The organism is Paraburkholderia fungorum, assembly GCF_046027605.1.
In the GTDB taxonomy this organism is placed as follows: domain Bacteria; phylum Pseudomonadota; class Gammaproteobacteria; order Burkholderiales; family Burkholderiaceae; genus Paraburkholderia; species Paraburkholderia fungorum_F.
This window is the reverse complement of sequence record NZ_JAQQEF010000027.1, coordinates 57,672-109,102: the sequence shown is the minus strand read 5'-3', so window position 1 is coordinate 109,102 and position 51,431 is coordinate 57,672. Positions and strand designations below refer to the sequence as shown.

Sequence of the window (51,431 nt, the reverse complement as noted above, 5' to 3'; positions counted from 1 at the left end):
ACTACCGCAACATGACAAAAATTATGCTGTGGACGTTTGCCGTTTTATACGCAATTTTCGCACTCGTCATCTATTTTAAGGGCGACGTCCGAAGCGATCTTTACGCATACACAGTCGCTGTTGCTACCGTTGGTGTAAGCGGATTTATAGTCTTTGGCATTATCTTCTATCGAGTGTCTTTGAAGATGATGGGCTTCGTCCGTCTAGCCGAAGTGGTTTTCAAAACCTATGGCTGGCCGGATGTAGAAAACATCAACCTGCGCAAGACTTCGCGTGAACATCGCGGTGCCAATACGCTTTCGAATTATGGCCGCTACTACTTTCGCTACAGGTAAGCCCTTCGCTCCGACCATCCAGCCAGACGCGCTGCTTCGCGAAAGTATTCGAGACCAGCGCGATACCTCTGAAGAAGCGATGAATACACATCAGATTTGGCCGCGTTTCGGGGCAACCAAGGAGACAAGTTCATGATGAATCTAATTCGCCTCGATGACGATACCGACCACGGCGGTAAGGTCATCACCGCTTCGCAGACCATGTCTTTCGACGGCCGCTTTGTCGCTCGCAAGGGCGATGAAGTGTCCTGTCCCAAGCACGAAGACGTGAAACCCAATGTCATCGTCGACGGAGACGAATCGATGACAGACAACGGCGTGCCGATAGCGCGCCACGGCGACAAGGCAACGTGCGGATGCAAGTTGATCTCAAGCCTTGTTTGAATGAGGCGAGCCTGGCGATGGCCGGCGAGCACATGAACCTGAGACACAGCGTAACCACTGAGTAAGGCCTGCACGGATAGCTCAGGCTGTCGCACCCGTTACTCGAACACAAAAAAATTCATTATGGCAACGACCGAACAGAAATGCGCTAACTGCGAGAAAACAGGTTTGCCGATCCTTCCGGTGCGCTACACCGTACTGCCAAAAACAATCGCAGCGAAGTTGCCTGCGGGTGTGACGGGACAAGGCGTAACGGACGTGGCGTTGACGGAACACCACTACGGGCTGCGTACTTTGCGTGCAGGATGGCTTTACCTGTTTTATGTCAAGGGCGCGCGCGGCAGCAACTACTGGGAAGCGTACAACGTGACCGAAGACGGTCGCCTGTGGAAACAGTCCTTGCCGCTACCCGCCGAGGCGAAAACCGATCCCGCCTGTGCGCAGAAAGCCATTGCTGTCCAGATGGACATCATTGCCATCGAGCGCCCGGAAAAGTGCACTGAAGTCTATTTGGCATTCTCTCAACACCCGTGGCTCAAGGACACGTTCGATCGATATGCCGGAAATGCAGCGCTCAGAAAACAGCGTATGCAGTGCATCGAGCCCGCCAAATGGATCGCTGGAGGTACGACGGGACACGGGCATGCCACGGCCGCAACGGTTGCGAACATCGATGACGTAATCGAGTACATGCCAGGCCTTGCGCCCGATCTTCTACAGCCCCGCGATAAGCCGATCGTCGACAAAAACGGCGTTGTCGACCAGTCGGTGGCAGAACACGAGACCACGCGTTATTCGTTGCACGTGCGTCAGGCAACGCCTGCATCGGCGAGTGACGCACTGGTCAAACTCATGCATCAGGTTGGCGAGACAAAGCACGGCAAGAGTCATCCTCCTATGCTTCTGGCGCTTTGGGACGGTGTTGGGAACGTGCACGAACTGAACGGCTTCCGTAACGACGCGACCGGACGCCTTGTTCAGTACTATCACAAGCAGAGCATGCAGATCGACGCGATGCAAGCGATCGACGCTGCGAAAGTGGCGATCAGCCAAGGTGCGGTCGCATCGAAAAGCCGGTGGCGTTCGGCGCTACGCGCCGGTTGGGAAGCCATGCTGAACTCTTCGCCAGCCGGCATGGATGGCATCCCAACGGCACCCATTGAGCAATCGCCGGAGGACATCGCCGCTTCGCAGCGGCGGATCGCGAACGCTGGAAAAATAAGCCAGAAAGAGGCGAAAGAGATTGGTGACGCCGCGTGGCCGAAATACCAGGAAAAGCTTGACCAGCCCAAGCTCAAGAATTTTCGTAATTCTTTCGACGCGTTCCACGCCAAAGTCGACTCATTGCAGTCCAAACGTACGCACGATGTGGGCGCCTGGTTGGGTGCGCCAGTCTTTATCCACACGCTGGAAGACTACAACGAACATCACTTCAGTGATGGCATGGAATACGAGAAGGTGATTGCCGAAGCTGTGTTCGGGCTCGGTTCGGAACCCGAAGGGGCAAAGTTGCTGGATAAGCTTATTGCCCAGGTCCATCCCACCAAAGCGGAGTGTGTCTTCTGGCGTGCGGTCGCACTCAACCAGGTTGAAGTAAAACCCGAGCTGGAACAGATTCTTGCTGCAGCCGAGGCTCACAAGGACACGCCGCTCGATACCGCCAAGGAAGGCGTCAATCAGCTCCTCGAGACGCTGGAAAAATTCAAGAAATTTGCCGAGCTTTACGAAAAATTCAACGGACTGGCCAATCAGGCGAAGCCGACCAACGCCGCCGACAAAGCGGCGCAGCTGACGCACGTGGACAAACTCATGGCCAGCGCCGGCTCCTCGGTATTCAGATGGCTAGGGGTCAAGCAACTGGGAGACTATGTCGGCGAGAAGGTGGTACACGGTCTTTGCCTCGTACGAGCAGGCCTGCCCAAAGCGGACATGAAAAGCCTGATCGTCGAAGAGGCGAAACGTGACGGCAAGTTGCGAACGGAATTGATGAATCGACTTCGACAGCTTCGGGCAACCGGAATGGCGGCGGATGCTGCTTTTTTTCAGTCCGCGCAGGAGCTGGCCGCGACCGAAGGGTCGAAATCGATGCGGGCCAAGTGGGCCGAGGTATTGTCAGGCAAGGAGGCCATTGAGGCCACCACTGGCATGCGGGTAGCGGTGGTGGTGCTCCTGATCGAGGCCGCGGGATTCGCAAAAATATTGGCGAAATCGGATAAGACCGACGCAGACTATGCGTCGCTATACGCGTCGGGTCTTTCGGTTGTCGGCGCAACGCTGAACCTCGCGTTGCCATTGAAAAGCATCTTTGGGAACGCAAGTCAAAGCGCAAACGTCCTCAAAGCACTTGGCGGATTTGCGGGCGGAGCAGCCGCGTGTATTACGGCTGTCACGGATATTCAGACTGCAGCCGACGCGGCGCATCGAAAAAATGGCGCGGAAACCACGTTCCTGATATTGAAGGTCACGCTCGGTGGGCTCGGTGCTTTTGCCAATTTTGCTACGGCACTCAGCTCTTCTGCGCCGTTGATCGAACGTCTTGCGGGACGCAAAGGCTATGTAATCTTCCTGGAGAAGGTCGGCACCGGGATTAGCGATGCGGCTGCGCGCAGGGCAGCGCTTGCCGCCGGTGAGGCTGTCGCGGAGTTGGCGGGCGAGCGAGCCGTGATGATGGGCTTCGGACGGGCCATTCTCTATCTTGCCGGTTGGGAAGTGGCCGTGGCGATCACACTGGTGCAGGTTCTCATCTGGTATTTCTCCGACGATGATCTGCAAATCTGGTTCAGCAAATGCACGTTCGGTGTCGCGCCGGCCAGTAACCCGGCATGGACAGTCGAAAAGCAGGATCAGGAATTCGCAAAGGCTCTGGAGAAGGTGGGCTTGAGCACTCAGAAGCAGGCTGAGTAATCTATGGCTACACAGCTCGAGGGCTTCGTTTCGCAGTGAGCGAGCCTTCGGATATTCTACGACGGGGCAAACGACGGATTTTATGGGAAATAACAGATGAACGCGCGACTCAGCTCGGTGAGTGGAAAAGTATCCAACCTCCGATACTCTCTACAGGAGCGCCAATCGAAGGCAGCGCAGTTCGAGCGCAAAGCCACGCTGCTATCCCCGATCCTGCTCGCACTGAGCGGCAACGGAGGTTTGGCGGTCGGAAATATGGCGGTCAATTACGGCATTTCGATCGCTAAAGGCAAAGCGTACTGGGTCGAATTCGATGTGAACGGAGTGGCGCTAAAGGGGTGGCTCGGCGGTGTCTATTTCAAGGACGGTGATGCGGTCGACGTAGTAGTGGAGGGCGAAGATACGTTGCTGGCCGTCAATAGTTCCGACGAACGGGTGGTCGCAATCTTGCCGCCGTGCGGCAGTAGCCCGAAGATGATCTACAAGTACATGCGCTATACGTTTATCGGGATTTTTTTATTCCTCGTGTTGTTTCTCGGCTTGGGCTTTTTCTTTGTTGCCGCACACGAAGATCTGGTGGAGCTGCTCTCCATTGCTTTCCCATGTGCGCTTGCGGTGGCATTTTTCGTTGCGGTCGGCGCGAACTGGCGCGAGTTGCTTCACGCAGTGCGGACAAAGAAAATTCTATCTGAGCTAGGTCTTCCGGATGCCGACTCCCTCGATTTGCCAACGCGGTCGTATGAGCTTCTTGGCAAGGGCAAGATACAGGGGAGCGTCGGCACGGTGTATCGCTATTGAATGGCCACTTCCATCTTGAGGACATTCCTTTGACGGAAGGCGGGCAAGCAGCTTGAGGAATTCCATTAAAAATGGCAAAAGAGTTGAGTTGAAGGCAAGCGTGCGGCGAATAGCCCCCCAATCTCCGCAAAATTTGCGGAGAATAATTTGCTTTTGCGGAGAAAACAGACCATAATTTCCGCATGAAACGCGGAGATTGGCTATACATCTGGGAGTCCCCCGAGTGGCCCGCATGGCGCTATGACTTGTCGCGCCTTGTGGCTCCGCTCGCGGAGGTATCGCGCGTTCAAGGCGTACTGCTCGGCCGTCTTGCCGACGTGGGCCTGACGCTACGCAGCGAGGCCAGTCTTGTCGCGCTCACCGAAGACGTCGTCAAAACCAGCGAGATAGAGGGCGAACAGCTCAATGTCGCTTCGGTGCGTTCGTCGATCGCACGCAAGCTAGGAGTCGATATTGGCGCGCTTGCGCCCGTCGACCGTCACGTCGAAGGCGTCGTGGAAATGGTGCTCGACGCCACCTTGAACTGCTCGGCAGAAGTCTCGAAAGAGCGCCTGTTTGGATGGCACGCTGCGCTTTTCCCGACCGGGTTTAGCGGTATATCCCGGATCAGCGTCGCCAACTGGCGCGACGACGCCAAAGGGCCGATGCAAGTTGTTTCCGGTCCGATCGGGCGTCAGAAAGTCCACTTCGAGGCGCCTCCCGCAACACGGCTGGACATGGAGGCGGACCGGTTTCTCGCCTGGCTGAACAACGATTCGGCCGATCCTCCGCTGCTCAAGGCGGGGCTCGCTCATCTCTGGTTCGTTACGCTGCATCCCTTCGACGACGGCAACGGCCGCATCGCACGAGCCATCGGTGACCTGCTTCTGGCCCGCGCCGACGGCAGCCCGGAGCGCTTCTACAGTTTGTCGGCACAAATCCAGCGCGAGCGGAACGACTATTACGACGTTCTCGAGCGCACCCAAAAAGGCTCACTCGATATCACCGAGTGGCTGGCATGGTTCCTCGATGCTTTGCATCGCGCAATCGATCATGCCCAACTCACGCTGAACGTCGTGCTATCCAAGGCGCGCTTCTGGCAGCGCTGGGCGAGCACCGCATTGAACGAGCGGCAAGTCAAACTGCTGAGCCGTCTGCTCGATGGTTTTGACGGCAAGCTGACCAGCAGCAAATGGGCAGCCATTGCGAAGTGTTCACCCGATACCGCGCTGCGTGACATCGGCGAACTCGTCGCATTCGGCGTGTTGAAAAAATCAACGGCAGGTGGCCGCAGCACGTCGTACGAGTTAGCGGACGAGCGCTGAATAAGTCACTCGACTTATCCACAGTCCCCTCTGGACAACTTTTGTACAAGCCACCTGACACGTTGTGGGCGAAACTTTGATAAATCGGCTGCTTCGCCAGGTCGGTCAAAAGTTTTCCCTGGCTCCTTGCTCCTGTCCGCGCACGCTCCGCAGGGTTATCGATTCCGCAGTCCCTTGATCCGTAAACGAAGTTCCACGTTATCCACAGCCCGATGCAAGGCTTGTTAACTATTACTACGTATACATATACAAAGACTATAAAAACCAGAGAGGCATCCACAAAGCACGCTGCGTAAAGATGCACAACCGCAGCACACGTCCCGAAGAGCCATCAAACCAACGGCAAACAGATCTCAGTCAGAAGATCAGAAGGCGCAGCCTCCTTCGGGCTATTCAAATACTCCTCGAACACCGGCGCGTCCGCTGCTTCACGCCCGGACTGCACGAGCCACGTCCCATACAACCACTCATAAGCCGCACGCATATCGCTGTACGGTCCCTTGTGCCGCAACACCGCGTACTCACCGCCTTTCACATGCGCAACCGAAACCGGCGGACTCACTGTCACCGAAGCCTGCACCGGATGCGGCAACAGCACTCCGGCCTTCGACCGCAACGCGTTCTCTTCCACCACCCCAGGATCGTCGTAGTAAATCCCGATCATGCGCATCTGCCCCGCCAGCAGATTGTGTTTCGCCAACCAGCCGAACAACCCATCGAAAGCCTTGCCGATCTGCATATACGGCCCCACGTGATCCACCGACAAAACCTCGATCGGTTCAACGTGACGAATCACCACTTCACGCATCGTCATTTGATCGTCTCCTGAAAGCGCCGGACGAAACCGGCTATGAGTGCCTTGCTTGCGATACTGCGCCGGCGGAATGCCGAACGCCGCGCGAAAGGTGCGAGAGAAAGACTGCAAACTGCTATAGCCCGAGCGCTCGGCAATCTCCGCGATCGGCATCGAACCGTTGGCCAGATAACCCGCCGCGCGATGCAGCCGCAAGCGGCGCACGGTGGTCGCGACGGTCTCTCCGTACATCGCCTGATAGATGCGATGCCAGTGATACGGCGACATGCAGGCGACCTCCGCTAAACGGCCGATATCCAGTGGTTCGTCGAGATGATCGTAAATATGGTCCAGCACGCGGCCGAGCCGGGTTTCGTAACGGGCCCGATTGTCCGATGGGTTCATGAGTCAGTGGTCGATCAGAAGAAAATCGCCGAAGGAATGCGAACAAAAGTACCACGTCGCCATTTACCAAATCCTGCGAATTTCGCCTGAATGCGCGTGAACCGAGTTAAGCATCCACTGACACAATCCCCTACGAACTTTGCCGAATTTCGATAACGCCTCGAATATTGGCTCACTACCATCGGCTGAAGCCTGTCCGCTCATGCACCGCAAAGCCTTGCGGCGTCGAGCAAGCGGCCACATCAGGAGCGCCCGATGAAATCAGAGTCCAAAAGTCAGCACGTCGGTAAAGTCACGCATCACGAGTTGAAGCAGACGCTCGGCACGTGGCAACTGTGGGGTATCGCGGTTGGTCTGGTTATTTCCGGCGAGTACTTCGGCTGGAGCTACGGCTGGGCGAGCGCCGGCACGCTCGGCTTCGTCATCACGGCAGTCTTTATTGCCGCGATGTACACCACTTTCATTTTCAGTTTCACCGAACTCACCACGTCGATTCCGCATGCGGGCGGCCCGTTCGCCTACGCGCGCCACGCGTTCGGCCCGACCGGCGGTTATCTGGCGGGCGCGGCGACCTTGGTCGAATTCGTCTTTGCGCCGCCCGCCATTGCGCTCGCGATCGGCGCCTATTTGCACGTGCAGTTTCCGGGTCTCGAGCCGAAACACGCGGCGATGGGCGCTTATCTCGTCTTCATGGCGCTGAATATCGTCGGCGTGCAAATCGCCGCCGCCTTCGAGTTGTGCGTGACGCTGCTCGCGATCTTCGAATTACTGGTGTTCATGGGTGTCGTGTCGCCAGGCTTCCAGTGGTCGAACTTCACGAAGGGCGGCTGGGCAGGCGCGGATACCTTCAGCATGGGCTCGTTCCACGGCATGTTCGCCGCGATTCCGTTCGCGATCTGGTTTTTCCTCGCGATCGAAGGCGTCGCGATGGCCGCCGAAGAAGCAAAGAATCCGAAGCGTTCGATTCCGATCGCCTACATCACCGGGATTCTGACGTTGGTCGTGCTCGCCATCGGTGTAATGGTGTTCGCGGGTGCCGCCGGCGACTGGACCAAGCTCTCGAACATCAACGATCCGCTGCCGCAAGCCATGAAGTACATCGTCGGCGAACACAGCGGCTGGATGCATATGCTGGTGTGGCTGGGCCTGTTCGGATTGGTCGCGTCGTTTCACGGCATCATCCTCGGCTACTCGCGGCAAATCTTTGCACTGGCTCGCGCGGGCTATCTGCCGGAGTGGCTGTCGAAAGTGCATCCGCGCTTCAAGACGCCGCATCGCGCGATCATCGCCGGTGGGGTAGTCGGCATCGCCGCGATCTATAGCGATGAGCTGATCCAGTTCGGCGGTCAGACGCTGACGGCGAACATCGTGACGATGTCCGTATTTGGCGCTATCGTGATGTATATCATCAGCATGTTGTCGCTGTTCAAGCTGCGCCGCTCGGACCCGAACATGGAGCGCCCGTTCCGCGCGCCGCTGTTTCCGTTCTTTCCGGCGTTCGCGCTGGTGGCCGCGGTGATTTGTCTGGGCACGATGGTGTACTTCAATTTTCTGGTGGCGATCGTGTTCGCGATCTTCCTCGCGCTGGGCTACGTCTACTTCCTGTTGACGCGCCGTCAACGCGAAGTGGCGCCAACGGACACTTTGCTCGAAGAATGACAGATCGAGCCGCTCTGCAAGCAGCGGCGATGGAGTCGTAACGATGAGCTTTACCGAGACAATCGGCAGCCGCACTTATCGCTTCGCCGATCTGAAGACGTTGATGGCCAAAGCGAGTCCGCAGCGTTCGGGCGACCAGCTCGCGGGCGTCGCGGCGGCGAGCGAAGAAGAGCGCGTCGCGGCCAAGATGGCGTTGGCGCAGGTGCCGTTGCGCACCTTTCTCAACGAGGCATTGATCCCGTACGAAAGCGACGAGGTCACGCGCCTCGTGATCGACGATCACTCGCCACAAGCGTTCGCTGAGATATCGCATCTCACGGTGGGCGATTTCCGCAACTGGCTGTTGAGCACCACGACCGATGCCGACGCGCTCACGCGTATCACCGCCGGCCTCACGCCGGAGATGGTGGCGGCGGTCTCGAAACTGATGCGCAATCAGGATCTGATCTTGGCGGCGCGCAAACGTCCGGTGATTACGCGTTTTCGCAATACAGTCGGCTTGCCGGGCCGCATGTCGGTGCGTCTGCAACCCAATCATCCAACCGACGATGTCAAAGGCATTGCCGCCTCGATGCTCGACGGCCTGATGTACGGCTGCGGCGACGCGATGATCGGCATTAACCCCGCCAGCGACAATCTCGCTGCGATCACCAGGTTGTTGCTGATGATCGACGACTTCCGCCAGCGCTATCAGGTGCCGACGCAATCGTGCGTACTGACTCACGTCACCAACACGATCGCCGCGATTGAAAAAGGCGCGCCGGTCGATCTGGTATTTCAGTCGATTGCTGGAACGGAGAAAGCGAACGCGGGTTTCGGCATTTCGCTTGCGCTGTTGCAGGAGGCGTATGAGGCTGGGTTGTCGCTGAAACGCGGCACCGTCGGCAATAACCTGATGTATTTCGAAACCGGTCAGGGGAGTGCGTTGTCGGCCGATGCCCATTTCGGTGTCGATCAACAGACGTGTGAAGTGCGCGCCTACGCAGTCGCACGCAAATTCAATCCGTTTCTGGTGAACACGGTGGTGGGCTTCATCGGACCGGAGTATCTGTACGACGGCAAGCAGATCACGCGCGCGGGCCTTGAGGATCACTTCTGCGGCAAGCTGCTCGGCGTGCCGATGGGTTGCGACATCTGCTACACGAATCACGCCGAAGCCGATCAGGACGACATGGATAACCTGCTCACGCTGCTTGGCGTTGCGGGCATCAACTTCATCATGGGCATCCCGGGTGCGGACGATGTGATGCTCAACTACCAAAGCACCTCATTCCATGACGCGTTGTACGTGCGCGATGTGCTCGGCCTGCGCCGCGCACCGGAATTCGAAGAATGGCTGGAGTCGATGCAGATCACCGACTCGCGTGGCGCGTTGCTGAGTGCATCGACACAACAACCGCTGCTGGAAGGCGCACGCGACTGGATGGGCATCGCATGACCGACTTCCTCGAAAAGAATCCATGGAACGCGCTGCGGCAATTCACCAACGCGCGCATCGCGTTGGGCCGCGCGGGCAACAGTTTGCCGACTGCACCGTTGCTCGCGTTCAATCTGTCGCATGCGCAAGCGCGCGATGCCGTGCATCATCCGCTCGATACGGACGTGCTGCACGAACAATTGCGCGCGCAAAGTTTCAGCACGCTGGATGTGCATAGTGCCGCGCCCGATCGCGAGCATTATTTGCGGCGTCCGGATCTCGGCAGGCGGTTAAGCGATGAGAACCGCGCAGCGCTCAAGCAACTGAAAGTGGAATCACCAGAGGTCGTTTTCGTCATCGCCGACGGTCTCTCTGCATTCGCTGCATCGAAGCAACCGATTCCGCTGCTGCAAGCCGTTTGCGCAAAACTCACGGACTGGAAGATCGGCCCCGTCGTAGTCGCGCGTCAGGCCCGCGTCGCGCTAGGTGATGAGATCGGCGAACTGCTCAATGCCAAACTGGTTGTGATGCTGATTGGCGAGCGTCCAGGTTTGAGTTCGCCTGATAGCCTCGGCATCTATCTGACCTATGCGCCGAAGGTGGGCTGTAGCGATGCGCAGCGTAATTGCATTTCAAACGTACGGCCGGAAGGTCTTAGCTACGAATCCGCCGCACACAAGTTGCACTATCTGCTGACGCACGCAAGGCGCCTGGGTCTCACGGGTGTTGATTTAAAAGACGATAGCGACGCGCTGCTGGCGAGTACACCGACAACGCCCGCGGTCGGCAACAATTCGAACTCAGGCGCAACGTAGAAACGCGACTCAAGCGTCTGCCCGTTCCACTGGATGCGTTCCGAGCCACGCGTTTTCATGGTCCTCGAAGAGTCTCGAGCGCGTGAGAAAACGCAACCCGCTTGGCCGCTCCAGTGAAAACATCCCACCATTACCCGGCACCACATCGATAATCAACTGCGTGTGCTGCCAGTATTCAAACTGCGATTCGCTCATGTAAAACGGCACGCCGGCAATCGTGCCGAGTTTCACATCGGACGAGCCGACCATGAACTCACTCTGAGGAAACATCATTGGTGCGCTGCCGTCGCAGCATCCGCCGGATTGGTGAAACAGCACGGCCCCGTGTTCGGCGCTTAGCTTATCGATCAAATCGACCGCAGCAGGCGTGGCGATCACGCGGGCCACTTCCTTCTCATCAGCCATCACATGCCCTCGCTGAAAAAGAGCGAGCCGCGCAATGCGGCCCGCTCGAACAGACTCGTTACGCTCAGAAGAAGCCGAGCGGCTTATCGCTGTAACTCACGAGCAGGTTCTTGGTCTGCTGATAGTGGTCGAGCATCATCTTGTGATTTTCACGGCCGATGCCCGATTGCTTGTAGCCACCAAACGCAGCATGCGCCGGATAAGCGTGATAGCAGTTGGTCCACACGCGGCCCGCCTGGATTTGCCGCCCGAAGCGATAGGCGCGCGTACCGTCGCGAGTCCAGACACCGGCGCCGAGACCGTAGAGCGTATCGTTGGCGATTTCGAGTGCCTCGTCTTCGTTCTTGAAGGTCGTCACGGAAACGACCGGTCCGAAGATTTCCTCCTGGAAGATACGCATCTTGTTGTGGCCGCGGAACACGGTCGGCTTCACGTAGTAGCCCTTGTTCAGTTCGCCTTCGAGCATGTTGCGCTCACCGCCGATAAGACACTCAGCGCCTTCCTGTTTGCCGAGGTCGACATACGAGAGGATTTTTTCCAGCTGTTCCTGCGAGGCCTGCGCACCGATCATCGTTTTCGTATCGAGCGGATGGCCTTGCGTGATCGCAGCCACACGCTTCAACGCGCGCTCCATGAAGCGGTCGTAAATCTTCTCGTCGATCAGCACACGCGACGGACACGTGCACACTTCGCCCTGATTCAGCGCGAACATCGTGAAGCCTTCGAGCGCCTTGTCGAAATAGCTGTCGTCTTCGTTCATGACGTCGGCGAAGAAAATGTTCGGGCTCTTGCCGCCGAGTTCGAGCGTCACGGGAATGATGTTCTGGCTCGCGTACTGCATGATCAGGCGGCCCGTGGTCGTCTCGCCCGTGAAAGCGATCTTCGCGATGCGCTTGCTCGATGCAAGCGGTTTGCCGGCTTCGAGTCCGAAACCGTTCACCACGTTCAGCACGCCCGGCGGCAGCAAATCGTGGATCAGTTCGAGCAGCACGAGAATCGACGCAGGCGTTTGCTCGGCCGGCTTCAGCACGACGCAATTGCCGGCTGCCAATGCGGGCGCGAGCTTCCACACGGCCATCAGGATCGGGAAATTCCAGGGAATGATCTGGCCGACCACGCCGAGTGGTTCGTGAAAGTGATAGGCGACGGTGTCGTGGTCGATCTCGGAGAGCGTGCCTTCCTGTGCACGCACAGCGCCGGCGAAATAGCGGAAATGATCGATGGCCAGCGGGATATCCGCAGCCATTGTTTCGCGCAGCGGCTTGCCGTTGTCGATTGTTTCGGCCACCGCGATGCGCTGCAGATTCGCTTCCATCCGGTCGGCGATACGGTTCAGGATATTCGCGCGATCGGTGGTCGACGTTTTGCCCCACGCGACTTTCGCACGATGCGCGGCGTCGAGCGCGAGTTCGATATCGGCTTCGCGCGAACGCGGGATCGACGTGAACGGTTCACCGGTGATCGGCGACACGTTGTCGAAATACTCGCCGCCCACGGGCTTCACCCATTCGCCGCCGATAAAATTTCCATACTGCTTTTTGTACGGGAATTCGGTGGTCAGAAACTGCATCTCTGCGTGATTCATCTGTGTGCTCCTCACATGTTTGAATGGGCTATATTCGGCGCGATATTTCGCTTGGCCGCGAAAGGCTACAGCCAGAACTGTGCCAATGCACCGCGCTGGTGAGCCGTGCACGTGCAGCAAGCACGCTTGCAAAGCGGGGCGCAAAGCGCGGTTGCATGGGTCGAGAAATGAACGTGTCGTTTTTGATCAGTGTGTGCAGTGCTGGTCAAGAATTGAACAGAACGTGACCGCCTGGCATTGCAGTCCAGGCCAGCAAGACAAGTGGCGAGTCGGATCGGCATGGGAATTGCCTGCCTTTGCCCTTCAATACTTCATTCGCGGATCGGTATGACGATTGAATCCCGCAGCGACAGCCTGACAGCCCGCACGCATGCGCATGCACAACAGCCGAGCTTTTGCGTGCAGACCCGCGTCGCCTACGACGCCGACGAGCAGGCGCGCAACCTCCACGGATGGAATCAGACCTACGATCAACTGACCGCCGGCTGCTTCGTCGGCGGGTTGACGGAGTTGTGTCTCGATCATATGCAGGTGTTCGTCGAAACGACCAGCCATACGCTGCGGCAAACCTGCGAAGTGCAGGAGGATGCCTACTGGTTCGGCATTCCGACTTGCCCCGAAGGTTCCGGTCGTATCGACGCACAGGTGATCGCGGCCGATGCGCTCGCATTCCGTCCGGGCGGGATCGAATTCGAATTGCTGACCTCGGCGGGCTACGAGATTTTCGGCGTGGTGGTAAAGGGTGAAGTGCTGCGGCGGTACGCGGCGGAAGTGGAGCGTGTCGGTCTCGCGGACCATTTGCCGAACACGCAAGTCGTGTCGATCGGCACGGCTCGCAAGGCGCGCTTGTGCGCGTCGCTGCGCCAGCTTCTCGATGACGGAGCGGCGCGCGGCGCACCGTTGTCTTCGTTCGCACGCAATAATTTGCAGGCGTCGGTGTTGGCGTGGCTATTCGATGTGGGCGCGTTGCCGGCCGACGGGCAGCTTGAAATGCCCGCGCGTCCCCGGCGTCAGTCGATCGTGTCGGATGCGCGTGAGTATGTGCTGGCTAACCGCGACCGCGCGATCAACGTGCCGGAGTTGTGCGAGCGCTTGCATGTGAGTCGTCGCACATTGCAATACTGCTTTCAGGACGTGCTCGGGATGGCGCCCGCCACGTATCTGCGCGCGATCCGGCTGAACGGCGTGCGACGCGATCTGTGCAATGCGTCGCCTGAAACGCGCTCGGTTCAGGACGTCGCGGCCTCGTGGGGCTTCTGGCACCTGAGCCAGTTTGCGACCGATTACCGGAAGCTGTTCGGCATGAAGCCTTCGGATACTTTAAAGGCCGCAGTCGGCACTGGTGAGGCGACCGGGAATCGGTCGTTCGCTCACTAGGATCGCGCTGCGCATTATTTGCGCAACAGCCGCAAGCCATTCCCCACCACCAGCAGGCTCGCGCCCACATCGGCGAACACGGCCATCCACATCGTGCCGAGGCCCATCACGGTGAGCACGAGGAAGACGCTCTTGATGCCCAGCGCCAACGTGATGTTCTGCACCAGCACCGAATGGGTCGCCTTCGACAGACGGATGAACAGCGGAATCTTGCGCAGATCGTCGTCCATCAAGGCGACATCGGCGGTTTCGATCGCGGTGTCGGTGCCCATCGCGCCCATCGCGAAGCCGATGTCCGCCCGCGCCAGGGCAGGGGCGTCGTTGATACCGTCTCCGACCATGCCGACTGTCGCGCCTTGCTGCGACCACTGCGCCACCGCGTTTAGCTTGTCTTCGGGCAACTGATTGCCGCGTGCTTCATCGATACCGACTTGCTGCGCGATGGCGGCGGCCGTGTGCGGGTTGTCGCCGGTGAGCATGGCGGCGCGCACGCCGAGACGCTGCAATTCGGCGATGGCGGCGCGGCTCGTGTCCTTCACCGTATCGGCGACGGCGAACAGCGCGAGCACACGTTCGGCATCCACCAGCATCACGACGGTTTTGCCTTGCCGCTCGAGCGCATCCAGCTTCGCTTCGAGCGACGCCGAACAGCGCCCGAGTTCCTCGACCAGCCGATGATTGCCGAGCCAATACGGCAAGCCGTCGATTTCGCCGCGCACGCCGCGGCCTGCCAGGGCCTCGAACGCATCGACGGTGGCACCGACGACGCCCTCGCTTTTCGCCGCAGCCGCAATCGCCATCGACACCGGATGATCCGAGCGACCCGCAAGACTCGCCGCAAGTGTCCGACAACGAACGACATCGACATCGACATCGGCCAGCATCTCGAACTCGGTTTGCACCGGCTTGCCGTGGGTGATCGTGCCGGTTTTGTCGAGCGCGAGCCAGCTGAGCTTGCGGCCCTGCTCCAGGTAGGCGCCGCCTTTGATCAGGATGCCCTTGCGGGCGGCGGCCGCGAGGCCGCTGACGATCGTCACCGGCGTCGAGATCACCAGCGCGCACGGACAGGCGATCACGAGCATCACCAGCGCCTTGTAGACCCATTCGTGCCACTGTCCGCCGAACAGCAACGGCGGCAACACTGCGACGGCGAGTGCGGCAGCGAACACGATCGGCGTGTAGACGCGCGCGAATTGATCGACGAAACGCTGAGTCGGCGCTTTGGTGCCTTGCGCTTCCTCGACCGCGTGAATGATGCGCGCGAGAGTCGTGTTGCTGGCCGCGGCCGTGACGCGATAGTCGAACGAACCGGCTTGGTTGATCGTGCCGGCGAACACCGCGTCGCCCACGGCCTTGTCGACCGGCAGGCTTTCGCCGGTGATCGGCGCCTGATCGACGCTCGAGCGGCCGGCGACGATTTCTCCGTCGAGTGCGATCCGCTCGCCCGGCTTTACGCGCACTACGGCGCCGAGCGCGATCGCATCGAGTTCCATGGGCCGCCAACTGCCGTCGGCTTGCTGCACGCTGGCTTGTTCGGGCGTGAGTTGCATCAATCCCTGAATGGCATTGCGGGCGCGGTCGAGCGACTTCGCTTCGATCAGTTCGGCAATCGTGAAGAGCACCATCACCATCGCGGCTTCGGGCCACTGCTGCAGGATCAGCGCGCCGGTCACCGCGATGCTCATCAGCGCGTTGATGTTCAGGTTGCCGTTGCGGAGCGCAAGCCAGCCCTTCTTGTACGTTGTGAGGCCACAGGAGGCGATCGCAAGGATCGCCAGAGCCGCCGCTAGCCAGACGGGCGCACCAAGCCAGCTGGCGGCCTCTGACGCCGCCGCGGCGATGCCTGCGAGCGCCAGCGGCCACCACGGCTTGGGCGGCGCGCTGGGAGCTCGCGTGGATGTTGCGCCGCTGGCGGTGTCCGCCACCTCAGGCGTGAAGTCGAGCGAACGGATCGCGGCGAGGATCGAGTCGAGGGCGTCCGGTGCGTGCACGACGGTCAACACGCGCTGCATCAGATTGAAGTCCATGCTGCGCACGTAGGGCATGCGGCTGAATTTTTTGCGGATCAGCGCTTCTTCAGTCGGGCAATCCATCTGCATGATGCGGATCGCGGTGCGCACGTCGCTGCCGACGGCTTCGGATTGCGGGAGCTTGACCGGGCTGGGTATGACAGGCGTCGCCGCGCAGCAGTCCGTGTCGGCGTGGCTATGGCCGCAACTGTCGCCGCTTGCGTGCGAATGGGCGCGAGCCGACTCATTGGCGTGCACATGGTGGCCATGGTTGCAGCTTTCACCGTGCTCATGAGCGTGTTCGTGCTCCCGTTCCCGAGCAGGCGCCGCGTGACTGTGGCCGCAGCATTTGCTCTGACCGTGACCCTCCGCGGCATCGTCCGCATGCTCGTGGGCATGCCCTTCGTGCCCGTGGGCACAGGGTTTGGCCTGTTCCGGGCGGTCCGCTTCGGCGTGCTTCGCATGAGGCATGGGTGGCTTCCTGGTTCGATTTGTGGTCTAGTAAACACCTTGAAGCCACTACAAGGTCAAGGCCGCAATCCGGAGGGTCCATGAAAATCGGCGAACTGGCGAAAATCGCCCATTGCACGACCGAAACCATCCGTTTCTACGAAAAAGAGGGCCTGTTGCCCGAAGCGGAGCGCACCGAGGCCAATTACCGCAGCTATACGGCGAGGCACGTCGAACGCCTGCGCTTCATCCGCAATTGCCGTGCGCTGGATATGACCCACGACGAGATTCGTGGGTTGCTGCGTCTCACCGACGCACCGGCGCAAGGCTGCGGCGGCATCAATGCCTTGATTGACGAGCACATTGCGCACGTCGACGCACGCATCGAAGAATTGAAGCAACTGAAAGTGCAACTGACCACGCTGCGCGAGCAATGCCATGGCGAACAGGCCGTTGAAGACTGCGGCATCGTCCAGGGCCTGACCGAAATGGACGTGAGCGCAACGCGCGCGCGGCATACGCATCTGGGCTGAACGCTTCGCCCGTACTGACGGCCGCACCCGCCGCGGCAATGACAGCATTCACGGCTGGGCCCTTCATCCGGCCTGCCCAATAAACAATCGAATCCAGTTGGAGAATCAACGTGTTTACCTGTAGAAACCAGCCCTGCGGCGAGCAGTGGGAATTGTCGGATGTCGTCATCAAGAATGAAGGGCAGGGGCTGTTGTTCCGTTGCCCGATGTGCGGTGCGCGCAATTACGTCGAACGTTTCGACGGGGAAGATGGCTCGGTGCTGTACGAGCAGATCGAAGGCCGTCCCGCCACCGGCCCCATGGCCGAATAGTCCTTAGCCTTCAGCCTCTCAGTCGATAGCGAGCCCCCTCCTATGAACAGTCCCATTCAAGCCGGCGCGCCGTTTAGCCAGTTACCGCTGCCGCCCGCGACGCTCGCCAATCTGACGCAGCTCGGCTATGTCGAGATGACGCCGATTCAGGCTGCGAGCCTGCCGATCGCGCTGGCTGGCAACGATCTGATCGCCCAGGCGAAAACCGGCAGCGGCAAGACCGCGGCGTTTTCGCTGGCGCTGCTCAATCGCCTCGACGTGCGCAACTTCGCCGTCCAGGCGATGGTGCTGTGCCCGACGCGCGAACTCGCCGATCAGGTCACGCAGGAAATCCGCCGTCTGGCGCGCGCCGAGGAAAACATCAAGGTGCTGACGCTGTGCGGCGGCACGCCAATGCGTCCGCAAACCGCCAGCCTCGAACACGGTGCACACATCGTGGTCGGCACGCCGGGCCGGATCATGGACCACCTCGAGCGCGGCAGCCTGCCGTTGCAGTCGCTCAACACACTGGTGCTCGACGAAGCTGACCGCATGCTCGACATGGGTTTCTTCGACGATATCGCCACCGTCGTGAAGCAATGCCCGAAAGAGCGCCAAACGCTGCTGTTCTCCGCGACGTACCCCGAGGGCATCGTCAAGCTGAGCCAACAATTCCTGCGTAACCCGAAGGAAGTGAAACTCGCCGAGCGGCACGACAACACCAAGATTCGTCAGCGCTTCTACGAAGTGACCGAAGACCAGCGCCTGCATGCAGTCGGTCTGCTGTTGAACCACTATCGTCCGGTGAGCACGCTGGCGTTTTGCAATACCAAACAGCAATGCCGCGATCTGCTCGACGTGCTGCGCGCGCAGGGTTTTCACGCGCTCGCGCTGCACGGCGAACTCGATCAGCGTGAGCGCGATCAGGTGCTGATCCAGTTCGCGAACCGCAGTTGCTCGGTGCTGGTCGCGACCGACGTCGCCTCGCGCGGTCTGGACATCGCGGAGCTCGAAGCGGTGATCAACGTCGACGTGACACCGGACCCGGAAGTGCACGTGCACCGTATCGGCCGCACGGGTCGAGCCGATCAGGAAGGCTGGGCGCTCAGTCTCGCGAGCATGAACGAAATGGGTCGCGTGGGCAGTCTCGAACAGGCGCAGAAGCGTGAAGTCGAGTGGCACAAGCTGGCCGATCTCAAACCGGCGAGCAACGAGCGGCTGCTGCCGCCGATGGAAACGCTGCAGATTCTCGGCGGCCGCAAGGAAAAGATCCGTCCGGGCGACGTGCTCGGCGCGCTGACAGGCGAAGCAGGGTTCGCCGGTTCACAGATCGGCAAAATCAACGTGACCGAAATGTCGACCTATGTGGCCGTGGAGCGCAGCGTCGCGCGTGACGCATTGCGCAAGCTCAGCGCCGGCAAGGTGAAGGGCAAGAAGGTCAAAGTCCGCATGATGGACGACGCTTGATCGTCGACCAGTTTGCTTTGACGTGGCGTTGCTCGGGAATGCCGCCGTGCGGGGACCATCGCGTCGGCACTGGATTCGCAGATAGACGCGGTACGGGTTGATGAGCAAAAACGGCTGCGACCACCTGGTCGCAGCCGGGTAATCTGCATCACCGCGGTGCGCCAGCGCAGCAAATCGCGCATTCGCATCGCCGCCGCGCATCACATTACGTCATACCTCGGCCGTTTCACGCGTTCTCCGCGCGGCTGCATTTCTCCCGCCAAACCCCCGATTCCATTGCTATCGCCTGCCCCGGCGCGGCATTGCGCAAGCCATGACGTAAACGCATGCCGCGCATGACAAAGTTTCGATTGTGACCGTTCTTTGGCTGATGCCTAATCATCGAACCGGATGGGACCGCCGCGCAAACGGTGATCCGCGAATCCGCTGCCGGATGGAGAAAGGGAGAAGGTCTTATGCAGAGCGCCACGCAAGCCCGCTCGAAACTGCCTGACGTAGGCACGACGATTTTTACCGTGATCGGCCAACTGGCCGCGCAACACGATGCGCTGAACCTGTCGCAAGGCGCGCCGAATTTCGCGCCGGACGCGAAACTGATCGACGGTGTCGCGCAAGCCATGCGCGCCGGTCATAACCAGTACGCGCCGATGGCCGGCATCGCTACGCTGCGCGAAGCGCTCGCCGACAAGGTCGAGACGCTATACGGCGTGCGCTACGATCCGTCGAGCGAAGTCACCGTGATCGCCAGCGCCAGCGAAGGTCTGTATTCGACGATCAGCGCCTTGGTGCATCCGGGCGATGAAGTGATTTATTTCGAGCCGTCATTCGATAGCTACGGCCCGATCGTTCGCCTGCAAGGCGCGACGCCGATCCCGATCAAATTGTCGTTGAACGGTTTCCGCGTGGACTGGGACGAGGTCGCCGCCGCGATCACGCCGAAGACGCGCATGATCATTATCAACACGCCGCACAATCCCACCGCGACCGTGTTCAGCGAGGCCGACATTGCGCGTCTGAAGGCCGTGACGCGCAACACCGACATCGTGATCCTTGCCGACGAAGTCTACGAACACGTGGTGTTCGACGGCGCCAAACATCAGAGCATGGCGTGCGACGCCGAGCTTGCGGAGCGCAGCGTGATCGTGTCGTCGTTCGGCAAGTCGTATCACGTGACCGGTTGGCGCGTCGGCTATTGCCTCGCGCCCGCCGCGCTGATGGACGAGATTCGCAAAGTCCATCAGTTCATGGTGTTTTCTGCTGATACACCAATGCAGTACGCGTTCGTCGATGCGTTGGCCAATCGCGAGAGCTATCTCGGCCTGTCAGCGTTCTATCAGAAGAAGCGCGATCTGCTTACGCATGCACTGCGCGATTCGCGCTTCGAGTTGTTGCCGAGCGAAGGCAGCTTCTTCATGCTTGCGCGTTTTCGCGGTTTTTCCGAGGAAAGCGATAGCGATTTCGTGCTGCGCCTGATTCGCGATGCGCGTGTCGCGACGATCCCGCTGTCGGCGTTTTATACCGACGGCACGGATTCCGGCTTGATCCGCCTGAGCTTCTCGAAAGACGACGCGACCTTGATCGAAGGCGCGCGGCGTTTGTGTGAAATCTGATTGGCTGGTTGTGCGAGGTTTGCGCGGCGAGCGCGTCAAGACCTGGCCGAATTGCAGAAGGCCGCTCCCGCTTGCCGCAAGCACGAACCGGCAGGATTTTTGACCGCAGTATGATCATTGCGCCATGGCGTCGTTCGTTAAGCATCAGCGCGTTGCATGCTGCGTTACAACAATATCGAAGGAAAAGGGACACGTTATGAAATTGCTCAAGCCTCTGCTGGCGCTGGCCTGCGCATTCACGTCGATTGCCGCATCGTCGGCCGCGATTGCCGCCGATACCACGACGCTGCGCTTCGGACTCGAGGCGCAATATCCGCCGTTCGAATCGAAAGGGCCGAACGGTGAACTGCAAGGTCTCGATATCGACGTCGGCAATGCCGTATGCGTCGCCGCGCATATGACGTGCAAATGGGTTGAAACCTCGTTCGACGGTTTGATTCCCGCGCTGCAGGGCCGCAAGTTCGACGCGATCAATTCGGCAATGAATGCCACCGAACAGCGCCGTCAGGCGATCGATTTCACCACCGTCGTGTATCGCGTGCCGTCGCAGTTGATCGCGAAGCGCGACAGCGGTTTGCTGCCGACGCCGGCATCGTTGAAGGGCAAACGCGTCGGCGTGTTGCAGGCGTCGATTCAGGAAACCTTTGCAAAGACGCATTGGGAACCGGCTGGCGTCACCGTCGTGCCGTATCAGGATCAGAACCAGGTGTACACGGATCTCGTGGCGGGTCGACTCGATGCGACGCTCGTTCTCGCGCCGGCCGGCCAGACGGGTTTTCTGTCGAAGCCGAGCGGCAAGGACTACGCATTCGTCGGCCAACCGGTGCGCGATGACAAGATTCTCGGCAGCGGTATTGCTTACGGGATTCGCAAAGGCGATACCGCGCTGCGTGATCAGCTGAACGCGGCGATCGCGAAGGTCCAGGCCGACGGTACGGTGAAGACATTGGCTGAGAAATATCTCGGCAATATCGACGTCTCGGCGAAGTAGCCTGGTGACCGCGCGCAGCGAACCCATGTTGTGCGCCGGCGCTTAGCGCAACGAGGTTGACCGACCGTCCGGCAGAGATCGACAAGGCCGACGCAAAGGCGGCCATGGAAAGTAAGACGGTCATCTGATGCCTCGATACGTGAGCGCGCAGGATCGGCGACGCTCAACGGTATCGGGCAGCGTGTATTGACGGAAATTAGCTTCAGTGAAGTGTCGCCGCAGCGCCGCAGCACTTCTTGAATTTCTTGCCGCTGCCGCAAGGGCACGGATCGTTGCGGCCGACTTTGGGTTCGGTGCGCTGCGCCGTGGCGGCTAATGTCCGCTCGTGGACGGCCAGGCGGTGGGGAAGCCAGAAACGATAAATCGCGGCGACGCTTGCAGGAATCTGTTTGGTGAGAGCTTCGTCCTGTTGCGGTGTGCCGATCAATTCTTCCTCTTCCCGCGTGAGATCCAGTCCGCCCATCAGGCGAATCGGCTCCAGCCATTGCCGGCCTTGCTCGCTATCGAACAGCGCTTGCCAGTCCTGCCTGATGAGCATGAGGCCTTGCATGAAGCCCATTGCCCACGCTTCACCGTCAATGTATTCGCTGCCGCTGTCGTCGATGCTTAAGACACCAAACACCGGTACGAACCCGTCTGGGCCGGATTCCAGATCGGCCATGATGCCATTCATGTGCCGCAAGATCAGCCCGAGAATGTGCTGAGCCTGATCCGTTGATTCGAACGCAGGCGTGTCATCCTCGCTGGGTCCCCACACACCCGGCAGCCAGTAACTGGGCGCTACGGTGGTCGGCCCGATAGCCATCGCGGTCAGGTAACCGTCGAGGCCCATGATCGTCAGGGTCTCCTCCGACGTCAGGTCGGAAATCAGAAACTCATCGAGTTCGTCGAACTCTTCTTCGGAGAGAGGGGAGGCCAGGTCGGTGGCCTTGAGTTTTGATTTGGACATAGCGAGGCTCCGGCACTGCAAATCGTGGAACCCGATAGTCTATCGGGGGAATGCGGAGTTGGTTTGCTCACATGGCACCGGCGCTACAAAAACCTTGGAAGAATTCTCAGTTCCGCTGCATTGAGCGCAACCTGGTTGCGAGCTAAAGGCACCGCGCAAGCGGTGCCTTCCTAAACGAGCGTGGGTCTTACGACGTAGTAGCGCTTGGGAGCGAGAAGTCTCCAATTACTGCGGCCGACATCTACCTTCCGCATTTTGGCTCGGTGGTCTGTCGCTGCCAGTCCTATTGTTGGCTAGAAAATTCAAATCTGCGCCATCGCTGAACGAGAATCTCCCAGTGTCGGAGTTAATGGACATTGCGCCATCGTAACTTTCGCCATTAAACAGATTCTTGGCTACATAATTGGCACCAACCTGCCTAAAACCCTCAATAGACTGGGTAAATGTTGTGCCGACTTTCATCCTGGACCATCGAAAATTTGATGCGTCGACGGTGCACGAAAGTGCTGCATGGGCTACAGAAGAAGACAGGCATACGCCAATCAATAGTGGCAGGATTTTTTTCATAATAATGTTTTGAACGTTATGCGTCGGCACTGGTTAAAAGGTTTGTGTATGCATGACGAAGGTAATGCGTAACCCATGAAATGGGATACGTGTTATGCCCGAGCCTCCTCCTTAGAACATAATTGAGTTGATGAAACGCGACTCGGTAATCGGCTGGATTTCATTCGGCTGGATACCGTCGATAGCCGGTAGCAGGTTGTTGTTGGCGTCCGTGGCAGGCTCAATACGTGGGCGCACATCCTCGGCGCCCAGAACGCTGCCGATGGTGGTGGTCACTGTGGAAAGGGTACCAACCAGGCCCTTACCCAGGTTGTTGGTCGTATCGAGATACGTCGGCTTCACACCCATACCCAGAGTGAACGCCAGTTCCACCGCCATGCGCGCGCCGATGTCTCGCGCAAGGTCTGCCGAATCGACCGAGCCCTTACCGCCAACCACGGTAGCCTTGCCCAGCGAAATCACCTTGCCTTCCAGCATGAACTCCACGCCGAAGTCATCTGCCCCGTAAGGCACCGCGTGCTGATACCACGGGCGCTGATGAAACCAGCGGACCTGGACAATCATCTCGCCGCGCTGCTGGAAGTGATTGCCCTCACCTTCGAAGCCATTGATGAACGCAGCCACCGCCTTCTCGTAGTCAGAGCCCTGGCAATCAACCGGGCACGGCAGCACCTTGAGCTTCGGCATGTAGCCGATGACGCTGCTGACGTTACGCCCCGCGGCCTTGCCGTTTTCAGCGTAGCCGCGCAGCAGGTCTTCATTGGTGATTTCGGGCATGTTCTGGTTGGGCCGGAAGAACGCGGGCTGAGCCTTCGACTTGGCCATGAACGCCACCTTCATCGGGTTCTGCACGGTCGTCACACCCGCGGGCAACTGCGTGATTCCTGCCGCCGCCGCTTCGAAGGTACCGGCCGGTTGCGCTGGCATTTGCGCCAGCTTGTCTTCGTCCGTTGCAGGTGCGGAGGAAGATTCCGATACAGCGGCGACGGTCGGCGCATTCACGCTCACTTCACTTCCAGCTTCCTCGGCCATCGCGCCCAGTGCCGCCAGGCCCAGAACCAACCCCATTCCATATCGTTTCATTTCGATTTTAAGTTCGCAAAGATGCAAGCGGCTCGACGTCATGTTTCAACGGCCTTTCGCTATATAACGGAACGTAATCGAAAAAATTTAGGGTCGTCGTTGCGGACAACAGCGCTCAACGATAGCTTTCAAGATTCGAGCATCGGCCGGTGCCACATGGGGCACCCTGTTCATGGATGAGTACGCAAACAGTCAGCCGCTTCTCGTGACAGAAGGGAATGGAGGGCAAATAACACTTCTCGCAGGACGCCCCGCGAGATTTAATCGCGAGTGCTCTGACATGTGAAGAAGCTTACTTCGCAAAGACTGATCGGAAACGCACTGGCGAAAGCAAAAAGCCCGGTCAGCTTTCGCTAACCGGGCTTCGTAATTCTTGGTGGGGCGTGACAGATTCGAACTGTCGACCTACGGATTAAGAGTCCGCTGCTCTACCAGCTGAGCTAACGCCCCAAACAGAAGCGAAATTATGCCGAAACTTTCCGAGATTGCCAACCCCCTTTAGCAGATTTCTTAAAAAAATCTGGGAAGTTCCGCGGCCTCGCACCCGCGCTGCATGCAGTCAAACGCCAGAAGGGCGCACGGTTCGCCGTCCCGGTATTATGTCGCGAACACCTGCCGCCCGAAGCCTCGCGCGGCTTTCGACCGGGGACCGCCATGGATGACAAAGAAATTATCGCGTTGCTCGACCGCATCCTCGCGCCGTGGGTCCGCGCGCTCACGCTGACCCCGGTCAAGGTCGACGAAGAAAGTGCAACGCTGCGCCTGCCGTTTTCCGGCGGGCTGCGCCATGCAGGCGGCGTGATCTGCGGCCAGGTCTTCATGGCGGCGGCCGACACGGCCATGATCGTCGCCATTTCCGCGGCGCTCGGCGGGTTCAAGCCTATGAGCACGGTGTCGCTCAACATCAATTTCATGCGCGCCGTCCGCAAGGGCGATGTGCTGATCACCGCGCGCGTGCTGCGTATGGGCCGCAATCTCGTATTCGGCGAAGTCGAGTTATTCGACGAAGCCGGCAACATGGCCGTCCACGCCACCACCACGTACGCGCTGCTGGACTGAAACCCGAATCACGAACCTGAAAAAACGGGCTCGCATGTCGCACGCCGCGTTAGAGGAAAAAACCAAGATGTTCGATCAGGTCGTATTCGCCGGCGGCGGCAATCGCTGCTGGTGGCAGGCGGGATTCTGGGACGTGGTGCAGCCGGAGCTAGCTATCCGTCCGCGCGTCATCACCAGTATTTCGGCCGGTGCCGCTACCGCGTGCATGCTCTACACGCGCGATTCCGACTGGGTCATGCGCTATTACGAGGACGCGCTGCGCCACAACACGCGCAATGCGTATTGGGGCAATTTGCTGCGCGGCGAATCGGTGTTCCCGCATTACCGGATCTATCGGCAGGCGCTGCTCGACATCTACGGCCCCAAGTTCTCTACCTTGGCGCAAGCGCCCGAGATCCGCATCGGCGTGTCGCATCTGCCGCGTTGGCTCGGCGCGCGCAGCGCGGTCGCCGCGGGCCTGATTGCGTACAACATCGAAAAATACGTGCGTAAGACGCTGCATCCGACGCTCGGTCAAACGCTCGGTTTTCATCCGGAATTCGTGCGCGCGCAGGATTGCGCGACGGTCGAGGATCTCGCCGATCTGATTCTGCAATCGTCGAGTACGCCGCCCTTCACACCGGTTCTGCGGCGCAACGGTCGACCGGTGCTGGACGGCGGGATGGTCGACAACGTGCCGGTCGGCGCGCTCGATGCCGACGCACCGGGCAATGTGCTGGTAATGGTGACGCGTCTTTATCCGCGGCCGCAGATGTTCGTCGTGCCGCATGGCCTGCAGCAACGGCTCTACGTGCAGCCGTCGCGCAAGGTGCCGATTTCGAGCTGGGATTACACGAGTCCGTCGCAGATGGTGCACGCGTACAACCTCGGCCGCGCCGACGGCGAAGTCTTTCTGGACCGCGTGCCCGATCTGCTGGAAGCCGGCGCGCACGAAACGCGCTGAGCTGAGAGATTAACGTCGACGGCCGCCCTGCAACGCTTCCGGATTCGCCACGCTGGCGGTATCGCCGGCATCGAAAGCCAGAATGTTCTGGAATGCCGCGGTGAAATACAACTCGTAGCTCTCGCGCTCCACATAGCCAATGTGCGGCGTGCAGATCACATTCTCCATGCGCAGCAGGCTGTAGCCCTGCAGGATCGGCTCGCTCTCGTAGACATCGATCGCGACCATCCCGGGGCGGTTGTGCGAAAGCGCCGTCACCAGCGCGTTTTCTTCGAGCAATTCGGCCCGGCTGGTGTTGACGAGCAGCGCCGTTGGCTTCATCCGCATCAGGTCTTCCTGTGTGACGATCCCGCGCGTGTCGTCGTGCAGGCGCAGGTGCAATGACAGCACGTCGCTCTGCTCGAACAGCGCCTCACGGCTTTCAGCCACGCTATAGCCGTCCGCGCGCGCCGCTTCGCGCGAATGCTCGCGACCCCAAATCAGCACGTTCATGCCAAAGGCCTTGCCGTATCCGGCAAGCAGCCGACCGATCTTGCCGTAACCCCAAATGCCCAGCGTCTGGCCGCGCAATACCTGCCCCAAACCGAAGTTCGGCGGCAGCGCCGACGTCTTCAAACCGGACTGCTGCCAGGCTCCTTGCTTAAGGTTTGCTACGTATTGCGGAATCCGCCGTTGAGCCGCCATGATGAGAGCCCACGTCAGTTCGGCAGGAGCGATCGGTGAGCCGCTGCCTTCCAGCACGGCGATGCCACGCTCGGTACAGGCCGCCAGATCGATATGGCTCGAAACCTTGCCGGTCTGACTGATCATGCGCAAACGCGGCAATTTGTCGAGCAGTTGCGAGCTGATGCGGGTGCGTTCGCGAATCAGGACGAGGGCGTCGACTTCGGAAAGACGGCTTGCCAGTTGGCCGAGACCGCGGACGGTGTTGTTGAAAACCTTGACCTCATGGTCGGCCAGCAGTTGAAAGCAGTCGAGCTTGCGGACGGCGTCCTGGTAATCGTCGAGGATGGCAATCTTCATGGTATGTGTCTTGCGGCGCACCGTATCGGTGCGGAACGGAGTGTTATGCTGACTGTCCCACCATGTGACCTAGGTCACATGCCGGTCTGGCTGAATGCCTTACTGTAGAAGCTGCCGCTTTAGAACGGCAGCGCCACGGCAAGGCCGATTGACATCGTTTTTAACAGTTTGTTGCGTGTTGAGGCAAGCCGCTTTACAGACGGTTGCAGACAGCCGTCGGCAAAAACCTCCGCGCAACGGGCTGTGTAGCCCATCTGACCTGCACATTTTGCGCGTCGGCTTGCAGGAATGTCGACGTGATGAACTGAACGCCTCTCGCATGCAGCGTCGCTGGGCTTGTACCGTTTTTCTATAGCTTTCAAAACGGAGACAGGTCGATGAATCATCCCTCATTCGAAGGACAGCCCACCATCGAGGCGTCCACAGGGGCGCCCGCGTGGGTCAAGCACCGAAAACTGATCGATTGGGTCCAGCGCGTTGCCGCCAGGACCAAGCCAGATCAAATCGTCTGGTGCGACGGTTCACAGGAAGAGTACGACCGCCTATGCGCCCAGATGGTCGAAGCCGGTACCCTCAAGAAGCTCGATCCCGCCAAGCGTCCCAATTCTTATCTGGCATGCTCCGATCCGTCGGACGTGGCGCGTGTCGAAGACCGCACCTTCATCTGCTCGCAGCGCCGTGAAGACGCCGGGCCCACCAATAACTGGATCGAACCGGCGGAGATGCGCGCGACGCTCGACGGTCTGTTCGACGGCGCCATGCGCGGCCGCACTCTCTATGTCGTGCCGTTTTCGATGGGGCCGCTGGGTTCGCCGATCGCGCATATCGGCGTCGAGTTGAGCGACAGCCCGTACGTGGTGACCAACATGCGCATCATGACGCGCATGGGCCGCAAGGTGTACGAGGTGCTGGGCGAAGACGGCGAGTTCGTGCCGTGCGTGCATTCGGTCGGCGCGCCGCTCGCGGCTGACGCGAAAGACGTACCGTGGCCGTGCAACGAGACCAAATACATCGTCCATTTCCCCGAATCACGCGAAATCTGGAGCTACGGCTCGGGCTACGGCGGCAATGCGCTGCTCGGCAAGAAGTGTTTCGCGCTGCGCATCGCCTCGACGATGGGCCGCGACGAAGGCTGGCTCGCCGAACACATGCTGATTCTCGGCGTGACCTCGCCGGAAGGGCGCAAGCATCACGTGGCGGCGGCGTTTCCGTCGGCGTGCGGCAAGACCAACTTCGCGATGCTGATTCCGCCGGAAGGCTTGAACGGCTGGAAAATCTCCACGATCGGCGACGATATTGCCTGGATCAAGCCGGGCAAGGATGGCCGTCTGTATGCGATCAACCCGGAGGCGGGCTACTTTGGCGTCGCGCCGGGCACGAGCGAAAAGACCAACTTCAACGCCATGGCCACGTTGAAGGAAAACGTCATCTTCACGAACGTCGCTTTGACCGACGACGGCGACGTCTGGTGGGAGGGCATGACCGACGAGCCGCCGGCTCACCTGATCGACTGGCAAGGCAAGGACTGGACGCCGGCGAGCGCGAAGGAGAGCGGTCGCAAAGCCGCGCACCCGAACGCGCGCTTCACGGCGCCAGCCTCGCAATGCCCGTCGATCGATGCCGACTGGGAGAACCCGGCGGGCGTCGCGATCGATGCGTTCATTTTCGGCGGCCGCCGTTCAACCACCGTGCCGCTCGTCACTGAAGCGCGCAACTGGGTCGAGGGCGTCTACATGGCCGCGACCATGGGCTCGGAAACGACCGCTGCGGCGGCGGGACAGCAGGGCGTCGTGCGCCGCGATCCGTTCGCCATGCTGCCGTTCTGCGGTTACAACATGAGCGACTACTTCGGGCACTGGCTGAAGACTGGCGAGCGCCTCCAGCAACTGAACGCCAAGCTGCCAAAAATCTTTTGCGTCAACTGGTTCCGCAAGGGGGCGGACGGCAAGTTCGTCTGGCCGGGTTTTGGCGAAAACATGCGTGTGCTGAGCTGGATGGTCGGGCGCATTGAAGCCAACGCGCAAGGTGAAGAACACGCGTTCGGCGTATCGCCGCATTACGAAGACATCGACTGGAGCGGCCTGGATTTCAGCCGCGAGCAATTCCAGCAGGTGATTTCTGTGGACGATGCGGCGTGGCGCGCCGAACTCGCACTTCATACCGAACTGTTTGACACATTGCAGCAAGGTCTGCCACCGGCGCTGGCGCAGACCAAACTCGCGCTCGAAGGAAAGCTTGCCGCCTGATCAGGTGAGCATTCACTTCGCACAAAAGCCGCCTTCGGGCGGTTTTTCTTTGCCGGTCCGACCCCGCATGACGCCCCTTTCTGATTTTCAGGATATGAGGGCGACCTTTGCGTCTGTTCGAACAAAAAAGACGATGTAAGCTGCGGTGCAGCAGATTGTTTCTTCTATCGGAACAATCGGGTGGCGCGCCCCACACTAAGGAACACAGTCGGACAAATATCGACAATATTTCCGCTATGGCGGGCAACTTCTGCACGATTTCGCGAGTCGTAGGAGAATTCCAAGTTCGCTTCACTGGTTTTCACTAATTGTCAGGAAGCTGTAACACGGCAGGAGTTGTCCTATGGATCATTTGCAGTCGATGCGAGTTTTCGTCAAAGTGGCGGATCTCGGCAGTTTTGCCCGCGCTGCGAGCGCGATGGATATTTCCAACGCAGTTGCCACCCGCCACGTTGCCGATCTCGAAGGCCGTCTTGGTACGCGGCTGCTCAATCGCACAACCCGCAGCTTGTCTCTGACCGAATCCGGCCAGGTTTATCTCGAGCGCGCGCGCCAGATTCTCGACGAACTGGAAGACGTCGAGCAGATGGTGGTCGCGCGCAATCACGAACCCGTCGGCACATTGCGTATAGTCGCACCGGTCGTGTTCGGGTTGCATAACCTCGCGCCCGTCCTGCAGACGTACGCCGAGCGCTATCCGAAAGTCATTCCCGATGTCACGCTGGTCGACCGTCAAGTCGATCTGGTTGAAGAAGGTTTCGACGTGGGCGTCGTGGTCACACGGCAGATGCGCAGCGCAAGCATTGTCACGCGGCGTTTGACCACGGGTTGTATGACGGTGTGCGCGACGCCCGCGTATCTGGAAAAGCACGGCACGCCCACGCGTCCCGAGCATCTGCTCGAACATCCGTGCCTGAGCTTGCCGTCCGAGTATTGGGGCGACGAGCGCGTATTCACGGGTTCGGAAGGCGAGGTGCGCGTGCGTCCCTCTAACGTCATTGTGGCGAACAATACGGAAATGCTGCGGCAGTTCGCGTTGCTCGGCATGGGCATCGCGATTCTGCCGAGCTATCTGATCGGCCGCGACATGACGCGCGGCAGGCTCGTGCGTCTGCTGGGCGATTTCCGCTTGCCGCAGGTCGAGATCAACATCGCGTATCCGAGCCGCCGTCACTTGCCGGCCAAGGTACGTACGTTCATCGATCATCTGGTCGAGCATTTCAGCCAGACGCCGAATAGCCTGCTCGGCGAGCAGTGGATCAAGGACGGTCTGGAACGGCCCGCCACGTCCACCGCGCTCGATGCAGCGGCTCACATGCCGCCGGAAGCCTTCGATGGCGCTGAGCCGCTGTCACGGCTGCTGGATAGCGAGTTGTCGCCGGTGCCGAAGACGTTGGCAAAGACGAATCGTCCACGGCCTACCGCTCTGTCGCCGCTGTAACCCATCGAGGCGACGCATGGCACGGCTGTGCTTGAAGTAGGCGCAGTCTGGCCGGCAAATAAAAAGGCGCAGTCACGTAAGTGACTGCGCCTTTTTTCATGCAAGGCCCGAAGCAGGCCAGAAAGCTGAATGCTCTTCCGGCCACTTGCCCGAATTAAGAACCGGTCTTGCGTGCGGCCGTCTTCCTGGCCGGGGCTTTCTTGGCCGCTGCTGTCTTTGTAGCCGCTGTCTTGGTCGCGGGTGCTTTTTTCGCGGCTACTTTTTTGGCAGCGGGCACTGCCTTCACGGCAACCGCTGTATCTTCGTCATCCGACTCCGGCGCTGCCTTGGCGGCTGTCTTAGCCGCCGCGGTCTTCGCAGCTGACTTGGCCGACGGCTCTTTCTTCTCGAATTCGAAGCCGATCTTGCCGTCGTTCTGCTTGACGAGGAAGGCCTTGAAGTTGCGGCCGGTGCGCGACGACTTGAAGTTCGTCAGCAGGTCGGTGCGCCCTTCTTCGAGCAATTTCGCCATCTGCTCACGCGCGATTTCCTGCTGCAGAATCACCTTGCCCGAGCGGAAGTCGCAAGTCTTCGGATTCGCAACCGAGTTCTCGCAGACATAGCTCATGCCGTGCTCGAACACGCGACCCTTGCATTTCGGGCACGCGCCAACCGCTTGTTGATCGGAGAAATCAGGTGGTTCGCCGTCTTCACCGCCCGAATCCTGACCGAAGTCGAACTCGAGCTTGTAGTTCTTGATCTCGTTGTCGAGCGAGAGCTTCAGGATCGCGGAGAACGGGCGGCCCATCTTGCTGCGGAAACCCGACAGCGGTCCGATCGTTTTGTTCTGCAACAGCTCTTCGACTTCCGGAATTTCGAACTGACGGCCGCCCGGAATCTTCGAAATCGAGAACTCGCACTTCGAGCACGCGAAGCGCCGGTAGTTTTCCTTCACCTGACCGCCGCAATTCGGACACGGCGTCTGCAACGTCGCGTAATCGCCCGGGATCGTGTCGGAATCGTATTCCTTCGCGCGCTTGACAATGGTCTGCGTCATGCGGGCGATTTCCTGCATGAACGCGTCACGCGGCAGGTTGCCACGCTCCATCTGCGAAAGCTTGTATTCCCACTCGCCGGTCAATTCCGGCGCGGTCAACTCCTTCACACCGAGGCCGCGTAGCAGCGTCATGAGCTGGAAGGCCTTGGCGGTTGGAATCAGATCGCGGCCTTCGCGGATCAGATACTTTTCGCCGAGCAGCCCTTCGATGATGGCGGCGCGCGTGGCCGGTGTGCCAAGCCCCTTGGCTGCCATCGCTTCGCGCAACTCGTCGTCTTCGACCAGCTTGCCCGCGCCTTCCATGGCCGACAGCAAGGTTGCTTCGTTGTAACGTGCGGGCGGTTTCGTCACCAGTTGCTGGGCGGCGATCTTGTCGGTTTTGACCTTCTCGTCCTTCTGCACCGGCACGAGGTTGGCGTCTTCACCGCTGATTTCGCGGCCATAGACCTGCAGCCAACCCGGTTCGACCAGCACCTTGCCTTCAGTCTTGAAGTGATGGCCGACCACTTCCGTGATCCGCGTCGTCACCTTGAATTCGGCGGCCGGGAAGAACACCGAGAGGAAGCGCTTCACAACCAGGTCGTACAGCTTCTGTTCCGGCTCGGATAGATTCTTCGGCGCCTGCGCTGTCGGGATGATTGCGAAGTGGTCGCTGATCTTCGAGTTGTCGAAGATGCGCTTGTTCGGCTTTACCCAGCCCTTGTCCAACACCTGCTTGGCATACGGGAGATAGTTGTTGCTCTCCTTGAGCATGCCCAGCGTTTCCTTGACCGTATCCATATAGTCTTCCGGCAACGCGCGCGCGTCGGTACGGGGATAGGTCAGCACCTTGTGCTTTTCGTACAGCGCCTGGGCGAGGCCTAGCGTGTTCTTGGCCGAGAAGCCGAAGCGGCCGTTGGCTTCACGCTGCAAGCTGGTCAGGTCGAACAGCGCCGGCGACAGTTGCGTGGACGGCTTCGACTCTTCCGTTACCGTGCCGATCTGGCCACGGCAAGCCGCGACGATCGTCTCAGCCGCGGGCAGCGCCCATAGACGCGAGTCACGCTTTTCCGGATCGAATTCGTCGCGCTTGAATTTCGGATCGAACCAGCGGCCTTCGTAAAAACCGGCCGAACAGACGAACTCCGCCTTCACTTCCCAGTAATCACGCGGCACGAAGCGACGGATCTTTTCTTCGCGTTCGACGACGATCGACAGTGTCGGCGTCTGCACCCGCCCGACCGTGGTCAGGAAGAAGCCGCCGCCCTTGCTGTTGAACGCGGTCATGGCCCGCGTGCCGTTGATGCCGACCAGCCAGTCCGCTTCCGAGCGGCAGCGCGCCGCATCGGCGAGCGGCTGCATTTCCTCGTCGCTACGCAGACGGGCGAAGCCGTCGCGGATCGAACCGGCTGTCATGGATTGCAGCCACAGGCGCTGCACCGGTTGCTTGGCTTTCGCGTGCTGCGCGATGAGGCGGAAAATCAGCTCGCCCTCGCGCCCCGCGTCACATGCGTTGATCAGCCGGTCGACATCTTTGCGCTTGAGCAGCTTGGTCAGCACCTTCAGGCGCGACTCGCTCTTTGCAATCGGATTGAGGTCGAAATGCGGGGGGATGACGGGCAGATTGGCGAAACTCCACTTGCCGCGCTTGACTTCATAGTCTTCGGGCGCGGCGATTTCCAGCAGATGGCCGACTGCCGAGGAAAGGACGTAGTCATCGCTTTCGTAGTATTCGTCATGCTTGGTAAAGCCGCCCAAAGCCTTCGCGATGTCGTTCGCGACGGAAGGCTTTTCGGCGATGATCAGTGCTTTGGACATGACTCGATGTGAGGTTGGTAGATCCGGGTTGATGGCCTTGAGTGCGCTTAAATTAGCGCGACCCTCGTTTGCGACCTTTGCGACCCAATAACGACCGCTTTATAGCACACGGCGCAAGCGCGGCGTGTCAAGTGCCATAAAAAGCGCGCCATGATAATTGCGCGCTCAGTAACTGAGCAAGCTGTTGCAAACGCACCTTGTTCCGCTTGCAACGCCCGTGCCGCAAGGTTTAGCGGCCGGCTGCCCCATTCACGCCACGATCAGCGCGGGCCGCAGTTTCGGCGCGCCGCTGACGCCGGGCACCGCGGTCAGGTCGGACAACATCCGCTCCACAATCGCCGCCTGCGGCAAGACCGTGCCGAAAAAACGTGTCGTGACCGAGTCTTCGATCAGGATAGTCGGAAAATTCTCGACATCCAGATCGTCGAAGCGGTCCGCATGGGTTTCGATGTCGATCCATGCGAAACAGATATCCGGATGCTTGTCCGCCAGCCGGTCGAACGCTTCCCGATAGTCACGGCAGGTCCCGCACCATTCCGCGCACAGGCACGCAACGAACAGCGTGTCGGGTTCGTTAACGCGCTCGGCGATCCGGTCTTGGTCGGTGTCGAGATTCAGCGCGGGCATGGTGGTTCCTTGCGTACTTTTGTCAGGTGCTTTGGCGCGAATGTAGCATGGCCGATTGCAAATCGTGGTCAACCCTTGGTCGACGCGGGGTCAGCTGTGGGTCGCTCGCATGAAGCGGCCGCCGGGCAGCGCCGTTACCTGGCCGGCGAGTTCGAGGTGCAGCAACGTGTTTTGTAGTTCCGCGTCCCCTATCTCGGTGCGGGCGGCAAGAATTTCAAGCGTGGCGGGGGCATGGCCGAGGGCGTCGAGGAGTTGCAGCGCTTCGGCACTCATAGGCGGCGCTGGGATTTCCGCCGGAGCAGCGAAGTCTGCCTGATCCGCCGCCGCAGCGCGCGCCTTCGTCGAACCCGGCCGAGTTCCTGTTTCGGTCGACGCAGGCGCCTTTTGCGAATCCCGCACCCTCGCGCCCTCCCAAAGCACTGCGTGCTTGCTGGCAGCCTTCGCCGTCACCTGCTTGGCAAAGCCCAGCTCCTCCAGCACTTCGTCGGGCGTTTCCACCAGCTTGGCGCCCTGCTTGATGATCCGATGACAACCGCGCGACAACGGCGCGTGGATCGAGCCTGGCAACGCGAAAATGTCGCGCCCCATTTCGTTGGCAAGCCGGGCCGTGATCAGCGAGCCTGAGCGCATCGCGGCCTCGACGATCACCACTCCGCTGACAAGGCCGGCGATCAGGCGGTTACGCTGTGGAAAATTGGCGGCGCGTGCCGGCGTGCCGAGCGGCCATTCCGACAGAATCGCGCCTTGCGCCGCAATTTGCCGCGCCAGCGCGTGATGCGCGGCCGGATACACGAGGTCCGCGCCGGTACCGATCACGGCCACCGTGCCGCCGATGCCTTCCAGTCCGCCCCGATGCGCGGCGCCGTCGATCCCCAGCGCCAGCCCTGACACGATAGTGACGCCCGCTTGCGACAGCTCACGCGAAAAGCGCTCGGCGTCTTCAACGCCTTGCGGTGTCGCGCTGCGGCTGCCCACCAGCGCGACCGCCCTCGTGTGCAACAGATCCAGCCGGCCCTTTATATATAGCAGCGGCGGCGGATCGGGCATGGTCAGTAGCGCGGGCGGGTAGGCGGGGTCGTCGAGCGTCACCACGTGGTTGCCGGGCAACTGACACCATGCGATCACCGCGTCGAGTTGCGCGCCGAAGTTTGGGCCCGGGGGCGCCAGCGCGGCGCGCGACGTGGTCTCGCCGGCGACCTCGGCAAGCGCCTCGGGCGATTGATCGAAAATCGCTTCCGGCAATCCAAAAGCGCTCAGCAATAAACGCAGTGCGGCCGGTTTCAGCCCCGGCGCGAGCGAAAGCCGCAGCCACGCAGCGAGTTCAATATCGGTTGCGGGTAAGGTGTGCATTGACAGTCGATCCTCCTACAGGGTCAGCGGGCAGGCAGGCGCCATGCTAAAATTTTCATCATCCGAAATAATCGCAGCGCCGCGCCCACTTGCGCGGGCTCGTCGTTAGCGCATGTGGCGCGTTGAATCGAACCGGTTCGACACCATCTATCCTCTGCGTAACGCGACGCGCCCACAACCTGGCCAAACGGCCAACGCTAGCCCTCCACCGGTCAGCGGCGCCTAAAAAACACACTCAAGATCATGGCATTACTGAATATCCTCAATTACCCGGACAAGCGGTTGCACAAGATTGCGAAGCCGGTCGAAGTGGTCAACGACCGCATTCGCCGTCTTGTCGCCGACATGGCCGAAACGATGTACGCCGCGCCCGGCGTCGGCCTCGCGGCGACCCAGGTCGACGTGCATGAACGTGTGATCGTGATCGACGTGTCGGAAACGCACGACGAACTGCTCGCGTTCATCAACCCGGAAATCATCTGGTCGAGCGACGAGCGGAAGCTGTCGGAAGAGGGCTGCCTCTCGGTACCGGGTATCTACGACAACGTCGAGCGCGCGGAAAAAGTGCGCGTGCGGGCACTGAACGAAAAGGGCGAAACCTTCGAGCTGGATTGCGAAGGGTTGCTCGCGGTTTGCATCCAGCACGAAATGGATCACCTGATGGGCCGCGTGTTCGTCGAGTACCTGTCGTCGCTGAAGCAGACGCGTATCAAGAGCAAGATGAAGAAGCTCGCCCACGCGATGTAATGCGCGTCCACCTCGCCTACTGCCCCTGTTCATGAGTCATTCGTTGCGCGTCATCTTTGCCGGTACGCCGGAGTTCGCCGCGGCCGCGCTGGCCGCGATTCACAGCGCCGGTTTTCCGGTGCCGCTCGTGCTGACCCGGCAAGATCAACCTGCTGGACGCGGAATGAAATTGCAGGCGAGTCCGGTCAAGCGTTACGCGCAGGAGCATGGCATTGGCGTGGCGCAACCGCCTTCGTTGCGCCGCACCGGCAAATATCCGGCGGAAGCCGCAGCCGCTATCGACCAGTTGCGCGCCACGCCGCACGACGTTATGGTCGTGGCCGCTTACGGTCTGATCCTGCCGCAGGAAGTGCTCGATATTGCGCCGCTGGGCTGCATCAACATTCACGCGTCGTTGTTGCCTCGCTGGCGCGGCGCCGCGCCGATCCACCGCGCGATTGAGGCAGGCGACGCTGAAACCGGCATCACGCTGATGCAGATGGACGCCGGCCTCGACACCGGCGCGATGATTTCCGAGTCGCGTACACCGATTTCCGACACCGACACCACGGCCACTTTGCACGACCGCCTGGCACAAGACGGCGCGAAGCTGATCGTCGAAGCGCTGATCGAACTCGAGCGCAGCGGCAAGCTGGCGGCGACGCCACAACCGGCTGACGGCGTGACTTACGCGGAAAAGATCGGCAAGCACGAGGCTGCGCTCGACTGGCGTAAGCCGGCAACGGTCCTCGCGCGTCAGGTGCGTGCGTTCGACCCGTTCCCGGGCGGTCTGGGCACGCTGGAAGACGGCACGTCGATCAAGATCTGGGCAGCGGTCCCGGTCGACGCACAAGGCAATCAGGCGCCCGGTACGATCGCCGACATCTCCGCCGAAGGCGTCGTGGTTGCCTGCGGCGAAGGCGCGTTGCGTCTCACGCAATTGCAAAAGCCCGGCGGCAAGCGCTTGCCGGTGCGCGAATTCCTGGCCGGCGCAACGCTGGCCGCGGGTCAGCGTTTCCAGCTTCCCGAAGCAAAATAACAGTCTTGCGCATACCTTGAACATCGACCGTTCGGCCGATGTTCAAGACCCCGCCCGCAAGCTCGCGGCGCGTTAGAATCCTCAAGGCAACGACCGCGTTTCGAGGATTTCCATGTTTGGCATTACCCATTTCGAGTTTTTCGTCGTCGCAGTCTTTCTGCTGAATGTGACGCCCGGTCCCGATACGGCTTACATCGTCGGGCGCAGTGTCGCCCAGGGCCGTGGCGCGGGCCTGATGTCCGCGCTCGGCATCTCCGCCGGTTGCTGCGTTCATTCGCTCGCCTGCGCGTTTGGATTGACGGCATTGCTGGCCGCTTCGGCCACCGCGTTCACCGTCATCAAGTTCGTGGGCGCTATTTATCTGATCTATCTCGGCGTGCGCCTCGTTTTCGCCAAGCCGGCAGCAGACCAGGCGGCCGGCGAAGCACGCGGCGCCGGCGCACCGAAATCGCTGCGTCAGCTTTTCCTGCAAGGGTTCTGGACCAATGTGCTGAATCCCAAAGTCGTGCTGTTCTTCGTCTCGTTTTTTCCGCAGTTCGTCACGGCGGGCAGCGATCATAAGGCGCTGGCCTTTCTCACGCTGGGCGGGGTGTTCGTCGTCATGAGCATGATCTGGAACAGTTTCGTCGCGTGGATTGCGGGCAGTGTGACCCAGCGCTTTTCCGGCAAGCCGTCGGTGAAGAAGTGGCTGGATCGCGGTGTCGGCAGCGCATTCGTCGGCTTGGGCATCAAGCTCGCCACTGCATCAAGATGATTGAATTTTCCTCACGCGCCCATATCTAACATTTAGCTTACAATCAGTCGCCGCGATCATGCGGCGCGGATATGAACCCCGCGTTAGGGCAAGGAGTTGCAGACATGTTCAATTGGGTCAAAACCGCGATGTTGATGGCCGCGATCACGGCCCTTTTCATCGTGATCGGCGGGATGATCGGCGGGTCGCGCGGCATGATGATCGCGCTCGTGATCGCCCTTGGGATGAATTTCTTTTCGTACTGGTTCTCGGACAAGATGGTCTTGCGCATGTACAACGCGCAAGAAGTCGACGAAAACAGTGCGCCGCAGTTCTATCGCATGGTGCGCGAGCTCTCCACGCGCGCGGGCTTGCCCATGCCGCGCGTCTACCTGATCAATGAAGACGCGCCGAACGCATTCGCCACCGGTCGTAATCCGGAGCATGCGGCCGTCGCCGCCACCACCGGCATCTTGCGCGTGCTGTCCGAGCGCGAAATGCGCGGCGTGATGGCGCACGAACTTGCGCACGTGAAGCATCGCGACATTCTGATCTCAACCGTCTCGGCAACCATGGCGGGCGCCATTTCCGCACTGGCGAACTTCGCGATGTTCTTCGGCGGCCGCGACGAAAACGGCCGTCCGTCGAATCCGATCGCAAGTATCGCCGTTGCGTTGCTCGCACCGATCGCCGGTGCGCTGATCCAGATGGCGATTTCGCGTGCGCGTGAATTCGAAGCGGACCGTGGCGGCGCGCAGATTTCCGGCGATCCGCAGGCGCTTGCCTCGGCGCTCGACAAGATTCATCGTTACGCGAGCGGTATTCCGTTTCCCACGGCCGAGCAGCATCCGGCTACCGCGCAGATGATGATCATGAACCCGCTGGCGGGCGGCGGCATCGCGAATCTGTTTTCAACGCACCCGGCCACCGAGGAACGCATCGCGCGTTTGATGGAAATGGCACGCACGGGGCGCTTCGAGTAACGGTGCGCTGATCCGGCGTGAGAAAAGGCGAGTCTGCGGGCTCGCCTTTTTTGTTCGGGTGCCACCGCCGACCTACCCTCGGCGGCTCCCGCGCCGCGCCACGCTACAATGTGTGCTGTTTGCGCCGTGCGCACCGCGCGGCCTGCCTTTGCCTCTTTCATGACTCCAAAGCCTTCTTCGCGTTCTGCTTCCCCATCGGCGCGTCCGCGCGAATCCCGTTTGTCGATGCTGCATCTCGCGCCCGAGTCGCTCGGTTTTGCGCTCGACTCCACGGGCCAGGCCGTCGGCGCCGTGCGCCTCGGCGCGGCTTTGCCGGCCGCGCTGCAATCCGTATTCGTTTCCGCGCCCGAAGGTAGCGCCGCTGCTGCACGCGGCGCCGTGCAGGACATTGCATACCGCACCATGCGGCGTCTGGCAACCGCCGAATGGTTGATCGCGAAGCTGGTGAAGAAGGCGCCGTCGCCGCACGTCGGCCATGTGCTCGCTTGCGCGCTGGCTTTGCTCATCGACGATGAAGCGAACGCCGCCTACGCACCGTTCACCGTGGTCGATCAGGCGGTGGGCGCAATCGCCGCGCGTCGTGAATTTTCGTTCGCAAAGGGCCTCGTTAACGCCGTGCTGCGCAATTTCCTGCGCGAGCGTGAAGCGCTGCTGAGCGCCGCGCAAGGCAATGAAGTCGCGCGCTGGAACTATCCGGCATGGTGGATCGACGCGGTGAAGCGCGCGTGGCCCGACGCATGGCAAGCGGTGCTCGCCGCCGGTAACACGCAAGGTCCGCTGACGCTGCGCGTCAACGCGCGCCACTCGACCGTCGATGCCTATCTGCAAGTGCTGCAAGACCATCACATCCCTGCGAGCAGAGCCGGCGAATACGCCGTCAAGCTCGCCACGCCGATGCCGGTCGACCGCATTCCCGGCTTCAACGACGGCATCGTCTCCGTGCAGGACGCCGGCGCGCAACTCGCCGCGCAACTGCTCGGCGTGCGCGACGGCATGCGCGTGCTCGACGCGTGCGCGGCGCCTGGCGGCAAGACCGGCCATCTGCTCGAACTCGCCAACCTGCAACTTGTGGCGCTCGAAAGCGATGCGTCGCGCGCGCGCCGAATCGATGAAAACCTGCAGCGGCTCAAGCTCGAGGCGGAAGTGCGCATTGGCGATGCCGGCCAGCCGTCAAAATGGCATGACGACATCGACCAGCCGTTCGACCGCATTCTGGCCGACGTGCCATGTTCGGCCTCGGGCATCGTGCGGCGTCACCCGGATATTCGCTGGCTGCGTCGCGCGTCGGATATCCCCGCGCTGGTGGCCGAGCAGCGCCGCATTCTCGACGCGCTATGGCCGCTCGTGAAGCCAGGCGGCGAATTGCTCTACGTTACGTGTTCGATCTTTCCCGAAGAAGGCGAGTTGCAGGCGCAGTGGTTTGGAAACAAGTATCAGGATGCGGTACGATTGGACGCGCCGGGGCAACTTTTACCCTCAGTTGCCCGCGCGCCCGCCGACGCATCGGCCGGTTCCCATGCCGGACACGCCGCTGAACACAGCGCCGGCTCGAACTCAGACCACGACGGATTTTTCTACGCGCGCTTCCAGAAACGGTGACCATCAAACGCTTCTTCCCGCTTCGGCTCGCTGCCGTGCTCTGGTTCGCGCTGGTTGTATGGCTCGCCGTGCCTGGCGCGGCGCACGCCGATTCGATCGCCGTGCAGCGCGCTTCGCTGCAATCGGACAACACTGGCTGGAATCTCGACGCGCGTTTCGACTTCGACCTGAACAGCAATCTCGAAGACGCCGTCAACAAAGGCATTCCGCTGTACTTCACGACCGACTTCGAACTGAGCCGGCCGCGCTGGTACTGGTTCGACGAACAGCCGGTGAGCGTGTCGCAGAGCATCCGCCTGTCGTTCCAGCCGCTCACGCGTGAGTACCGGGTGTCGAGCGTGTCGTCGGGCGGGTTGCAGCTCGGCTTCACGACACTGAAGGATGCGCTCGCTGTGATCAAGCACATCACGTCGTGGCATGTCATCGATCGCACTCAGGTGCTTGTCGGCGAGACGTACAACGCGTCAGTGCGCATGCAACTCGACATCGCGCTGATGCCTAAGCCGTTCCAGATCGACGCGGTGAACAACCGCGACTGGAGCCTATCGTCGGATTGGAAACGTTTTACCTTCACGGTGACCGAACGTGCTAAATAGAGTGCGCCGCGCCACCAGCGTCAGCAGCATCGTCGTGCGCGTGCTGGTGTCCACGGTCGCCGTGACGGCCGTGCTGCTGCTCGTGCTGCTGGCAGCGGCGAGCGCGAATACCGAATTCTTCGATCGCTATTACCAGTGGCTGTATGCGGCCAACCTCGTGGTCGCGATGATCTTTTTGCTGGTGGTGGCGACGCTCGTCATCATCATCATTGCGCGGCTTAAAAAAGGTAAGTTCGGCACGCGGCTGTTAGCGAAACTCGCGTTCTTCATGGCGCTGGTCGGCGTGGTGCCGGGTGGCATCATCTACGTCGTCTCGTATCAGTTCGTGTCGCGCAGTATCGAGTCGTGGTTCGACGTCAACGTCGAAACCGCATTGACTTCCGGGCTGAATCTCGGCCGCGGCATGCTCGACGCGTCGCTATCCGATCTGCAGACCAAGGGCCGCCTGATGTCCGAGCAACTGGCGAGCGCGGATGCTGCCGGTACGACGCTCACGCTGTTGCGGCTGCGCGATCAGTTCGGCGTGCAGGACGCGACGATCGTCGAACCCACGCGCAGCATGTCGGGCGCGACGCCGGATATGCACGTGGTCGCCCAGGCGTCCGGCAATTACGCGACGCTCGTGCCGAGCGACCTGCCCACGCCGATGATGATCGACCAGGCGCGTGGCCGCGGCTATGCGGCGATCGAGGGTGAAGTCGACGGCGATCCTCAAGCGCATGGCGGCAAGGGCGCGCTGCGGCTGCGCATCGTGCAGCGCATTCCGGATTCGAACGCCTCACTGCTGCAGCCCACCGAACGCTTCCTGCAACTCACGCAGCCGGTCTCGCCTTCGCTCGCGCGTAATGCCGACGCGGTGCAGCGGGCCTATCGCGAGTATCAGGAGAAGGCGCTGGGCCGCACCGGCTTACGCAAGATGTACATCGGCACGCTCACGCTGGCGCTGTTCCTCGCCACCTTCATCGCAATGATGCTGGCGCTCGCGCTCGGCAATCAGCTGGCGCGTCCGTTGTTCCTGCTCGCCCAGGGCACGAAGGAAATTACCGAGGGCGACTACACGCCGAAGCGCGAAATCAAATCGCGCGACGAACTGGGCTTCCTCACGCAGTCGTTCAATGCAATGACGCGGCAGTTGTCCGAAGCGCGCGCGGCAGTCGAGAACAACCGCGTGGCGCTCGAACACTCAAAGGCTTATCTGGAAAGCATTCTCGCGAACCTGACCGCGGGCGTGTTCGTATTCGACCGGCAGTTCCGTCTCACCACGGCGAACCGCGGCGCGGAACGGATCTTCCGTCAGCAGTTCCAGGAAGTGCTGGGTTCGTCGCTCGATAAGATCGGCGTGTTGAGCGAATTCGGCGGGATGGTGCGCAAGGCGTTTGCAGATCGCGAAGCCGCGAGCGGCGACGGTCACGACGACCGCGGCCACTGGCAGCAACAATTCTCGGTGCCGGTGCCGGGCGAAACCGAACCGCTCACCCTGTTGGTGCGTGGCGCTCGCCTCGTTTCCGCGACAGACCGCGACGCGGAAGACATGCAGACATCTGGCTACGTCGTTGTGTTCGACGATATTTCGGATGTGATTTCGGCGCAGCGTTCGATCGCCTGGGGCGAAGTGGCGCGACGTCTCGCGCACGAGATCAAGAATCCGCTCACGCCGATTCAGCTCTCAGCCGAGCGTTTGCAGATGAAGCTCGCCGACAAGCTGTCGCCATCGGATGCCGATGTGTTGAAGCGCGGCGCGACCACCATTGTCAATCAGGTCGCGGCGATGAAGCAGATGGTCGACAATTTCCGCGACTACGCGCGCACGCCGCCGGCAGTGCTCGCGCATCTGCAACTGAATGAACTGGTCAGCGAAGTACTCACGCTGTACGGTATCGAGGAAGGCAAGGGCGCGATTCAGGTGGAACTCGCGGATTTACCGGCGATTCGCGGCGACGCCACACAATTGCGACAGGTGATTCACAACCTGCTGCAAAATGCGCAGGATGCCGTGGCCGACATCGAGCATCCGCGTGTGTTGCTCGAGACGAGGACAGTAGAATACGGAGACCCCGACGCAGAAGGCAAAGTACGCGTCGCGGTGCGTCTGACGGTGTCGGATAACGGGCCGGGCTTTCCCGCGCGTATCCTCACACGTGCATTCGAACCTTACGTGACGACCAAGGCCAAAGGAACGGGCCTCGGTCTTGCGATGGTCAAGAAGATCGTCGACGAACACGGCGCGCGCATCGACATTCGCAACCGCATGAAAGCGGGCGATGTGATCGAAGGCGCGCAGATTTCGATCCTCTTCCTTCAACTGGCAGACGATGCCGCGACACCTGGAGCAGGGCCGCGGCCGGCGCATGGTAATGCGTCGCAGGGAACGACAAAAGCAACAGTGCAGACAAGGGCAGCGTAAATGGCAACCATCCTGGTGGTAGATGATGAAATGGGCATCCGGGAATTGCTCTCGGAGATCCTGAGCGACGAAGGGCATGTCGTGGAGGCGGCGGAAAACGCGCAGGAAGCGCGCGAGTTCCGCTTGCGTCAGGCGCCGGATCTGGTGCTGCTCGACATCTGGATGCCCGATACCGACGGCGTGACCTTGCTCAAGGAATGGGCCGCGCAAGGGCAACTCACCATGCCGGTGATCATGATGTCCGGCCACGCAACCATCGACACAGCGGTCGAAGCGACCAAGATCGGCGCGCTCAATTTCCTCGAGAAGCCGATTGCGTTGCAGAAGCTGCTGAAGGCCGTCGAGCAAGGTCTTGCTCGCGGCACGGCGGCGGGGGGTGCGCCGGGCGGCGCGGCGGCGAAGCCGGCGTTGCCGGTCAGCGCTTCGGCGGTGGCATCCGCGGCTGCGTTGCCGATGCTGTCGTCGGACGGCATGGGCAGCGGCGCGTTGGCCGCTCAAACAGCGTCGATTTCGTTCGACATTCCGTTGCGCGATGCCCGCGATGCGTTCGAGCGTGCATACTTCGAATATCACCTCGCACGTGAGAATGGCAGCATGACGCGCGTCGCGGAGAAGACGGGTCTGGAGCGCACGCACCTGTATCGTAAGCTCAAGCAACTCGGCGTGGATCTGGGCAAGAACAAAGGGGAGTGAGCCGCTGCGCCATCCTCGCGGGTTCGGGGTGGCAGATTTTTTCGAGAGGGGGCTTGTCGGACTGCTGCCCCTTTGCTATTATTTCGTTCTTCGTTGGCCCGGTAGCTCAGTTGGTAGAGCAGCGGATTGAAAATCCGCGTGTCGATGGTTCGATTCCGTCCCAGGCCACCAGGATTCAGCCCCAGGAAATCGCAAGATTCCTGGGGCTTTTCCTTTTCAGACGGGCATTCGTGGCGGCATGGCTTGCTTGCCGCGGTAGTGGGGCATCCTCGGCGGCATTAGGCGTCGCGTGATAAAATCGCGCCAGTTCAAGGACTTGCATGCGAGTGCGTGACCGACGTCCGGCCAGCGCGCCAGTGCAGCGAACACGTCTTTTTCGTATCCTGAAGCTGGGCCTTTTGCGCACTCTGCCGCCATACGGCAAGGCCGCAACAGGCGCCGAACCCTTCGCCCGACGATTAACGGTATAAGCGCCCAGCGACTCTGCGTGCGGAAGGCGCGGCCTATACTGCTTTGGGCCGGCAGCAATGCCGGCACGCGTCGCGCCGCGTTGCTTGCATGGCGCACCTCGCGCAGCGCGACGTGGCACTCATCATTCACGGAGTTTCACGGTGATCCGCAAAGACGCTAAACGTAGCGCTCTGGTGCTGTTTTCCGGCGGCCAGGATTCCGCCACGTGCCTCGCCTGGGCGCTCGAACGTTACGAAACGGTCGAGACGCTGGGCTTCGATTACGGTCAGCGGCACCGCGTCGAACTCGAATGCCGCGAAGGGTTTCGTAACGCGGTCGTGCGCGCTTTTCCGGCGTGGGCCGATCGGCTTGGCGAAGATCACATGATCGACCTGTCGGTGCTCGGTTCGATCAGCGACACGGCAATGACGCGCGAGATCGAGATCCACGCCACCACGAACGGTTTGCCGAATACGTTCGTGCCGGGCCGCAATCTGATGTTCATGACAATTGCCGCCGCCATCGCCTATCGGCGTGGTTTGCACGTGCTGGTGGGCGGCATGTGCGAGACGGATTTCTCGGGCTACCCCGATTGCCGCGACGACACCATGAAAGCGTTGCAAGTCGCGCTGAACCTCGGCATGGACACGCGCTTCCTGCTCGAAACACCGCTGATGTGGCTCGACAAGGCCGACACGTGGCGTCTCGCGTACGAGCTGGGCGGCGACGAACTGGTCGAACTGGTGCGCGTCGAAACGCACACCTGCTACGTGGGTGAGCGCGCCGAATTGCATGCATGGGGCTTCGGTTGCGGCGAATGTCCGGCGTGCCGTTTGCGCAAGCGCGGCTATGAAGCGTATCTTGCCGGCGAGAAGGTGACCGAGCCGGTTTGACCGTCTGATGACAGGCTTACGCTGGCGCTCCGTGCGAACGGGGCGCAGCGCAGGCAACTATTTTCAGGAACACAAGGCAGAAAGCAGCATGACTTACGCGGTCAAGGAAATCTTCTACACATTGCAGGGCGAGGGCGCGAATGCCGGGCGTCCGGCTGTGTTCTGCCGGTTCGCCGGCTGCAATCTGTGGTCGGGCCGCGAAGAAGATCGTGCGGAGGCTGTGTGCCGTTTCTGCGATACGGACTTCGTCGGCACTGACGGCGAGAACGGTGGCAAGTACCGCACGGCTGAAGAGCTGGTGCGGATGATCGCGTCGCAATGGCCGGAAGGCGAGGGCGAGCGCTTCGTGGTGTGCACGGGCGGCGAACCGATGCTGCAGATCGACCCGCCTTTGGTCGATGCACTGCATGCCGCCGGCTTTGAAATCGCCATCGAGACCAACGGCTCGCTTCCGGTGCTCGAAACGATCGACTGGATCTGTGTGAGTCCGAAGGCCGACGCGCCGCTCGTCGTCACCAGGGGCAACGAATTGAAGGTCGTGATCCCGCAGGACAACCAGCGCTTGTCCGAGTATGCGAAGCTCGACTTCGAGTATTTCCTCGTCCAGCCGATGGACGGCCCGTCGCGCGACATCAACACCAAGCTCGCGATCGACTGGTGCAAACGCCATCCGCAATGGCGCCTGTCGATGCAGACCCACAAGTATCTGAACATACCCTGATTTGCCGTGCTGACGATTACACGAAAACTCGAATTCGATGCGGGCCACCGCATCCCCGATCACCGCAGCCAGTGCCGTAATCTGCACGGCCATCGCTATGTGCTCGAAATCACGCTGCAAGGCGATCTGGTCGACACCGAAGGTGCGCCCGATCGTGGCATGGTGATGGACTTCGCCGACGTAAAGTCGCTCGCGGTCGACCATCTGGTCGATAAGTGGGACCACGCGTTTCTCGTCTATGAAGGCGACACGCAGGTGCGCGGTTTTCTCGAAACCATGGCGGGCCACAAGACGGTCGTGCTCGATCGCATCCCCACCGTTGAAAATCTCGCCGCCGTCGCGTTCGACATCCTTGCGAACGTCTACGACGCGCATTACGGCGTGAATCTGCGATTGCATAAGGTGCGTCTGTTCGAGACGCCGAACTGCTGGGCCGACGTCGTTCGCGACTAGCGGCGGCCCATCGCGCAAACGGTGCAACACCTCCGCCGGTGGACCATTTGTGCGAGGTCCAACGCGGCTTAGCCGCTGCACATTCCACGCGACGTCCTTGCGCGGCCCAACCCCCGCGTTATTGACACGGTATGATCGCTCCGATAACCACACGGAGCGAGACATGCCGGTCACCGCAGTGCGTCGCAGCAGGCATACAGGCCATCACGGCCGTGGCATTGGCCTGTTCAGCCACGCCAGCATCCTCAATCTCAAGCGTGTTTCAGGCGATGTCTCCTATCGCCAGGGAGCGCGGCCATGAGCACCTTCACGAATCCCCTCAAGCAACGTCTGAAAGAAGCCGATCCGCTGTTCGGTCTGTGGCTTTCGCTCGGCAGCGATTCCGCGGCCGAGGCGCTCGCGCATGCCGGCTTCGACTGGCTGTTGATCGACATGGAGCACGCGCCGAACGATAGCGGCGACGTTACCGGGCAATTGCGCGCGATCGCCGCCGCGCATCTGCCGAGCGAGCCGGTCGTGCGCGTGCCCGCCAGCGAGGCATGGCTCGTCAAGCGCGTGCTGGACGCGGGCGCTCGCACGCTGATGTTCCCGAACATCGAAACCGCGGAAGAGGCGGCAGACGCCGTGCGTCTGACCCAATACCCGACAGCCGAGGCGCTCGACGGTCAGCGCGGCGTCGCGGGGGCGGTGCGGGCAGCTGCGTACGGCATGCGGCGCGACTACGTGCAGACGGCCAACGCGCAGATTTCGACCATCGTGCAGATCGAGTCGGCGCGCGGCTTGCAGGAAGTCGAGAAGATCGCGGCGACGCCGGGCGTCGATTGCCTGTTCGTCGGACCGGCCGATCTCGCCGCGAGCCTCGGTCATCTCGGCGATTCGAAGCATGCCGACGTGCAGGCCGCGATGGCACGCATTGTCAGCGCCGCCGACAAGGCCGGTATCGCCGCAGGAATTTTTGCCATGGATGTCGCGAGCGCAAAGCAGCATCGCGATGCCGGCTTTCGTTTTATCGCCCTGGCCGCCGACGTCATGTGGATGTTGCGCGCGACCCGCCAGGCGTTGCAGGAGGTGAGGACATGAAGGGGATGGTGCAGTGCGTCGTGAAGCGTCTGGCGGTCACAGCGGCGTTGATGGCGACTTTGACGGCGTACGCGCAGGACAACCGCGTCGCGAAGTCGAACGATCCGGAGACGCAAACCGCGGTCGCCGATTACAACGCCGGCAATCTAGGCGCGGCGCTGGCCGAATTCCGTAAAGCGGCCGAGCACGGTAGCCGGCTTGCCGAGTTCAACTACGCGATGATGCTGCTCAACGGCGAAGGCACCTCAGCCAACGTCGACGAAGGCAAGAAGTGGCTGCGCAAAGCCGCCGATGCCAACATGTCGCACGCGCAGTATGTCTACGGCAAGATGTATGACGACGGTGAGTTCGTTGGGCGCGATCCGGTGGAGGCGCATCGGTGGTTCCTGAAGGCCGCGCAACAGGGGCACGTGCAGGCGGAACTCGCGCTTGCCAACCAGTTCCTCGACGGCCGTGGCACAGCGCGTGACAACAAGCAGGCGTTCGTCTGGTACAAGAAGGCCGCGCAAGGCGGCGACATGACCGCGCAGTATGTGACCGGCTCGTTCTACGAGCGCGGTGGCGACGGTGTCGACAAGAACCTGAACGTGGCGCGCGCGTATTACGCCGCGGCGGCGGTGCAGGGCGATCCGGCGGCGAAACTCAAGTATCAGGAACTGAGCGCGCAATTGCGGGACCAGAAGGAAGTGAAACCGCAGTAAATGAACAAGGGGCGCTCCGACGTGAACCGCACTCCGAAAGCATGGACAGGGGTCCAGCTTTTGAAGTGCAGTCCAGACGGCGCGCGCCACGCTAACTCTGCATCAAGCGCTTCTGACGCGCGACGTTCATGATGAGGCCGATGGCGACCCCCAGCGTAGTCAGCGCGGTGCCGCCGTAACTCATGAACGGCAACGGCACGCCCACCACCGGCAAGATCCCGCTCACCATGCCGATGTTGACGAACGCATAGGTGAAGAACGCCATGGTCAGCGATCCGGCCAATAGCCGCCCAAACAGCGTCGCCCCATTGGCCGCGATATACAAACCGCGCGCGATCAGCAGCATATAAAGCGTGAGCAGCACGATCCCACCCGCCAGCCCGAACTCCTCGGAAAATACCGCGAAAATGAAGTCGGTGTGCTTCTCGGGGATGAACTCCAGATGCGCCTGAGTACCCTTGAGCCAGCCCTTGCCGAGCGGGCCGCCCGAGCCGATCGCAATCACGGCCTGGATGGTGTGGAAGCCCTTGCCGAGCGGGTCCGACGTCGGATCGAGCAGCGTACAGATACGGTGCTTCTGATAGTCGTGCATCAGCGGCCACTGCACTTCCGGCTGACAGATCTTGTCCTGGAACGCCGCGATCGAGCCGACCGCGATCACGCCGGCAATCAGCACCGGCACGATCAGCTTGAAACTGAGCCCCGCGAAGTAAATCACGAAAAAGCCAGCCGCGAACACCAGCACAGCAGTGCCGAGGTCGGGCTGCTTGGCGATCAAACCCACCGGCACAATCAGGATCAGAAAGCCGACCAGGAAGTCGTACCAGCGCATCACGCCTTCGCGGCGCTGGTAGTACCAGGCGAGCATCAGCGGTGTCGCGATCTTCAGAATTTCCGACGGCTGGATCACCACGCCGACGTTGATCCACCGTTTTGCGCCCTTACGCGTGAGGCCGAACACCGCCACCGCAATCAGTAACGCAATCCCGAACGTATAGAGCGGAACCGCGAAGCGCATTAGCGTGGTGGATGGCACATTAGCCAGCGCCCACATCAGCACGAACGTCAGCATGATGTTGCGCATCTGGTCTTCCACCCGGCCGGGCATGTCCAGCGTCGCGCTGTATAGCGTGACGATGCCGACGCACAGCAGCAGAAATACGATCAGGGCGAGGGGACGATCGAAGCCCAGGAACATCCGCTTGATGCGGTCGAGCCAGGCGCGCTTGTCGAATTGCATGCCTTTTTCCTTACTCGTCGATGCCGCCGGAAACCGGCTGGCGTGGCGACGTAGGCTGAATGCTGTCTTCCCGCGACGGGGCGGCGGCGGTCGGTACCGCTTCGCTGCTCGGGCGGGGTTTGTGTGGGACGCCGGATTTACGCGGCGCCGAATTCTTTGCGGCAGTCGACGCGGATGCCGCCGCACCGGACGCGGGCGCAGCTGTAGCCGGTGCAAGGGTCGCTGCCGTGGCCGCAGGCGTCGATGCAGCGGCCGGAGCCGCCGCCGCCCCAGCTGTAGACGCTGCTGCTGGGGCGGCGCCCGGCATCGGCAGTGCGGTGAAGCCCGCCGCGATCTTAACCGGCTGCGCCGTGTCCAACGGCGGCGGTGCGCCGCCTACTTCAGGCGCGGATGCGTCCTGTGTTGCCGAGGCGGCGGCCGCGACCGCTGCCGCTTCGGCGCCAGGCTTGTTCTTGCCGACCAGGTAGTAATCGAGCACGCGACGTGCGATCGGGCCCGCCGCTTCAGCCCCCCAGCCGCCGTTTTCGACGATCAGTGCAATCGCGATCTTTGGCTGTTCGGCAGGCGCGAACGCGATGAACAGCGCGTGGTCGCGCAGATGTTCGGCGATCGCATGGCCTTTGTAGTTGGCGCCTTGCAACGAATACACCTGTGCCGTGCCGGTCTTGGCGGCTGCCTGATACGGTGCGCCGATGAACACCTTCGCCGCTGTGCCATTGGTCACGACGCCTTCCATCGCGCGCTTGATGATGTCGATGTCCGATTGCTTCACGGCGATTTTGTCGCTCGGATCGCGCACGACCGGGCGCGTCTCTTTAGTGATCGGATTTTCGATGTCGCGCACGAGGTGCGGCTTCATCACGACACCGTTGTTCGCGAGCGTGGCCGTGGCGTGGGCGAGTTGCAGAATGGTGTACGAGTTATAGCCCTGGCCGATACCCAGACTGATCGTTTCGCCTTCATACCAGCGCTGCTGCTCGGGCTTGCGGTACGCCTTGCGCTTCCAGTCCGTCGACGGCAGGATGCCGCGCGCCTCACCCGAAATGTCGATGCCGGTGATCTGGCCGAAGCCCCACGGCTTCATGAAGCCGGCGATCGCGTTGACGCCGAGATCGTGCGCGAGCATGTAGAAATACGTGTCGTTCGACACCACGATCGCGCGGTTCATGTCGACCCAGCCCTGGCCCGAGCGCACGTCGTTGCGGAACGTATGGCCGCCGAACGTGTACGAACCCGGATCCTGGAAGCCCCAGCCCGGCGTGCGCTTATGCAGCGTCAGCGCGGCTAGCGCCATGAACGGCTTGTAGGTCGAACCCGGCGGATAGGTGCCGTGCAGCGGGCGGTTCAGGAGCGGATGGTCGGGCGAGTTGTTGAGATCGTCCCAGGTCTGCTGATCGATGCCGTCGACAAACGAATTCGGATCGAAGCTCGGCGCCGACACGAACGCGAGCACGTCGCCGGTTGCCGG

Annotated in this window: 42 protein-coding genes, 2 tRNA genes and 2 pseudogenes (1 of these 46 only partly in view); 32 read left to right on the top strand and 14 right to left on the bottom strand. The window is 60.9% G+C overall.

What is annotated here, in order from left to right:
• The 5 genes and pseudogenes from PQR53_RS31765 to PQR53_RS31745 all read left to right on the top strand — a co-directional run.
• A pseudogene (locus PQR53_RS31765) lies at nucleotides 1–335 on the top strand (putative type VI secretion system effector); the annotation flags it as partial.
• A gap of 132 nt (nucleotides 336–467) precedes the next feature.
• On the top strand, nucleotides 468–719 hold the full coding sequence (locus PQR53_RS31760) for a PAAR domain-containing protein (RefSeq protein ID WP_408463159.1): 252 nt from the start codon (nucleotides 468–470) through the stop codon (nucleotides 717–719).
• A gap of 123 nt (nucleotides 720–842) precedes the next feature.
• Nucleotides 843–3,623 (top strand): T6SS effector BTH_I2691 family protein, encoded by a 2,781-nt coding sequence (locus PQR53_RS31755; RefSeq protein ID WP_408463157.1) that lies wholly within the window; start codon nucleotides 843–845, stop codon nucleotides 3,621–3,623.
• A gap of 96 nt (nucleotides 3,624–3,719) precedes the next feature.
• Complete coding sequence (locus tag PQR53_RS31750; protein WP_408463154.1) at nucleotides 3,720–4,421, top strand: putative type VI secretion system effector; 702 nt, start codon at nucleotides 3,720–3,722, stop codon at nucleotides 4,419–4,421.
• Nucleotides 4,422–4,603: 182 nt separating this feature from the next.
• Nucleotides 4,604–5,725, top strand: a complete 1,122-nt coding sequence (locus tag PQR53_RS31745; protein WP_408463152.1) for a Fic family protein — start codon at nucleotides 4,604–4,606, stop codon at nucleotides 5,723–5,725.
• 331 nt (nucleotides 5,726–6,056) lie between these two features.
• Here the strand turns inward: PQR53_RS31745 and PQR53_RS31740 are convergent, their stop codons facing one another.
• Nucleotides 6,057–6,923, bottom strand: coding sequence for an AraC family transcriptional regulator (locus tag PQR53_RS31740; RefSeq protein WP_408463149.1), 867 nt, complete (start codon nucleotides 6,921–6,923; stop codon nucleotides 6,057–6,059).
• Between the two features lie 255 nt (nucleotides 6,924–7,178).
• Between PQR53_RS31740 and eat the strand changes: the two genes are divergently transcribed.
• From eat to eutC, 3 genes are read left to right on the top strand one after another with little or no spacing between them, the layout of a single operon-like run.
• On the top strand, nucleotides 7,179–8,582 hold the full coding sequence (gene eat / locus PQR53_RS31735) for an ethanolamine permease (protein WP_408463146.1): 1,404 nt from the start codon (nucleotides 7,179–7,181) through the stop codon (nucleotides 8,580–8,582).
• Nucleotides 8,583–8,625: 43 nt separating this feature from the next.
• Nucleotides 8,626–10,020 (top strand): ethanolamine ammonia-lyase subunit EutB, encoded by a 1,395-nt coding sequence (locus tag PQR53_RS31730; RefSeq protein ID WP_408463143.1) that lies wholly within the window; start codon nucleotides 8,626–8,628, stop codon nucleotides 10,018–10,020.
• A complete protein-coding gene (eutC, locus tag PQR53_RS31725; RefSeq protein ID WP_408463141.1) occupies nucleotides 10,017–10,814 on the top strand; it encodes an ethanolamine ammonia-lyase subunit EutC in 798 nt (265 codons plus the stop codon). Before PQR53_RS31730 ends, eutC begins: the two co-directional genes overlap by 4 nt.
• Before the next feature lie 9 nt (nucleotides 10,815–10,823).
• Here eutC and PQR53_RS31720 read toward each other — a convergent pair whose 3' ends face one another.
• Nucleotides 10,824–11,219, bottom strand: a complete 396-nt coding sequence (locus PQR53_RS31720; protein WP_408463138.1) for a DUF779 domain-containing protein — start codon at nucleotides 11,217–11,219, stop codon at nucleotides 10,824–10,826.
• 64 nt (nucleotides 11,220–11,283) lie between these two features.
• Entirely contained in the window at nucleotides 11,284–12,804 is a 1,521-nt protein-coding gene (gene adh, locus PQR53_RS31715) for an aldehyde dehydrogenase (RefSeq protein ID WP_408463135.1), read from the bottom strand.
• Between the two features lie 327 nt (nucleotides 12,805–13,131).
• On the opposite strand from adh, the gene PQR53_RS31710 reads away from it, so the two are divergent.
• Complete coding sequence (locus tag PQR53_RS31710) at nucleotides 13,132–14,181, top strand: helix-turn-helix domain-containing protein (protein WP_408463132.1); 1,050 nt, start codon at nucleotides 13,132–13,134, stop codon at nucleotides 14,179–14,181.
• 14 nt (nucleotides 14,182–14,195) lie between these two features.
• Here PQR53_RS31710 and PQR53_RS31705 read toward each other — a convergent pair whose 3' ends face one another.
• Nucleotides 14,196–16,661: a heavy metal translocating P-type ATPase gene (locus PQR53_RS31705; RefSeq protein ID WP_408463129.1), complete on the bottom strand. Its 2,466-nt coding sequence runs from the start codon at nucleotides 16,659–16,661 to the stop codon at nucleotides 14,196–14,198.
• A gap of 80 nt (nucleotides 16,662–16,741) precedes the next feature.
• On the opposite strand from PQR53_RS31705, the gene cadR reads away from it, so the two are divergent.
• The 5 genes from cadR (at nucleotide 16,742) to PQR53_RS31680 (ending at nucleotide 21,531) form a co-directional block, all read left to right on the top strand.
• Nucleotides 16,742–17,173 carry a Cd(II)/Pb(II)-responsive transcriptional regulator gene (gene cadR, locus PQR53_RS31700; RefSeq protein ID WP_408463125.1) on the top strand — a complete coding sequence of 144 codons (432 nt, stop codon included), beginning with the start codon at nucleotides 16,742–16,744 and terminating at the stop codon, nucleotides 17,171–17,173.
• A 110-nt stretch (nucleotides 17,174–17,283) separates the two neighbouring features.
• Nucleotides 17,284–17,484, top strand: coding sequence for a hypothetical protein (locus PQR53_RS31695; protein ID WP_323044912.1), 201 nt, complete (start codon nucleotides 17,284–17,286; stop codon nucleotides 17,482–17,484).
• A gap of 42 nt (nucleotides 17,485–17,526) precedes the next feature.
• The gene (gene dbpA / locus PQR53_RS31690) at nucleotides 17,527–18,930 is read left to right on the top strand and encodes an ATP-dependent RNA helicase DbpA (protein ID WP_408339276.1); all 1,404 of its coding nucleotides are present in this window, start codon (nucleotides 17,527–17,529) and stop codon (nucleotides 18,928–18,930) included.
• Nucleotides 18,931–19,385: 455 nt separating this feature from the next.
• Entirely contained in the window at nucleotides 19,386–20,540 is a 1,155-nt protein-coding gene (locus tag PQR53_RS31685) for a pyridoxal phosphate-dependent aminotransferase (RefSeq protein ID WP_408463122.1), read from the top strand.
• Nucleotides 20,541–20,736: 196 nt separating this feature from the next.
• Nucleotides 20,737–21,531 carry an ABC transporter substrate-binding protein gene (locus PQR53_RS31680; protein ID WP_408463119.1) on the top strand — a complete coding sequence of 265 codons (795 nt, stop codon included), beginning with the start codon at nucleotides 20,737–20,739 and terminating at the stop codon, nucleotides 21,529–21,531.
• 13 nt (nucleotides 21,532–21,544) lie between these two features.
• Here the strand turns inward: PQR53_RS31680 and PQR53_RS31675 are convergent.
• The 4 genes and pseudogenes from PQR53_RS31675 to PQR53_RS31660 all read right to left on the bottom strand — a co-directional run.
• Nucleotides 21,545–21,655, bottom strand: a pseudogene (locus PQR53_RS31675) (LysE family translocator); the annotation flags it as partial.
• A 78-nt stretch (nucleotides 21,656–21,733) separates the two neighbouring features.
• Nucleotides 21,734–22,480, bottom strand: coding sequence for a UPF0149 family protein (locus PQR53_RS31670; protein WP_408463116.1), 747 nt, complete (start codon nucleotides 22,478–22,480; stop codon nucleotides 21,734–21,736).
• Nucleotides 22,481–23,158: 678 nt separating this feature from the next.
• Complete coding sequence (locus PQR53_RS31665) at nucleotides 23,159–24,115, bottom strand: hypothetical protein (protein WP_408463113.1); 957 nt, start codon at nucleotides 24,113–24,115, stop codon at nucleotides 23,159–23,161.
• 389 nt (nucleotides 24,116–24,504) lie between these two features.
• A tRNA-Lys gene (locus PQR53_RS31660) sits at nucleotides 24,505–24,580 on the bottom strand.
• Between the two features lie 204 nt (nucleotides 24,581–24,784).
• Between PQR53_RS31660 and PQR53_RS31655 the strand changes: the two genes are divergently transcribed.
• Both PQR53_RS31655 and PQR53_RS31650 read left to right on the top strand, forming a co-directional pair.
• Nucleotides 24,785–25,189, top strand: a complete 405-nt coding sequence (locus PQR53_RS31655; RefSeq protein ID WP_323045096.1) for a PaaI family thioesterase — start codon at nucleotides 24,785–24,787, stop codon at nucleotides 25,187–25,189.
• A 67-nt stretch (nucleotides 25,190–25,256) separates the two neighbouring features.
• Nucleotides 25,257–26,132 carry a patatin-like phospholipase family protein gene (locus PQR53_RS31650; protein ID WP_408463110.1) on the top strand — a complete coding sequence of 292 codons (876 nt, stop codon included), beginning with the start codon at nucleotides 25,257–25,259 and terminating at the stop codon, nucleotides 26,130–26,132.
• Between the two features lie 9 nt (nucleotides 26,133–26,141).
• Here PQR53_RS31650 and PQR53_RS31645 read toward each other — a convergent pair whose 3' ends face one another.
• Nucleotides 26,142–27,155, bottom strand: a complete 1,014-nt coding sequence (locus PQR53_RS31645; protein ID WP_323045098.1) for a D-2-hydroxyacid dehydrogenase family protein — start codon at nucleotides 27,153–27,155, stop codon at nucleotides 26,142–26,144.
• Nucleotides 27,156–27,532: 377 nt separating this feature from the next.
• On the opposite strand from PQR53_RS31645, the gene PQR53_RS31640 reads away from it, so the two are divergent.
• Both PQR53_RS31640 and gvmR read left to right on the top strand, forming a co-directional pair.
• Nucleotides 27,533–29,401, top strand: coding sequence for a phosphoenolpyruvate carboxykinase (GTP) (locus PQR53_RS31640; protein ID WP_408463107.1), 1,869 nt, complete (start codon nucleotides 27,533–27,535; stop codon nucleotides 29,399–29,401).
• A 343-nt stretch (nucleotides 29,402–29,744) separates the two neighbouring features.
• The gene (gene gvmR / locus PQR53_RS31635) at nucleotides 29,745–30,842 is read left to right on the top strand and encodes a transcriptional regulator GvmR (RefSeq protein ID WP_408463104.1); all 1,098 of its coding nucleotides are present in this window, start codon (nucleotides 29,745–29,747) and stop codon (nucleotides 30,840–30,842) included.
• 154 nt (nucleotides 30,843–30,996) lie between these two features.
• Here gvmR and PQR53_RS31630 read toward each other — a convergent pair whose 3' ends face one another.
• The 3 genes from PQR53_RS31630 to dprA form a co-directional block, all read right to left on the bottom strand.
• Nucleotides 30,997–33,675, bottom strand: coding sequence for a DNA topoisomerase III (locus PQR53_RS31630; RefSeq protein ID WP_408463102.1), 2,679 nt, complete (start codon nucleotides 33,673–33,675; stop codon nucleotides 30,997–30,999).
• Between the two features lie 249 nt (nucleotides 33,676–33,924).
• Nucleotides 33,925–34,302: a thioredoxin family protein gene (locus PQR53_RS31625; protein WP_408463099.1), complete on the bottom strand. Its 378-nt coding sequence runs from the start codon at nucleotides 34,300–34,302 to the stop codon at nucleotides 33,925–33,927.
• A 90-nt stretch (nucleotides 34,303–34,392) separates the two neighbouring features.
• Nucleotides 34,393–35,652 (bottom strand): DNA-processing protein DprA, encoded by a 1,260-nt coding sequence (gene dprA / locus PQR53_RS31620; RefSeq protein WP_408463096.1) that lies wholly within the window; start codon nucleotides 35,650–35,652, stop codon nucleotides 34,393–34,395.
• A gap of 243 nt (nucleotides 35,653–35,895) precedes the next feature.
• Between dprA and def the strand changes: the two genes are divergently transcribed.
• The 14 genes from def to PQR53_RS31550 all read left to right on the top strand — a co-directional run bounded on the left by def (nucleotide 35,896) and on the right by PQR53_RS31550 (nucleotide 48,723).
• Nucleotides 35,896–36,399 (top strand): peptide deformylase, encoded by a 504-nt coding sequence (gene def, locus PQR53_RS31615; protein WP_179735438.1) that lies wholly within the window; start codon nucleotides 35,896–35,898, stop codon nucleotides 36,397–36,399.
• 31 nt (nucleotides 36,400–36,430) lie between these two features.
• Entirely contained in the window at nucleotides 36,431–37,417 is a 987-nt protein-coding gene (fmt, locus tag PQR53_RS31610; protein ID WP_408463091.1) for a methionyl-tRNA formyltransferase, read from the top strand.
• 112 nt (nucleotides 37,418–37,529) lie between these two features.
• Nucleotides 37,530–38,171, top strand: coding sequence for a LysE family translocator (locus tag PQR53_RS31605; protein WP_408463088.1), 642 nt, complete (start codon nucleotides 37,530–37,532; stop codon nucleotides 38,169–38,171).
• A gap of 104 nt (nucleotides 38,172–38,275) precedes the next feature.
• The gene (htpX, locus tag PQR53_RS31600; protein WP_179735444.1) at nucleotides 38,276–39,133 is read left to right on the top strand and encodes a zinc metalloprotease HtpX; all 858 of its coding nucleotides are present in this window, start codon (nucleotides 38,276–38,278) and stop codon (nucleotides 39,131–39,133) included.
• A gap of 159 nt (nucleotides 39,134–39,292) precedes the next feature.
• Nucleotides 39,293–40,732 (top strand): 16S rRNA (cytosine(967)-C(5))-methyltransferase RsmB, encoded by a 1,440-nt coding sequence (rsmB, locus tag PQR53_RS31595; protein WP_408463084.1) that lies wholly within the window; start codon nucleotides 39,293–39,295, stop codon nucleotides 40,730–40,732.
• Nucleotides 40,729–41,328: a DUF4390 domain-containing protein gene (locus tag PQR53_RS31590; protein ID WP_408463081.1), complete on the top strand. Its 600-nt coding sequence runs from the start codon at nucleotides 40,729–40,731 to the stop codon at nucleotides 41,326–41,328. The genes rsmB and PQR53_RS31590 overlap by 4 nt, the downstream gene beginning before the upstream one ends.
• The gene (locus PQR53_RS31585) at nucleotides 41,318–43,732 is read left to right on the top strand and encodes a sensor histidine kinase (RefSeq protein WP_408463078.1); all 2,415 of its coding nucleotides are present in this window, start codon (nucleotides 41,318–41,320) and stop codon (nucleotides 43,730–43,732) included. The genes PQR53_RS31590 and PQR53_RS31585 overlap by 11 nt, the downstream gene beginning before the upstream one ends.
• Entirely contained in the window at nucleotides 43,733–44,425 is a 693-nt protein-coding gene (esaR, locus tag PQR53_RS31580; RefSeq protein WP_179735451.1) for a response regulator transcription factor EsaR, read from the top strand.
• A gap of 95 nt (nucleotides 44,426–44,520) precedes the next feature.
• Nucleotides 44,521–44,596, top strand: a tRNA-Phe gene (locus PQR53_RS31575).
• A gap of 440 nt (nucleotides 44,597–45,036) precedes the next feature.
• On the top strand, nucleotides 45,037–45,768 hold the full coding sequence (gene queC / locus PQR53_RS31570) for a 7-cyano-7-deazaguanine synthase QueC (RefSeq protein ID WP_408463075.1): 732 nt from the start codon (nucleotides 45,037–45,039) through the stop codon (nucleotides 45,766–45,768).
• A gap of 88 nt (nucleotides 45,769–45,856) precedes the next feature.
• Nucleotides 45,857–46,489, top strand: coding sequence for a 7-carboxy-7-deazaguanine synthase (gene queE / locus PQR53_RS31565; RefSeq protein WP_408463072.1), 633 nt, complete (start codon nucleotides 45,857–45,859; stop codon nucleotides 46,487–46,489).
• A 9-nt stretch (nucleotides 46,490–46,498) separates the two neighbouring features.
• A complete protein-coding gene (gene queD / locus PQR53_RS31560; RefSeq protein ID WP_408463168.1) occupies nucleotides 46,499–46,942 on the top strand; it encodes a 6-carboxytetrahydropterin synthase QueD in 444 nt (147 codons plus the stop codon).
• A gap of 297 nt (nucleotides 46,943–47,239) precedes the next feature.
• Nucleotides 47,240–48,022 carry an HpcH/HpaI aldolase family protein gene (locus PQR53_RS31555; RefSeq protein ID WP_408463069.1) on the top strand — a complete coding sequence of 261 codons (783 nt, stop codon included), beginning with the start codon at nucleotides 47,240–47,242 and terminating at the stop codon, nucleotides 48,020–48,022.
• The gene (locus PQR53_RS31550; protein ID WP_408463066.1) at nucleotides 48,019–48,723 is read left to right on the top strand and encodes a tetratricopeptide repeat protein; all 705 of its coding nucleotides are present in this window, start codon (nucleotides 48,019–48,021) and stop codon (nucleotides 48,721–48,723) included. The genes PQR53_RS31555 and PQR53_RS31550 overlap by 4 nt, the downstream gene beginning before the upstream one ends.
• A 91-nt stretch (nucleotides 48,724–48,814) precedes the next feature.
• On the opposite strand, the gene rodA is transcribed toward PQR53_RS31550, so the two are convergent.
• Together rodA and mrdA are read right to left on the bottom strand one after the other, a co-directional pair.
• Nucleotides 48,815–49,963, bottom strand: coding sequence for a rod shape-determining protein RodA (rodA, locus tag PQR53_RS31545; protein ID WP_179735462.1), 1,149 nt, complete (start codon nucleotides 49,961–49,963; stop codon nucleotides 48,815–48,817).
• Between the two features lie 10 nt (nucleotides 49,964–49,973).
• On the bottom strand, nucleotides 49,974–51,431 hold the 3' portion of the coding sequence (mrdA, locus tag PQR53_RS31540; RefSeq protein ID WP_408463063.1) for a penicillin-binding protein 2. The gene runs 867 nt beyond the window's last position; only the last 1,458 of its 2,325 coding nucleotides appear in the window; its start codon lies beyond the right edge, outside the window; its stop codon occupies nucleotides 49,974–49,976.

What these genes read in the sequence shown, in the direction of transcription:
- PQR53_RS31760 (WP_408463159.1), top strand. Translation starts at nt 468, where the DNA reads ATGATGAATCTAATTCGCCTCGATGACGATACCGACCACGGCGGTAAG.
- PQR53_RS31755 (WP_408463157.1), top strand. Translation starts at nt 843, where the DNA reads ATGGCAACGACCGAACAGAAATGCGCTAACTGCGAGAAAACAGGTTTG.
- PQR53_RS31750 (WP_408463154.1), top strand. Translation starts at nt 3,720, where the DNA reads ATGAACGCGCGACTCAGCTCGGTGAGTGGAAAAGTATCCAACCTCCGA.
- PQR53_RS31745 (WP_408463152.1), top strand. Translation starts at nt 4,604, where the DNA reads ATGAAACGCGGAGATTGGCTATACATCTGGGAGTCCCCCGAGTGGCCC.
- PQR53_RS31740 (WP_408463149.1), bottom strand. Translation starts at nt 6,923, where the DNA reads ATGAACCCATCGGACAATCGGGCCCGTTACGAAACCCGGCTCGGCCGC.
- eat (WP_408463146.1), top strand. Translation starts at nt 7,179, where the DNA reads ATGAAATCAGAGTCCAAAAGTCAGCACGTCGGTAAAGTCACGCATCAC.
- PQR53_RS31730 (WP_408463143.1), top strand. Translation starts at nt 8,626, where the DNA reads ATGAGCTTTACCGAGACAATCGGCAGCCGCACTTATCGCTTCGCCGAT.
- eutC (WP_408463141.1), top strand. Translation starts at nt 10,017, where the DNA reads ATGACCGACTTCCTCGAAAAGAATCCATGGAACGCGCTGCGGCAATTC.
- PQR53_RS31720 (WP_408463138.1), bottom strand. Translation starts at nt 11,219, where the DNA reads ATGGCTGATGAGAAGGAAGTGGCCCGCGTGATCGCCACGCCTGCTGCG.
- adh (WP_408463135.1), bottom strand. Translation starts at nt 12,804, where the DNA reads ATGAATCACGCAGAGATGCAGTTTCTGACCACCGAATTCCCGTACAAA.
- PQR53_RS31710 (WP_408463132.1), top strand. Translation starts at nt 13,132, where the DNA reads ATGACGATTGAATCCCGCAGCGACAGCCTGACAGCCCGCACGCATGCG.
- PQR53_RS31705 (WP_408463129.1), bottom strand. Translation starts at nt 16,661, where the DNA reads ATGCCTCATGCGAAGCACGCCGAAGCGGACCGCCCGGAACAGGCCAAA.
- cadR (WP_408463125.1), top strand. Translation starts at nt 16,742, where the DNA reads ATGAAAATCGGCGAACTGGCGAAAATCGCCCATTGCACGACCGAAACC.
- dbpA (WP_408339276.1), top strand. Translation starts at nt 17,527, where the DNA reads ATGAACAGTCCCATTCAAGCCGGCGCGCCGTTTAGCCAGTTACCGCTG.
- PQR53_RS31685 (WP_408463122.1), top strand. Translation starts at nt 19,386, where the DNA reads ATGCAGAGCGCCACGCAAGCCCGCTCGAAACTGCCTGACGTAGGCACG.
- PQR53_RS31680 (WP_408463119.1), top strand. Translation starts at nt 20,737, where the DNA reads ATGAAATTGCTCAAGCCTCTGCTGGCGCTGGCCTGCGCATTCACGTCG.
- PQR53_RS31670 (WP_408463116.1), bottom strand. Translation starts at nt 22,480, where the DNA reads ATGTCCAAATCAAAACTCAAGGCCACCGACCTGGCCTCCCCTCTCTCC.
- PQR53_RS31665 (WP_408463113.1), bottom strand. Translation starts at nt 24,115, where the DNA reads ATGGGGTTGGTTCTGGGCCTGGCGGCACTGGGCGCGATGGCCGAGGAA.
- PQR53_RS31655 (WP_323045096.1), top strand. Translation starts at nt 24,785, where the DNA reads ATGGATGACAAAGAAATTATCGCGTTGCTCGACCGCATCCTCGCGCCG.
- PQR53_RS31650 (WP_408463110.1), top strand. Translation starts at nt 25,257, where the DNA reads ATGTTCGATCAGGTCGTATTCGCCGGCGGCGGCAATCGCTGCTGGTGG.
- PQR53_RS31645 (WP_323045098.1), bottom strand. Translation starts at nt 27,155, where the DNA reads ATGAAGATTGCCATCCTCGACGATTACCAGGACGCCGTCCGCAAGCTC.
- PQR53_RS31640 (WP_408463107.1), top strand. Translation starts at nt 27,533, where the DNA reads ATGAATCATCCCTCATTCGAAGGACAGCCCACCATCGAGGCGTCCACA.
- gvmR (WP_408463104.1), top strand. Translation starts at nt 29,745, where the DNA reads ATGGATCATTTGCAGTCGATGCGAGTTTTCGTCAAAGTGGCGGATCTC.
- PQR53_RS31630 (WP_408463102.1), bottom strand. Translation starts at nt 33,675, where the DNA reads ATGTCCAAAGCACTGATCATCGCCGAAAAGCCTTCCGTCGCGAACGAC.
- PQR53_RS31625 (WP_408463099.1), bottom strand. Translation starts at nt 34,302, where the DNA reads ATGCCCGCGCTGAATCTCGACACCGACCAAGACCGGATCGCCGAGCGC.
- dprA (WP_408463096.1), bottom strand. Translation starts at nt 35,652, where the DNA reads ATGCACACCTTACCCGCAACCGATATTGAACTCGCTGCGTGGCTGCGG.
- def (WP_179735438.1), top strand. Translation starts at nt 35,896, where the DNA reads ATGGCATTACTGAATATCCTCAATTACCCGGACAAGCGGTTGCACAAG.
- fmt (WP_408463091.1), top strand. Translation starts at nt 36,431, where the DNA reads ATGAGTCATTCGTTGCGCGTCATCTTTGCCGGTACGCCGGAGTTCGCC.
- PQR53_RS31605 (WP_408463088.1), top strand. Translation starts at nt 37,530, where the DNA reads ATGTTTGGCATTACCCATTTCGAGTTTTTCGTCGTCGCAGTCTTTCTG.
- htpX (WP_179735444.1), top strand. Translation starts at nt 38,276, where the DNA reads ATGTTCAATTGGGTCAAAACCGCGATGTTGATGGCCGCGATCACGGCC.
- rsmB (WP_408463084.1), top strand. Translation starts at nt 39,293, where the DNA reads ATGACTCCAAAGCCTTCTTCGCGTTCTGCTTCCCCATCGGCGCGTCCG.
- esaR (WP_179735451.1), top strand. Translation starts at nt 43,733, where the DNA reads ATGGCAACCATCCTGGTGGTAGATGATGAAATGGGCATCCGGGAATTG.
- queE (WP_408463072.1), top strand. Translation starts at nt 45,857, where the DNA reads ATGACTTACGCGGTCAAGGAAATCTTCTACACATTGCAGGGCGAGGGC.
- PQR53_RS31555 (WP_408463069.1), top strand. Translation starts at nt 47,240, where the DNA reads ATGAGCACCTTCACGAATCCCCTCAAGCAACGTCTGAAAGAAGCCGAT.
- PQR53_RS31550 (WP_408463066.1), top strand. Translation starts at nt 48,019, where the DNA reads ATGAAGGGGATGGTGCAGTGCGTCGTGAAGCGTCTGGCGGTCACAGCG.
- rodA (WP_179735462.1), bottom strand. Translation starts at nt 49,963, where the DNA reads ATGCAATTCGACAAGCGCGCCTGGCTCGACCGCATCAAGCGGATGTTC.